62 protein-coding genes and 1 pseudogene (1 of these 63 only partly in view) are annotated in these 54,033 nt (G+C 60.0%); 31 read left to right on the plus strand and 32 right to left on the minus strand.

Annotation, left to right across the window (positions count from 1 at the left end; all coding sequences use genetic code 11):
• Window positions 1-629: pseudogene (locus tag RCI20_RS08835) on the minus strand (aconitate hydratase B); the annotation flags it as partial.
• Window positions 630-957: 328 nt separating this feature from the next.
• On the opposite strand from RCI20_RS08835, the gene tal reads away from it, so the two are divergent.
• Window positions 958-1,995, plus strand: a complete 1,038-nt coding sequence (tal, locus tag RCI20_RS08840) for a transaldolase (protein ID WP_306604469.1) — start codon at window positions 958-960, stop codon at window positions 1,993-1,995.
• A 32-nt stretch (window positions 1,996-2,027) separates the two neighbouring features.
• Here tal and RCI20_RS08845 read toward each other — a convergent pair whose 3' ends face one another.
• The 4 genes from RCI20_RS08845 to RCI20_RS08860 all read right to left on the minus strand — a co-directional run bounded on the left by RCI20_RS08845 (window position 2,028) and on the right by RCI20_RS08860 (window position 4,957).
• Complete coding sequence (locus tag RCI20_RS08845; RefSeq protein ID WP_306604471.1) at window positions 2,028-2,873, minus strand: HDOD domain-containing protein; 846 nt, start codon at window positions 2,871-2,873, stop codon at window positions 2,028-2,030.
• A 75-nt stretch (window positions 2,874-2,948) separates the two neighbouring features.
• A complete protein-coding gene (locus RCI20_RS08850; RefSeq protein WP_306604473.1) occupies window positions 2,949-3,266 on the minus strand; it encodes a YkgJ family cysteine cluster protein in 318 nt (105 codons plus the stop codon).
• Window positions 3,267-3,311: 45 nt separating this feature from the next.
• Entirely contained in the window at window positions 3,312-3,980 is a 669-nt protein-coding gene (locus RCI20_RS08855) for a tRNA (guanosine(46)-N(7))-methyltransferase TrmB (RefSeq protein ID WP_306604476.1), read from the minus strand.
• Window positions 3,977-4,957 carry a tRNA-dihydrouridine synthase gene (locus RCI20_RS08860; protein WP_306604478.1) on the minus strand — a complete coding sequence of 327 codons (981 nt, stop codon included), beginning with the start codon at window positions 4,955-4,957 and terminating at the stop codon, window positions 3,977-3,979. Before RCI20_RS08860 ends, RCI20_RS08855 begins: the two co-directional genes overlap by 4 nt.
• Window positions 4,958-5,021: 64 nt before the next feature.
• Between RCI20_RS08860 and RCI20_RS08865 the strand changes: the two genes are divergently transcribed.
• Window positions 5,022-5,459 carry a putative toxin-antitoxin system toxin component, PIN family gene (locus RCI20_RS08865; RefSeq protein WP_306604480.1) on the plus strand — a complete coding sequence of 146 codons (438 nt, stop codon included), beginning with the start codon at window positions 5,022-5,024 and terminating at the stop codon, window positions 5,457-5,459.
• 149 nt (window positions 5,460-5,608) lie between these two features.
• Window positions 5,609-6,103 carry a Dps family protein gene (locus tag RCI20_RS08870; RefSeq protein ID WP_306604482.1) on the plus strand — a complete coding sequence of 165 codons (495 nt, stop codon included), beginning with the start codon at window positions 5,609-5,611 and terminating at the stop codon, window positions 6,101-6,103.
• 118 nt (window positions 6,104-6,221) lie between these two features.
• Here the strand turns inward: RCI20_RS08870 and yaaA are convergent, their stop codons facing one another.
• Window positions 6,222-6,995 (minus strand): peroxide stress protein YaaA, encoded by a 774-nt coding sequence (gene yaaA / locus RCI20_RS08875; RefSeq protein WP_306604484.1) that lies wholly within the window; start codon window positions 6,993-6,995, stop codon window positions 6,222-6,224.
• A 115-nt stretch (window positions 6,996-7,110) separates the two neighbouring features.
• On the opposite strand from yaaA, the gene RCI20_RS08880 reads away from it, so the two are divergent.
• The 5 genes from RCI20_RS08880 (at window position 7,111) to RCI20_RS08900 (ending at window position 11,422) form a co-directional block, all read left to right on the plus strand.
• Window positions 7,111-8,115 (plus strand): AAA family ATPase, encoded by a 1,005-nt coding sequence (locus tag RCI20_RS08880; RefSeq protein WP_306604487.1) that lies wholly within the window; start codon window positions 7,111-7,113, stop codon window positions 8,113-8,115.
• Window positions 8,116-8,144: 29 nt separating this feature from the next.
• Complete coding sequence (locus tag RCI20_RS08885) at window positions 8,145-9,317, plus strand: DUF2863 family protein (protein ID WP_306604489.1); 1,173 nt, start codon at window positions 8,145-8,147, stop codon at window positions 9,315-9,317.
• A 19-nt stretch (window positions 9,318-9,336) separates the two neighbouring features.
• Window positions 9,337-10,680 carry an adenosylmethionine--8-amino-7-oxononanoate transaminase gene (gene bioA, locus RCI20_RS08890; RefSeq protein WP_306604491.1) on the plus strand — a complete coding sequence of 448 codons (1,344 nt, stop codon included), beginning with the start codon at window positions 9,337-9,339 and terminating at the stop codon, window positions 10,678-10,680.
• 65 nt (window positions 10,681-10,745) lie between these two features.
• Window positions 10,746-11,018 (plus strand): hypothetical protein, encoded by a 273-nt coding sequence (locus RCI20_RS08895; protein ID WP_306604493.1) that lies wholly within the window; start codon window positions 10,746-10,748, stop codon window positions 11,016-11,018.
• Window positions 11,018-11,422 (plus strand): type II toxin-antitoxin system VapC family toxin, encoded by a 405-nt coding sequence (locus tag RCI20_RS08900; RefSeq protein ID WP_306604496.1) that lies wholly within the window; start codon window positions 11,018-11,020, stop codon window positions 11,420-11,422. The genes RCI20_RS08895 and RCI20_RS08900 overlap by 1 nt, the downstream gene beginning before the upstream one ends.
• 211 nt (window positions 11,423-11,633) lie before the next feature.
• Here the strand turns inward: RCI20_RS08900 and RCI20_RS08905 are convergent, their stop codons facing one another.
• Genes RCI20_RS08905 through RCI20_RS17740 form a run of 11 tightly spaced genes read right to left on the minus strand, consistent with a single transcriptional unit; the run spans window position 11,634 to window position 18,090 of the window.
• Entirely contained in the window at window positions 11,634-12,158 is a 525-nt protein-coding gene (locus RCI20_RS08905) for a hypothetical protein (RefSeq protein ID WP_306604498.1), read from the minus strand.
• Between the two features lie 8 nt (window positions 12,159-12,166).
• Window positions 12,167-12,343: a hypothetical protein gene (locus RCI20_RS08910; protein WP_306604499.1), complete on the minus strand. Its 177-nt coding sequence runs from the start codon at window positions 12,341-12,343 to the stop codon at window positions 12,167-12,169.
• Window positions 12,343-12,873 carry a host-nuclease inhibitor Gam family protein gene (locus RCI20_RS08915; protein WP_306604501.1) on the minus strand — a complete coding sequence of 177 codons (531 nt, stop codon included), beginning with the start codon at window positions 12,871-12,873 and terminating at the stop codon, window positions 12,343-12,345. Before RCI20_RS08915 ends, RCI20_RS08910 begins: the two co-directional genes overlap by 1 nt.
• A gap of 12 nt (window positions 12,874-12,885) precedes the next feature.
• Window positions 12,886-13,398 (minus strand): hypothetical protein, encoded by a 513-nt coding sequence (locus RCI20_RS08920; RefSeq protein WP_306604503.1) that lies wholly within the window; start codon window positions 13,396-13,398, stop codon window positions 12,886-12,888.
• Window positions 13,395-13,694, minus strand: a complete 300-nt coding sequence (locus tag RCI20_RS08925) for a hypothetical protein (protein WP_306604505.1) — start codon at window positions 13,692-13,694, stop codon at window positions 13,395-13,397. The genes RCI20_RS08920 and RCI20_RS08925 overlap by 4 nt, the downstream gene beginning before the upstream one ends.
• On the minus strand, window positions 13,691-13,981 hold the full coding sequence (locus tag RCI20_RS08930; RefSeq protein ID WP_306604507.1) for a phage protein Gp27 family protein: 291 nt from the start codon (window positions 13,979-13,981) through the stop codon (window positions 13,691-13,693). The genes RCI20_RS08925 and RCI20_RS08930 overlap by 4 nt, the downstream gene beginning before the upstream one ends.
• Complete coding sequence (locus RCI20_RS08935; protein WP_306604509.1) at window positions 13,978-14,289, minus strand: hypothetical protein; 312 nt, start codon at window positions 14,287-14,289, stop codon at window positions 13,978-13,980. The genes RCI20_RS08930 and RCI20_RS08935 overlap by 4 nt, the downstream gene beginning before the upstream one ends.
• Window positions 14,282-14,752 carry a phage protein GemA/Gp16 family protein gene (locus RCI20_RS08940; protein WP_306604511.1) on the minus strand — a complete coding sequence of 157 codons (471 nt, stop codon included), beginning with the start codon at window positions 14,750-14,752 and terminating at the stop codon, window positions 14,282-14,284. The genes RCI20_RS08935 and RCI20_RS08940 overlap by 8 nt, the downstream gene beginning before the upstream one ends.
• A 20-nt stretch (window positions 14,753-14,772) precedes the next feature.
• Complete coding sequence (locus RCI20_RS08945) at window positions 14,773-15,495, minus strand: ATP-binding protein (RefSeq protein WP_306604514.1); 723 nt, start codon at window positions 15,493-15,495, stop codon at window positions 14,773-14,775.
• Window positions 15,496-15,546: 51 nt separating this feature from the next.
• Complete coding sequence (locus tag RCI20_RS08950; protein WP_306604516.1) at window positions 15,547-17,814, minus strand: Mu transposase C-terminal domain-containing protein; 2,268 nt, start codon at window positions 17,812-17,814, stop codon at window positions 15,547-15,549.
• A gap of 48 nt (window positions 17,815-17,862) precedes the next feature.
• Complete coding sequence (locus tag RCI20_RS17740) at window positions 17,863-18,090, minus strand: DNA-binding protein (RefSeq protein WP_373691504.1); 228 nt, start codon at window positions 18,088-18,090, stop codon at window positions 17,863-17,865.
• A gap of 57 nt (window positions 18,091-18,147) precedes the next feature.
• On the opposite strand from RCI20_RS17740, the gene RCI20_RS08955 reads away from it, so the two are divergent.
• From RCI20_RS08955 to RCI20_RS08965, 3 genes are read left to right on the plus strand one after another with little or no spacing between them, the layout of a single operon-like run.
• Window positions 18,148-18,600 (plus strand): helix-turn-helix domain-containing protein, encoded by a 453-nt coding sequence (locus RCI20_RS08955; protein ID WP_306604518.1) that lies wholly within the window; start codon window positions 18,148-18,150, stop codon window positions 18,598-18,600.
• 15 nt (window positions 18,601-18,615) lie between these two features.
• Complete coding sequence (locus RCI20_RS08960) at window positions 18,616-19,341, plus strand: hypothetical protein (protein WP_306604520.1); 726 nt, start codon at window positions 18,616-18,618, stop codon at window positions 19,339-19,341.
• Entirely contained in the window at window positions 19,325-19,711 is a 387-nt protein-coding gene (locus tag RCI20_RS08965; protein WP_306604522.1) for a hypothetical protein, read from the plus strand. Before RCI20_RS08960 ends, RCI20_RS08965 begins: the two co-directional genes overlap by 17 nt.
• 349 nt (window positions 19,712-20,060) lie before the next feature.
• Here RCI20_RS08965 and RCI20_RS08970 read toward each other — a convergent pair whose 3' ends face one another.
• Window positions 20,061-20,501 carry an ankyrin repeat domain-containing protein gene (locus tag RCI20_RS08970; RefSeq protein WP_306604524.1) on the minus strand — a complete coding sequence of 147 codons (441 nt, stop codon included), beginning with the start codon at window positions 20,499-20,501 and terminating at the stop codon, window positions 20,061-20,063.
• Entirely contained in the window at window positions 20,498-22,156 is a 1,659-nt protein-coding gene (locus tag RCI20_RS08975) for a SagB/ThcOx family dehydrogenase (protein ID WP_306604526.1), read from the minus strand. The genes RCI20_RS08970 and RCI20_RS08975 overlap by 4 nt, the downstream gene beginning before the upstream one ends.
• Before the next feature lie 168 nt (window positions 22,157-22,324).
• Between RCI20_RS08975 and RCI20_RS08980 the strand changes: the two genes are divergently transcribed.
• The 5 genes from RCI20_RS08980 (at window position 22,325) to bioD (ending at window position 26,296) form a co-directional block, all read left to right on the plus strand.
• The gene (locus RCI20_RS08980) at window positions 22,325-22,897 is read left to right on the plus strand and encodes a flavodoxin (RefSeq protein WP_306604528.1); all 573 of its coding nucleotides are present in this window, start codon (window positions 22,325-22,327) and stop codon (window positions 22,895-22,897) included.
• A gap of 109 nt (window positions 22,898-23,006) precedes the next feature.
• Window positions 23,007-24,170, plus strand: coding sequence for an 8-amino-7-oxononanoate synthase (gene bioF, locus RCI20_RS08985; RefSeq protein WP_306604530.1), 1,164 nt, complete (start codon window positions 23,007-23,009; stop codon window positions 24,168-24,170).
• Window positions 24,167-24,880 carry an alpha/beta fold hydrolase gene (locus RCI20_RS08990; RefSeq protein WP_306604532.1) on the plus strand — a complete coding sequence of 238 codons (714 nt, stop codon included), beginning with the start codon at window positions 24,167-24,169 and terminating at the stop codon, window positions 24,878-24,880. Before bioF ends, RCI20_RS08990 begins: the two co-directional genes overlap by 4 nt.
• Window positions 24,873-25,637, plus strand: a complete 765-nt coding sequence (gene bioC, locus RCI20_RS08995; RefSeq protein ID WP_306604534.1) for a malonyl-ACP O-methyltransferase BioC — start codon at window positions 24,873-24,875, stop codon at window positions 25,635-25,637. Before RCI20_RS08990 ends, bioC begins: the two co-directional genes overlap by 8 nt.
• Entirely contained in the window at window positions 25,634-26,296 is a 663-nt protein-coding gene (gene bioD, locus RCI20_RS09000) for a dethiobiotin synthase (RefSeq protein WP_306604536.1), read from the plus strand. The genes bioC and bioD overlap by 4 nt, the downstream gene beginning before the upstream one ends.
• On the opposite strand, the gene RCI20_RS09005 is transcribed toward bioD, so the two are convergent.
• Window positions 26,285-26,632, minus strand: coding sequence for an Hpt domain-containing protein (locus tag RCI20_RS09005; protein WP_306604538.1), 348 nt, complete (start codon window positions 26,630-26,632; stop codon window positions 26,285-26,287). The two genes, bioD and RCI20_RS09005, sit on opposite strands and share 12 nt — an antisense overlap.
• 22 nt (window positions 26,633-26,654) lie before the next feature.
• Entirely contained in the window at window positions 26,655-27,707 is a 1,053-nt protein-coding gene (locus RCI20_RS09010; RefSeq protein WP_306604540.1) for an HD domain-containing phosphohydrolase, read from the minus strand.
• A 50-nt stretch (window positions 27,708-27,757) separates the two neighbouring features.
• Between RCI20_RS09010 and RCI20_RS09015 the strand changes: the two genes are divergently transcribed.
• The 5 genes from RCI20_RS09015 to nosD all read left to right on the plus strand — a co-directional run bounded on the left by RCI20_RS09015 (window position 27,758) and on the right by nosD (window position 31,117).
• Complete coding sequence (locus RCI20_RS09015; RefSeq protein ID WP_306604543.1) at window positions 27,758-28,366, plus strand: septation protein A; 609 nt, start codon at window positions 27,758-27,760, stop codon at window positions 28,364-28,366.
• The gene (locus RCI20_RS09020) at window positions 28,366-28,668 is read left to right on the plus strand and encodes a YciI family protein (RefSeq protein ID WP_306604546.1); all 303 of its coding nucleotides are present in this window, start codon (window positions 28,366-28,368) and stop codon (window positions 28,666-28,668) included. The genes RCI20_RS09015 and RCI20_RS09020 overlap by 1 nt, the downstream gene beginning before the upstream one ends.
• Window positions 28,668-28,934 carry a BolA family transcriptional regulator gene (locus RCI20_RS09025; RefSeq protein WP_306604549.1) on the plus strand — a complete coding sequence of 89 codons (267 nt, stop codon included), beginning with the start codon at window positions 28,668-28,670 and terminating at the stop codon, window positions 28,932-28,934. The genes RCI20_RS09020 and RCI20_RS09025 overlap by 1 nt, the downstream gene beginning before the upstream one ends.
• Before the next feature lie 41 nt (window positions 28,935-28,975).
• Window positions 28,976-29,761, plus strand: coding sequence for a peptidylprolyl isomerase (locus tag RCI20_RS09030; protein ID WP_306604553.1), 786 nt, complete (start codon window positions 28,976-28,978; stop codon window positions 29,759-29,761).
• Window positions 29,762-29,893: 132 nt separating this feature from the next.
• Window positions 29,894-31,117, plus strand: a complete 1,224-nt coding sequence (gene nosD / locus RCI20_RS09035) for a nitrous oxide reductase family maturation protein NosD (protein WP_306604556.1) — start codon at window positions 29,894-29,896, stop codon at window positions 31,115-31,117.
• Here the strand turns inward: nosD and RCI20_RS09040 are convergent.
• Genes RCI20_RS09040 through RCI20_RS09075 form a run of 8 tightly spaced genes read right to left on the minus strand, consistent with a single transcriptional unit; the run spans window position 31,107 to window position 37,962 of the window.
• Window positions 31,107-31,529, minus strand: coding sequence for a nuclear transport factor 2 family protein (locus RCI20_RS09040; RefSeq protein WP_306604558.1), 423 nt, complete (start codon window positions 31,527-31,529; stop codon window positions 31,107-31,109). The genes nosD and RCI20_RS09040 overlap by 11 nt on opposite strands.
• Window position 31,530: 1 nt before the next feature.
• Window positions 31,531-32,286 carry an SDR family oxidoreductase gene (locus RCI20_RS09045; RefSeq protein WP_306604560.1) on the minus strand — a complete coding sequence of 252 codons (756 nt, stop codon included), beginning with the start codon at window positions 32,284-32,286 and terminating at the stop codon, window positions 31,531-31,533.
• Window positions 32,283-32,804, minus strand: a complete 522-nt coding sequence (locus RCI20_RS09050; protein ID WP_306604563.1) for a DUF3833 domain-containing protein — start codon at window positions 32,802-32,804, stop codon at window positions 32,283-32,285. Before RCI20_RS09050 ends, RCI20_RS09045 begins: the two co-directional genes overlap by 4 nt.
• Window positions 32,805-32,806: 2 nt before the next feature.
• Window positions 32,807-34,072 (minus strand): MFS transporter, encoded by a 1,266-nt coding sequence (locus RCI20_RS09055; RefSeq protein ID WP_306604565.1) that lies wholly within the window; start codon window positions 34,070-34,072, stop codon window positions 32,807-32,809.
• Window positions 34,072-34,689 carry a chalcone isomerase family protein gene (locus RCI20_RS09060; protein ID WP_306604567.1) on the minus strand — a complete coding sequence of 206 codons (618 nt, stop codon included), beginning with the start codon at window positions 34,687-34,689 and terminating at the stop codon, window positions 34,072-34,074. The genes RCI20_RS09055 and RCI20_RS09060 overlap by 1 nt, the downstream gene beginning before the upstream one ends.
• Window positions 34,658-35,842, minus strand: coding sequence for a cyclopropane-fatty-acyl-phospholipid synthase family protein (locus RCI20_RS09065; protein WP_306604569.1), 1,185 nt, complete (start codon window positions 35,840-35,842; stop codon window positions 34,658-34,660). The genes RCI20_RS09060 and RCI20_RS09065 overlap by 32 nt, the downstream gene beginning before the upstream one ends.
• Window positions 35,839-36,609: a DUF1365 domain-containing protein gene (locus RCI20_RS09070; RefSeq protein WP_306604571.1), complete on the minus strand. Its 771-nt coding sequence runs from the start codon at window positions 36,607-36,609 to the stop codon at window positions 35,839-35,841. The genes RCI20_RS09065 and RCI20_RS09070 overlap by 4 nt, the downstream gene beginning before the upstream one ends.
• 21 nt (window positions 36,610-36,630) lie before the next feature.
• A complete protein-coding gene (locus RCI20_RS09075; protein WP_306604573.1) occupies window positions 36,631-37,962 on the minus strand; it encodes an NAD(P)/FAD-dependent oxidoreductase in 1,332 nt (443 codons plus the stop codon).
• Window positions 37,963-38,155: 193 nt separating this feature from the next.
• Here RCI20_RS09075 and RCI20_RS09080 point away from each other — a divergent pair, with 193 nt between their 5' ends.
• From RCI20_RS09080 to RCI20_RS09095, 4 genes are all read left to right on the plus strand, one after another.
• Complete coding sequence (locus tag RCI20_RS09080; RefSeq protein WP_306604575.1) at window positions 38,156-39,043, plus strand: MerR family transcriptional regulator; 888 nt, start codon at window positions 38,156-38,158, stop codon at window positions 39,041-39,043.
• The gene (locus tag RCI20_RS09085) at window positions 39,043-39,210 is read left to right on the plus strand and encodes a DUF2256 domain-containing protein (RefSeq protein ID WP_306604662.1); all 168 of its coding nucleotides are present in this window, start codon (window positions 39,043-39,045) and stop codon (window positions 39,208-39,210) included. Before RCI20_RS09080 ends, RCI20_RS09085 begins: the two co-directional genes overlap by 1 nt.
• Window positions 39,207-40,733, plus strand: a complete 1,527-nt coding sequence (locus tag RCI20_RS09090; RefSeq protein ID WP_306604577.1) for a cryptochrome/photolyase family protein — start codon at window positions 39,207-39,209, stop codon at window positions 40,731-40,733. The genes RCI20_RS09085 and RCI20_RS09090 overlap by 4 nt, the downstream gene beginning before the upstream one ends.
• A gap of 357 nt (window positions 40,734-41,090) precedes the next feature.
• Window positions 41,091-44,165 carry an ankyrin repeat domain-containing protein gene (locus tag RCI20_RS09095; protein WP_306604579.1) on the plus strand — a complete coding sequence of 1,025 codons (3,075 nt, stop codon included), beginning with the start codon at window positions 41,091-41,093 and terminating at the stop codon, window positions 44,163-44,165.
• A 106-nt stretch (window positions 44,166-44,271) separates the two neighbouring features.
• Here the strand turns inward: RCI20_RS09095 and RCI20_RS09100 are convergent, their stop codons facing one another.
• On the minus strand, window positions 44,272-45,213 hold the full coding sequence (locus RCI20_RS09100) for a CysB family HTH-type transcriptional regulator (RefSeq protein ID WP_306604581.1): 942 nt from the start codon (window positions 45,211-45,213) through the stop codon (window positions 44,272-44,274).
• Window positions 45,214-45,336: 123 nt separating this feature from the next.
• Here RCI20_RS09100 and RCI20_RS09105 point away from each other — a divergent pair, with 123 nt between their 5' ends.
• The 5 genes from RCI20_RS09105 to RCI20_RS09125 all read left to right on the plus strand — a co-directional run bounded on the left by RCI20_RS09105 (window position 45,337) and on the right by RCI20_RS09125 (window position 49,209).
• Complete coding sequence (locus RCI20_RS09105) at window positions 45,337-47,028, plus strand: nitrite/sulfite reductase (protein WP_306604583.1); 1,692 nt, start codon at window positions 45,337-45,339, stop codon at window positions 47,026-47,028.
• A complete protein-coding gene (locus RCI20_RS09110) occupies window positions 47,028-47,537 on the plus strand; it encodes a DUF934 domain-containing protein (RefSeq protein WP_306604585.1) in 510 nt (169 codons plus the stop codon). Before RCI20_RS09105 ends, RCI20_RS09110 begins: the two co-directional genes overlap by 1 nt.
• Window positions 47,538-47,544: 7 nt before the next feature.
• Complete coding sequence (locus tag RCI20_RS09115) at window positions 47,545-48,264, plus strand: phosphoadenylyl-sulfate reductase (RefSeq protein ID WP_306604587.1); 720 nt, start codon at window positions 47,545-47,547, stop codon at window positions 48,262-48,264.
• Between the two features lie 145 nt (window positions 48,265-48,409).
• Window positions 48,410-48,799, plus strand: coding sequence for a DUF3597 domain-containing protein (locus RCI20_RS09120; RefSeq protein ID WP_306604589.1), 390 nt, complete (start codon window positions 48,410-48,412; stop codon window positions 48,797-48,799).
• Between the two features lie 155 nt (window positions 48,800-48,954).
• A complete protein-coding gene (locus RCI20_RS09125; protein ID WP_306604590.1) occupies window positions 48,955-49,209 on the plus strand; it encodes a GlsB/YeaQ/YmgE family stress response membrane protein in 255 nt (84 codons plus the stop codon).
• Window positions 49,210-49,334: 125 nt separating this feature from the next.
• On the opposite strand, the gene RCI20_RS09130 is transcribed toward RCI20_RS09125, so the two are convergent.
• Entirely contained in the window at window positions 49,335-50,183 is an 849-nt protein-coding gene (locus RCI20_RS09130) for a hypothetical protein (protein WP_306604593.1), read from the minus strand.
• A gap of 210 nt (window positions 50,184-50,393) precedes the next feature.
• Between RCI20_RS09130 and RCI20_RS09135 the strand changes: the two genes are divergently transcribed.
• Entirely contained in the window at window positions 50,394-52,715 is a 2,322-nt protein-coding gene (locus RCI20_RS09135; RefSeq protein ID WP_306604594.1) for an acetate/propionate family kinase, read from the plus strand.
• 44 nt (window positions 52,716-52,759) lie between these two features.
• Here the strand turns inward: RCI20_RS09135 and RCI20_RS09140 are convergent, their stop codons facing one another.
• Window positions 52,760-54,033: the 3' end of a response regulator gene (locus RCI20_RS09140; protein ID WP_306604595.1), read on the minus strand. 2,128 nt of this gene lie beyond the right edge of the window; only the last 1,274 of its 3,402 coding nucleotides appear in the window; the start codon falls outside the window, past its right edge — the gene reads right to left on this strand; the stop codon is at window positions 52,760-52,762.

Raw genomic sequence — 54,033 nt, forward strand, 5'->3', positions numbered from 1 at the left:
TCGATACCCGGACGCGGGTTCTTCAGCATGGCCAGCGCGTGCAGCGGGATGTCAGGACGCGACCAGGCATCCGGTGCCGGCGACAGGTCGTCGGTATTGGTTTCGCCGGTGACCTTGAAGACGGTCAGCTTCTGCGAAGCCGGAACTTCCGGACGCGAGGTGAACCACTCGGCATCGGCCCAGGACTGCATGACAGCCTTGGCATTGGCGTTACCGGCCTTGGCCAGTTCGGCGACATCGTGGAAGAAGTCGAACACCAGCAGGGTCTTCTTCAGGCCTTCGGCGGCAACGCTGCCGCAGGTGGCGCAGCCGAGCAGGTCGATCAGCGGCTTGACGTTGTAACCGCCGAGCATGGTGCCGAGTAGTTCGGTAGCCTTTTCCTTGGAAATCAGCGCGCAGGTTTCTTCACCCTTGGCAACCTTGGCCAGGAACTCGGCCTTGACCTTGGCGGCGTCATCGACACCGGCCGGCACGCGGTAGGTGATCAGCTCGACCAGGGCAGCTTCTTCGCCCTTCGGCGGATTTTTCAACAGGGCGACCAGTTCGGTGGTCTGTTGCTTGGACAGGGGCAGCGGGGGAATTCCGAGGGCTGCACGCTCTGCAACGTGTGCGCGGTAAGCTTCAAGCACGGCGACTTCCTTTCGTAAAGGGTTGCTCTAGGGAAAACGAATATTTTACGACAACGGCGACCGTCAGATGGTTCGGGATACAGCCCCCAACGCTGAGGTCCGCAGGTCTTATATATTTTATATGTTAGTTCACCTGTTCGCCATATCCGTCGCTCGCACAGATGCAAATTGCCCGTTTTTTAGGCGTCGACCGCAAAAACCTTGCTGCTCAACGAGTTGAGGCATCTGTCCCAAGCTTATCCACAGGCTTATCCGAGTCAAACGGGGATAAATGTTCTTTATCCACACAGGCTGCTAGACTTGCCGCTTTCATTCCAGACGACAAAACATGTCCCGCATCGCCGCAATCTCGCAGTACGGCCAGCAGATCTGGCTCGACAATCTCTCCCGCCAACTGCTCGAATCGGGCGAACTGGCCCGCTGGATCGCCGACGATGCGATTGCCGGCGTCACCTCCAACCCGGCCATTTTCTACAATGCGATCCGCACCGACAGTGCTTACCAGGCCGCCGTGGCAAATCTGCAGAATTCTGCGGTCGACCCGGAAAAACGCTTTGAAATGCTGGTGCTGCCGGATGTGCAGAAGGCTTGCGACCTGTTCCGTCCGCTTTACGAAAAGAGCGCAGGCGCCGCCGGTTTCGTCAGTTTCGAAGTCTCACCCAGCCTGGCCGATGACGCCGCCGGCACGTTCGCCGCAGCACGCCGCCTGTGGCAGGAAATCGACCGGCCGAATGCAATGATCAAGATTCCGGCCACCCAGGCCGGGCTGAGCGCCATTGCCGATAGCATCGCCGACGGCATCAACGTCAATGTCACGCTGATCTTCTCACCGGGCCAGCTTGCCGATGTGCAAGCCGCCTATCGCAGCGGTATCGAACGGCGTTTTGCCGCCGGTTTGCCGGTCGACCGTATTGCGTCGGTGGCCAGCGTTTTCATCAGCCGACTGGACAGCCTGCTCGATCCGAAGCTGCCGGCTGAACTGCAAGGCAAGACTGCCATCGCGATGGCCAGCCAGGCCTTTGCCGAATGGCAGGAATCTGCCGCCCTGCCCGGTAATGCCCGTCAGCAAATGCTGCTGTGGGCGTCGACCTCGAGCAAGAACCCCGCTTACCGCGATGTGCTTTACGTCGAACAACTGATCGGCGCCGGCACCGTCAACACCGTGCCGGACGCCACGCTGGCGGCTTTCCGCGATCACGGCGAAGCCGCGGCGACACTGGAAAAAAATGCTGTCTCGGCAGCGCATCAACTGGCCGCAGTCGCTGCGCTGGGTATCGATCTGGATACGGTGGGTGAAGAACTGCAATCGGCCGGCCTGACGCAATTCGCCGAGGCATTTACCAAATTGCTTGATCTGGTACGCTGAGCAGCGCACCGGGGATGTAAGGACTGGCTGGGTCAGCCCAGCCAGTCGCGCAAGTCTTCGATCAAATCATCGACTGCGCCGAGCGACAGGCCGAAGAATTCGCAAGCCGCCGGTGCAGCCTTGATCCACTCCTGCTCGCCATCGCCCTGCGTGTGCAGACGGATAACGTGTTCAGCCAGGACCGAAACCGCGATCTGCGCCCGTACCATGCGGGTGGATTCGTCGGCTTGGTGCAACCAGCGGTAATCGTGGTGATGCATGATGGCTTCGGCCACCTCGCTCGGCAAAAACCAGCGACGCGCCAGAAAATAGCCGACGACAGCGTGATTGGTACCCAAAAGCCGATCTTCGACTTCAGTGAACATCACATCTTCTGCTGCATTGGCTTCAGCCAGCACCGCTTTTGTATTCGGAAAGCGTCGCATCAACAGCGGAATGCCGCAATCGCGAAACAAACCGAAGGTGTAGGCAATATCGGGCCGGACGCAACGCAGGCGACGGGCGATTTCAGCCGATAAACGGGCCGTCAGGGCGGAGGTTTCCCAGAAACGATCCATCCCGATATCCTGCTTCCCCGCCATCGCCACCTTGAGCAGTTGCGACACCACCAAATTGAATACCTGGCGCGTCCCCAGCACATTCAGCGCCTGGGTCACCGAAACCAATTTGTGCCCGGAGGAAAACGCCGGCGAATTGGCAAACTGCATGACATGCCCGGACAGCGCCACATCCTTGGTGATGATCCGGGTCAACTCGCGCTGATCCGAATCGTCCTTTTTCAACTCGGCATCGAGTTCCAAAAGAACGGCAGGGCAAGGAGGAATGTCCACACCATTCAGCATGGTTTGCAATTGCTGTTCGTTGATCATTGCGCTCATCGTTACCGACTCTCGTAATTTTGTCCGACAGATTACCAGTTGGACAAAATGCGGACCATAGAACGAAAGTAATAACTAACTCAGCAACTCAAGCCCGTGCCGCTGCCTTGCCCGATTGCACGCCGCGTGCTCGACATCGAACTCCCGGCAAGGCGATGGCCGGGCATCGTAGATCGTGCAACTGACCTGCTGCCCGATTTCACCCGCCAAGGCGATGCAACGCGGCGGCGCATCGTCGGTCCCGCACAGGCGAACGATGGCTGGCGTGACAGGCTGCGTCATGGCAAGAGGCACGCCCTCGCCCCAGGCAAAGGCACCGCCGGCCAGCTCGACCGGATGAAAATCGACGCGAAAGCTGGCGCAGCAGGCGCCGCAAGTCTGGCAGACACTCATGTTGCATCCATCGATGTTGCGTCCATTTGTTGCATCTAGTTCGCTTTAGCCAAAATCCGCACGACAACGCCACAGCGCATGCCCGGAAGCCAGGTACTTTTTCTCGAACGGCGTCATCGGATCATCGGTCGCGTAAGGTTCTGCGGCCACCGGCCGGCCGCTGAGCAGACTCAGCGCCTGCGCCATCTCTTCAATATAAATCTGCCAGTTGCTGCGGCACTCCAGTTCGCCACCCAGTTCGCGCCACACCGGAAACACCGCGTGACCGTGCCAGCGTCGGGCCAGATGGCCGATTTTCGGCCACGGATTCGGGTAGAGGTTGTAATGACGGGCCAGCCGAATGCCACTTTCCGCCAGCAGACGCCAGAAATCGACCAGATCGGCCCGGACCAGCAAGGCATTTTCCGGCAGCGGCAAGGGTTTGCCACGACTGATGCGGTCAACCGACTGATCGACGCCAAAAACAAAATGTTCGGGAAAATCCGCCGCGATGCGCAAGGTGCTCCAGCCGACCCCGCACCCCGCATCGAGAATGATCGGCGCCCGGGGATTCCATGCGCCGTGCGCCGCCAGCGCCAGCTCAAACGCCGCCCGGTTATGGTCGAGAATCGGCTTTCTGAACGGATGCGCCAGATGGCGGTGCAACAGATCGTCCAGATCGCGATGCGGGCCCGTCTGGGCGCTGCTGATAAAACGTGAATTGGCTTCCATCAATGCGCCACCATGCAGTTGTCCGGCGGGGCTTGCAGAATCCCGGCCGCCAGCAACAACGCGTCGATATCTTCTGCCGCCTTGACCGGGCGCAGGCGCAGGTACAAAGCTTCGGCTTCCGGATACTGGCGACGCAGCAACATCAACCACTGTTTGAGGCGACCACCGGCATGGTCGGGCAGCACCAGTCGGCGCACGCCCCGCCAGTAAGCGGCCAAGCCGGGCGCCAGTGCGGTCCATGCATCATGGTCGCCAAGGCTAGTGCCGCGTACCTTCAGCGCCAGGAAAGGATCGGACAGCGCCCCGCGGCCGAGCATGATGTCGGCGCAGCCGCTTTCCTGCTGGCAACGGTGAAAATCCTCAACCGTCCATACCTCGCCGTTGGCAATGATCGGAATGCGTACCGCCGCCCGCACCCGGTCGATCTGCGCCCACTTGGCCGGTGGCCGATAACCATCGACCTTGGTCCGGCCGTGCACGATCAACTCATCGACCCCGCCGGCTTCAATCGCCTGCGCGTTATCGACGGCCAGCGAATCGTCTTCGATGCCCAGACGCATTTTTGCCGTAAACGGGATGTCGACCGGAATAACGGCGCGCACCGCACTGACAATGTCGTTGAGCAATTGCGGCTCGCCCAGCAAGGCCGAACCGCCGCGATGGCGAAACACCGTTGGCGCCGGGCAGCCGAAATTGATGTCGATACCGGCCGGCTGCAGCGTCACCAGACGGCGGGCGTTTTCCGCCATGAAATATGGATCGGAACCCAGCAATTGCACGCGCATCGGCGTACCGCATGGCGTCTTGCTGCCATTGAGCAATTCCGGACAGATGCGCTGGTGCGTCTTGACCGGCAACAAATTGTTGGAGACCCGGACGAATTCGCAAATCCCCCAATCGTAACCACCGATGGCCGTCAGCACATCGCGCATCAGCGGATCGGCCAAGCCCTCCAGCGGGGCAAGCAGAATTCGGGGCATGGGGCGACTTTCGGACGGAAACTTGAGAAGGTTTAAAAACGGTCGCGCATTATAATCCCGCCCCATGTTACGCATCGTTCTCGATACCAATGTGGTCCTCGACCTCTTCCACTGGGGCAATGTCGACGCCGTCCCGATCATGGCCGCACTGGAGGCCGGGCGCATCGAATGCCTGGTCGACGATCGCACGCTAGACGAGCTTCGCCGCGTCCTGACCTACCCGCAATTGAAGCTGACGCCGGAGATGATCACCGAGCGCTACGCCCGCTACAGCGCCCTGGTGACCACGATCCCCGACGGCGAAGCGCCGCCACTGCCGCGCTGCCAGGACAGAGACGACCAGAAATTCCTTGAACTGAGCGCGCGCAGCGGCGCCGACTGGCTGGTCAGCAAGGACAAGGCGCTGCTCAAACTGCGTGGTCGCACCAAACTCGGCTTCCGCATCATGAAACCAAAAGACGCGTCGCTACTGCTCGATCAAATCGGGCAATCACCCCGATAGCTTTGCGCCATTGGCATAGCCGGCGCGATATGGGCTATATTTAGGCCAAGACGTAAAACCCTTGCCCACACAGGATTCATCCGGGAACGGCCAGCCGAGTTTCGCCAGCGTCGCTACCAAACCGCCACCTTGATTTCAGGAGAACCGACATGAGCACCAAGAAAACCAAAGCCCCGAGCATCGACATCGGCATTTCCGACGCCGACCGCAAGAAGATTGTCGCCGGCCTGTCCGGCCTGCTGGCCGACAGCTACACGCTGTACCTGATGACCCACAACTTCCACTGGAATGTCAAAGGCCCGCAGTTCAACAGTCTGCACGTCATGTTCATGGGTCAATACACCGAACAGTGGAACGCACTCGACCTGATCGCCGAACGCATCCGCGCCCTGGGTTTCCCGGCACCGGGCACCTACAAGGAATTCGTCAAGCTCGCCTCGATCAAGGAAGTCGAAGGCGTACCAAGCGCCGACGACATGATCCGCCATCTGGTTGCCGCCCAGGAAGCCACCGCCCGCACCGCCCGCAAGCTGTTCCCGGTGGTTGCCGAAGCCGACGACCAGCCGACCGCCGACCTGCTGACGCAGCGCCTGGAAGTGCATGAAAAGACGGCCTGGATGCTGCGTAGCCTGCTTGAAGAGTGATTTTCAGATAGATTCTGCGGCCGTAGAAACAAAGAGAATCTTTGGGTCGACTGCAAAAAAGCGAAAAAAAGGGCTGAAACATCAAGTTTCAGCCCTTTTTATTTCACCCTTCGCTGCTTTACCCTTCCCGCCGCCGGAACACCCAGCTCTTGTCATCCGACGCTTCCGGCGCAAAGGCATAACCGTCGTAATCGAAGCCTTTCAGCCCTTCCGGTTCGTTCAGTCGGTTGAGCACTGCGTAACGCGTCATCAGCCCGCGCGCGCGCTTGGCGTAGAAACTGATGATCTTGTACTTGCCGTTCTTCCAATCCTCGAACACCGGCTGGATCAAGCGCCCCTTCAGTTTTCGCCCGACCGCCGCCTTGAAATATTCCTCGGAAGCGAGGTTGACCGCAACAGGATGCGGCATGGCGTCGAGTTCGGCATTGATTGCGTCGAGCAGCGTTTCGCCCCAGAAGGCGTAAAGATCCTTGCCGGCTGCATTCTTGAATTTGGTACCCATTTCCAGGCGGTAGGGCTGCATCAAGTCGAGCGGTTTAAGGATGCCGTACAAACCGGACAGGATGCGCACGTGCTGCTGGGCGAAGTCGAGATCGTCTGCCGCCAGCGTTTTGGCGGCCAGGCCGTCGTAGACGTCGCCGTCGAAAGCCAGCACCGCCTGCTTGGCACTGTCTGGGGTGAAAGGCAGCGACCAGTCGGCATAGCGGTTGAAGTTGAGCAACGCCAAGGGATCAGACAGGTCCATCAGATTGGCGATATCGGCCGGCGACAGGGTGCGTAATTGTTCGATCAGGGCTGCCGAGCGATCCAGGAAAGCCGGCTGCGTATGCGTTGCAACATGCGCTGGCGTCTTGTAGTCGAGGGATTTTGCCGGGGAAAGGAAGATCAGCACGATGCGGGCTCGGACAGTGGATGAGCCCGAAATATTACTGGAAATCGCCGATAGCGCACTTCTGCTACATTGAGCCTTTGTAAACTCTGCTGTTTCTGCCCAACCGGACGCCGCCATGAAGCCCCGCGAAATTACCGCCTATCTCGATCAATACGTGATCGGCCAGGACGATGCCAAGAAAACGCTGGCCGTCGCCATCTACAGCCATTTCCAGAAAGTCGCCATGGAGGCGGCCAGCACCCGCCAGAACCTGACGCTGGCCAAGAGCAACATCCTGCTCGTCGGGCCGACCGGTACCGGCAAAACCTTGCTCTGCTCGACCCTGGCCGCCTGCCTGAAACGCCCCTTCGTCACCGCCGATGCAACAACGCTGGCGCAATCACGTTTCGTCGGCGACGAACTGGAAGCATTGATGCAACGGCTGCTCGAACAGGCAGGCGGCGATATCGAGCGCGCCAGTTGCGGCATCGTGTTCATCGACGAAATCGACAAGTTGGCCAATCCGGGCGACCCGGAACGCGCCGGCGCCGGGCGCAGCGTTCAGCATGCGCTGCTCAAGATCATGGAAGGCAGCCTGATCCGGCTTTCCGACGGCACGGTGATCGACACCCGGCGCATGCTGTTCATCTGCGGCGGCGCTTTCGTCGGTCTGGAACACATCATGGCCAACCGCCACTCGTATGGTTTCATCGGCACGACCTCGGATGACGACGGGCAATTGATCGACCGCCTGAATAGTCGGATCAAGCCGACCGACCTGTTCGAATTCGGCCTGATTCCGGAATTCACCGGCCGCCTGCCGGTCGTTGCCCGCCTCAAATCGCTCACCCGCGAAGATTTTGTGCGCATCATGCAAACGCCGGAAGACAGCCTGTATCGGCAATTCCAGCAACTTTTCCAACTTGAAGGTGCAGAACTCAGCATTGGCCCCGCCGTTTTTGCCCAGATTGCCGAACTGGCGCTCGAATACAAGGTCGGCGCCCGCAGCCTGCGCGGCATTTTCGAGGAACTGATGACGCCCGTCCTGTATGCCCTGCCCGACGATCCACCCGGCACCCGGGTGCACTTTCATTCGTTGTTTGCGCCACCGCAAAAGACGACCGGGGAGCAACGCGGGTAAAATTACTCCTTTGAATTTTTGGAATCCTCATGAAACGTACCCGTTTCGGCGCGCGCGACCGTCTTTCGCGCGACGCGGCAGAACTACAGCGCCTGGCTACCGGACTCTCCGACTCCGGCGGCAAACTGGAAGATGCCTACTGGGAATCCCAATTGGCCGACAGCATTGACGGGCTGCTGAAGAACGGTGCTGAGGACGACATCAACATGGCACTCGACCGCCTGTTCGAGGCCAATCCGCGTGCCCACGACGAACTGGCCGACATGGTCGAAGCGCGGGCCGAAACGCACCGTTTCGAGATCGCTGGCCAGACTTACGACGTGCAATTGTTCGCCGCGCCGATCATGGCCTGGTCGCGCTTTTCCATCGCCGCCTGCGCCTTGCCGAAGAGCGCCGTACAAACGCTGAGCGTCCAGCTTGGCGCGCATGTGTTGAGCGGCGACGCGAAGCTGGCTGTCGCCGATTTCCTGTTCAGCCCGGACCAATTACCGCGCAGCTTCTGCGACACTTGGCAATTGACCCGCGAACTGGGCGAAGCCGCATTGGCCGGCCAGCATCTTGCGGTCGACGCCTCGCAAATGGCCGAAACCAACCGCTTTCTGTCCGACGTCCGCTACCTGATCGGCGCCATCGTCGTGCCGCGTGGCGCAGCCCTGTTCCGCTGGAATGAGAAGGACGGCAACAAGGAGGACGCACTGAAGGCATGGATCAAGCAGGGCAGCCCCAGCCTCGAACCCTTGCTCACCGGCTGCGCCTGGGAACCGCTGCTGCCGGATGCTTACCACGCCGGCTGCCGCAATGCCGACCGTCTGTCGCGTCCCTATTCGGTCAAAGCCTCGATTGCCTTCCTGCAAACCATGCTCAACCTGGCACCGGAAGACATCCGCGCCGTCATCGGCCCGTGCTACGACCAGCGCATGGAGGAATACCGCGTCGGCCTTGGCCCGAAGGACAGGAACGAAACTTTCCACGGCATCGTCTGGCCCTTGCTCGGTGGCGAAGATGACGCGACCGATATCGCCGCCGAAATCGAAACCGCACTGCGCGAAGCCGGCCTCAAGGAAGTGCGCTTCCTCGACCACCACTTCCCGATGGAATTCTGCGACGACTGTGGTGCCCCGCTATTCCCCAACATCGACGGCGAAATGGTGCACGCCGAAATGCCGGAAGAAGCGATGAGCAACTCGCAGGCGCTGCACTGAGCGATTGACGGGGCGGGTCATGGCGCATTCGGCAAATCAGGACTGGCTGGCCCGCAGCCAGGCCGCCGTCTGGCATCCGTGCACGCAGATGCAGCACCATGCACAGGCCGCACTGCCGACGCATCTGCCCTTGATCCCGATCGCCAGCGGCAAGGGTGCCTGGCTTTACGATTTCGACGGCAAGCCTTACCTCGACGGCATCAGTTCGTGGTGGACCAACCTGTTCGGCCACGCCAATCCGCGCATCAATGCCGCCTTGCGCGAGCAACTGGAAACGCTGGAACACGTCATGCTGGCCGGCTTCACGCACCAGCCGGTAGTCGAGCTTTCCGAGCGTTTGTCGGCGTTGACCGCAGGATCGCTCGGCCACGCCTTCTACGCCTCGGACGGCGCTTCGGCCACCGAAATTGCGCTGAAAATGAGCTTTCATTACTGGCGCAACCTCGGGCGGCCGGAGAAAGCGGAATTCCTCTGTCTGGCCGGCAGCTATCACGGCGAAACGGTCGGTGCGCTGGCCGTCACCGATGTGGCGATTTTCAAGGACGCCTATGCGCCGCTGGTGCGTGGCGCCGCGCAGGTGCTGCCCTCGCCCGATTCCCGGCTGGCCGAAGCCGGCGAAACGCCGGCTGACGTGGCCCACCGCGCCGCCAGCGCGCTGGAAAGCTGGCTGGAAAAGCACGGCGAACGCACTGCCGCGCTGATTGTCGAACCGCTGGTCCAGGGCGCCGCCGGCATGGTCATGTACGACCCGGAATACCTGCGCCTCGCCCGTCAGTTGTGCGACCGTTACGAAGTGCACCTGATCTGCGACGAGATTGCGGTGGGCTGCGGGCGCACCGGGACTTTCTTCGCCCATGAACAGGCTGAGATCCGGCCCGACCTGATGTGCCTGTCGAAAGGCATTTCCGGCGGCTACCTGCCGCTGTCCATCGTGCTATCCAGCGACACCATCTACAACGCTTTCCTCGACGACTCGGTCGCCCGCGCCTTCCTGCACTCGCATTCCTACACCGGCAACCCGCTGGCCTGCCGCGCCGCGCTGGCCACGCTGGATATCTTCGCGCAGGACGACGTTATTGCGGTCAACCGCCAAAAAGCGCAAAAAATCGCCGCCGCCCTGGCACCGCTAGCAGAGCATCCTCAAGTCAAGCACCTTCGCCAACGCGGCATGATCGCGGCCTTCGACGTGAACACCGACGACCCGCATTTCTCGCGCAAGTTCTACCGCGCCGCGCTGGATCATGGGGCGCTGATCCGGCCGATTGGCAACACGGTTTATCTGATGCCGCCGTACATCGTCAGCGATGAGGAAATAGAACATCTGGCCCGCGCCATCTCCGGCGCACTTGAGCGAGCACGCTAGACCACCACTTGCATCCTATGCGCCACTGTATTACCGTTAATACAAACCTGCATTGGAGACCAAGCATGACCACCACCGTTCGCATTCCCCAGCGTCTAGAACAAACGCTGGCCCGCTATTGCGTGGAAACTCGGCGGAGCAAGTCGGAGGTGATCATTGAGCTTCTAGAGAAGCACTTCATCGCCGAGCCAACGCTTAAAACGCCCTACGAACTGGCCTGCGAAAGCGGCTTCATCGCTTCCATCGACAGCCTGGAACTCGATGAAAACGCTGCCGAAAACAGCCGCGCAACCGTTCGCGCCGCCATCGCCCGCAAACACGGACAGGTGCCCGAATAATGGAAGTCCTGCTCGTCGATACCGGCCCCCTCATTGCCCTCGCCAACAAACGGGACAAATTTCATCTCGGTTGCACTGAATACCTCAAGCACTATCGCGGTCGCCTGCTCACCACCTGGGCCGTGCTCACCGAGTTTTCCCATATGGCCGATTCCATCAATGCCACCTTGCCGCTCTATCACTGGATAGAGCGCGGCGGACTTGAATTGATGCCGCTGGGGCGCGAGGAACTGGTCAGCGCTATCGACTGGATCGAGCGCTACGCCGACCGCCCGATGGACCTGGCCGACGCCTCGCTGGTAATCGCCGCCCTGAAAACCGGCAGCACCAAAGTCTGGACGCTGGACCGCGCCGACTTTGAAACCTACCGCCTACCCGGCCGCAAACACTTCACGCTGGTTTAAAGCTGAGCCATGCAAAAGAAAAACTGGGTAAATAAGCACCCCTGATTGCGGTCGACTGCACAAAATGCACAAAATCGGCACAACCATTAGGCGGGACAAAACTATTCCGGAAAACGGCCATATTAAAGCCGGAACGCGGATTTAATTATTCCGGAATTCCTGCAACGTAAAAAGCCCGTTTCCGGGCCGTTTACGTTGCAGGTTTTGCTACTCACTGCGACAACTCATCGTCTGGCCGCTTGATGATGTTCTCGATTGTGCGCCCGGCAAGTCCATACTTCACCCCAAGATCAAACACCGCATCAGGGGAACTCAATCCGCCCTTGGTGACAAGATGGTCATACTCGACGCGAATCAGGCGCTGAGTGCGGACATGCTTAATTTCCTTTAGGTTCGGAATCATAAGCCTGCTGCCGCCCGACCAATTCACGATACGTTGTGCTGCCGGCTCGCCAACCAATCGAATCAGTTGGGTATAGCGTCGTAACCCAGCGGGGTTTCCTCCCCCAATCCGAATCGGCACCGGCCATTCCTGTCCTCCCCATGCCGAGATAAGGCGAGCCGCAGCCTCAAGGCCGGCAACCCTGATTAACTCAGCAGCGGTCTTGGGGAACTTCTGATACCCGGAAAGCTCGGTCAGCAGGTCAGGCGTCATGCCAACAGAACATGCGACGCCGTGGAATTCAGTAGCATCTCCGGTCATGCCGACTATTTGGAAATCGTTCGTGGTCATCATCGTTGTTATCAGTCCGTGCCATCAAATGGGCGGTAATCCACGCCCCGTTTGCTGTTCTCTGCCAGCCACTCTTCCGCCTCCTCGTGACTAGCAAAGAGCAGCCGCTTACCGTCCTCGCCCTTGAGGAATTCCGCCTTGGCCGGGTCGTCTGCCTCGGCAATGACTGCCACCTTGTTGCGCTTCATCAGGCCACCTCCTCCAGTTCGGTTTCAAACGGCACGATCACGAAATCTTCGCCCTGCTCGAACTTCACCCCGGCCAGTCCCTCCAGTGCCTGCGGCTCGGCCAGCATGGCTTCCTTGTTCGGCTCTTCCTTGGTGCGGATGAAGCGGCTCAGACCCAAGCGCTTCAGCGTCTCCAGCACCGTATCCACGGCCCGCAGCGTCACCTTGGGCGGGCGCATGCGCCACTTCACTTCACCCGCAGGGAAGTTGGCGAACTTGACCTTGCCATCCTTGGTGAGGGTGGCGCGGTTCGCCTCGCACCAGGTTTGCACGCCCTTGGATAGCGCCTCGATCTGCTCATTGAACGGCTTGGCTTCCTCTTCGAAGCGCTGCTTGGTCTTCGCCATTTCGTCGTTCATGTCCGCCTGGATGCGGGCGCGTTCGCGCTGGGCGATGCCGACTTTTGCAATCGCGTCGTTCACTTCGTCCCGGCTCTGCGGTACGGGGTGAAGTGCGGCGTTGCTCTTGATACGGGTTGCTGCTTTTGCCATCTCTGATCCTCCTTAAACCGGTTTTCTGTAGCTCCAACGGCCTTCTTCCCGCTCCCACCAGATGCGCACACCGTTACGCTGTGCCGTGAAGCGGGTGAAGGTCTTGCCGCTGGCATCCGTCCGACTGCCCGCCCCAACCATGCGCAGTTCCCGCCGTGCCGACTCCGAATAGGCGATTTGCACCATCGGGAAACCCCGACCGCCAACCGAATAGGCCAGCGCGGAGAAACCCTGCTCAATCAGCCAATCGACCACGCCTTTCAGGCGGCGGTGGGCATCCTCGAAGGTGGCCGGTGCCCGGCTAATCGCTTCGTCCTGATCGATAGCGGGGTCATGGGGCTTGCCGAACTCGGCCAAGGCCGTCTGCAACTGCGTCATCTGTTCCTGATACTTCGCCGCCCAGGCGTCGCCATACACCTCGATGCCGAACATCGGGTGTTCCTTCCATTCACTGCCCAGAGCGCGTTCCGCCGCGATGGCGGCCAGATTGCGCACGATGGGCATGACTCGAATCGTTGCGTTCATGCCGTCTCTCCCGTCAGTTCCGCGCCGCAGGCCGGCGCTACCCAAAACACAAAACATCCACAGGCCCGCTTGGCCCCGATCACTTCCCCTGCCGCCCGCGGCTTGCCCTGGCTGCCCGGCAACACCACCAACTTCGGGCGGTCGGTATTCACGTCGATGCTTTCCACCGTGTAGCCCTGCTCGGAAAGCTGCATCACCGCCGAATAGACGGCGGACAGCCGTTCCAGAACGCTGGCATTCGGGTTCTTGCGGTGGGGGTTCGGCGGGGCCGGCGGCAAATGCGGTCCGGAGGTCATGCCGTCTCTCCTTCCAGCACATCGAGGAAATCAAGCTGCTCGCCCCCGGAAGCATTGCCAGCGGCTGGCACTTCCGGCCCCATCAGCTTCTCCAGTTCGGCCCGCTTGACGCGGGCCTCGAACTTGCTGCCAAAGCGATGCAGCGCCGACTTGGAAACGGCATAGCCTTCGCTGACCAATTCCTTGACCAGTCCCGCGTAGTCCTGGAATCCGCGCTGATAAAGCCGGCGCTGGATCATTCGGCGCACTTCCGGCGGAAAGCCGTCAATCGAGTTTCTGCGGGTCATGACTGTTCACCTCGGGCGGCTTGCTCCAGGCGCTCCTTGGCGTCATAAGCCTCATTGGCTGAGTCTTTCAAAGCCTCCCCAAAGAACTCGAAGACGGCGGCGGCATCGCTGCTGTGCGCCGCGTTCAATTGCTGGTCGTGGGTTTCGGGTTGCAGCATGGCGCCGATCCCCTTGAGCGCAGCAATCCCCAGTTGAATGAATTCAAGGTGGGCCGTCAGGTCATCAAAGGCACCATGCTTGTGAAGCGGAACGGGGGACTTGTCCGTCGCTTGCAGCGCTTGGCGCAACGTATGCATTTGCTCAGGCATGACCGACTTCCCCTGTGGTATGGGCATGCTGCGCAAGCATCCGCGACAGCCCGGAAATAACCTTGCTCATGGCGGCGCGGGACAATTCGCCCAGTTCGACCACCTTGGCCGTATGCCGGGCAAAGCCCACCAGCCGAAAATCTTCCAGTCCGGTCCAGCCGGCGCGACTGGCGAGAGCGGCCAGCGTCTCCCACTGCTTGGCGGTGGGCAGCGTTTGCCCCGCCAAGCCCTTGGCTGATGCCTTGGGGGCGTTACTGGCATCCGGCAGGGGTTTGCCCTTGGCAAGGCAATCCAGTACATCAGCAAGCCGCGAAAGCTGCTTGTCGCTCATGTCTTTGCACGAGGTCTTGCCGGTCTGCGTCAGCAGCACCACCCGGTAAGTGTCTTCTTCGTAGCCCAGTCGCTTGGCGAGGGTGTGCACTTTCCCGATCAGGGCGGCACGCAGTTGGGTGGGGTTCTTCATGGCCATTGCGGTTTCCTCCATCAGGTCGGCAGCCGGGCCGGTGCCATCCAGTTGGCGGCGGCCTCGACAACGACGGGGTTCAACTTCTCAAGACCTTGGGTTTCCATTACGCGGCGGCAAGCAGCGGCCAGTTCCGCCGCATCCCGCCAGTAACCCTTGGCCTGCTTGTGGAAGGCGCTGGCCGTGGCCTTATCCACCTTCCCGAAGTGCGGCTGGATCATGTAGCCGGCCACTTCTTCCAAGGCGGTAAGGCGCTCGAAGCGCACCCGCTTGGCACCGATCCGGCTGGCAAGCTGTGCAAGATAGGTGGCGGTGCGGCCATCCTTGAACGGCCGGTCCATCAGGTCGGTGCCGACCAGAATCAAGCCCATGCCAGCCTCGTCGGCGAGGTAGCGCAGCAGTTCAAGCTGCTGCCAGCGCAGATGATTGGCTTCATCCACTACCAGGAGCTTGCCGGCCACCAGTTCTTCCAGCTTGCCAATCAGGCTGTTTGCGCTACCCGGCGTCTTCTCGGCACCGAAAGCCTTGTGAATCTTCGCGGCCAGCACCTTGTTGGAAATCCCCTGCACGCAGCACACACGCACAGCGCCCAGACATTCGACCAGGCATTTCCCCGCCCACGTCTTGCCCGTCCCAGATTCACCCACCAGTTGCCCGATAGGGCCGGTTTCGAGCGAGTCCATGACGGACTGCGCCATGCGAATCGCGTCCCGGACTTGTCTTGTTTCAATGGTTTTAGTCATGTAGACTCCGTTTGCTTACGTTTCAAAATCGCGTCTTCGGCCCTGCCAGGCTTACGGCGCAACCTCCTCGTCAGCGAACTCGACCGCAGCTAAATACGGGTCGTGTTCGTCTGGCGAACTCCACTGCGAAAGCCGCTTCGGGTCTGCCGTTGCGGCTTTTGTGCTTTCTGTCTCGGCCAATGCGGCGGTTTGCTTCGCCACCAGGGCATCCACCATCTGCTGCGCGGCATCGGACATCGCCACCGTTGCGCCGACCTGCGCCTGCGGCATCGGGCCGCTGGCCGCCACCACCTTGCGCATTTCCGCCACCAGATCGAGCCGACAAACGTTCTCGCGCAGCTCGGCGATGTAGCGCATCAGCACCTTCTTGCGCCGGGCCTGCTCCTCGGCCCCGGCCGGGTCGAGGAAGCCATAGACCGGGGCCACGCCCGCCGCGCAGATCAAGGCGCGGTTGGTATCGAAGACGAAGGCATAGCGCGGGTCGTGGCGGGATACACGCACGGTCAGGGTATGGCCGGTGAAACGCAGCAAGGCGTCGTCGTAATATTCCGCACCGTCCCACGAGATATAGCCGCCGCTGACCTTGCGGGTGTCTTCCTCGGCGAAGGCCATCAGCAGCACGCGCTCTTCCACGTGGGTGCGCGTCCAGCCGGCCTCAATGTGGGTGCCGTAGGCCCGTGACGGGCTGAGGCCGTCCATCGTCCCGCCTTGCAGGGTCTGGTGATAAAAGCCCAGCGCCGTCTCGAAGTCGGCATGGAATTGTTCCCAGGTGCCGGGGTACGGCTCGGGTGCCTTGCCCACGTTGTGGGTCTTGGCCCGCATGCGGTCGCCGCCGGTCCAGCCCGGAATCATCGAAAGCACGGTGCCTTCGATCACCGAGAACAGCCCTTCAATCGGCTTGGCCGGGGCGTTGTAGGGGTTGGCGCGGATCACTTGCCGCTGCTCATTGACCAGTTCACGCAACTCGCCATTGCCGGGCAATTCGCCGACCGAGAACTGCCGTTGCAGGCTTTGCGTCAGGCGGGAAATCTCCGAGAAAGCCGCCATCATTTCGTGCCATGAATACTCGCTGCCGTTATCCAGGTAGAGCGTCAGCGGCAAGCCCCAGGCGGCGCACATCGCGGCAAAGGCCGATGCGACGTGCATTTGCTTGACGCCTTCGCCCTTCTCCAGCAGCACCAGGCAGACAAACAGGCGATTGGTCGCCACGTCGTGCCAGCAGATGGCGCGAGGGTAGGCAATCGAGCCATCCGGGCGCGGAATGGCGATATCGATGGGGTGAACGTCGCCCACGATGACGTCCATCGGCTTCAAATCGGCCCGACTGCGCCGGATGCGCGGGATATGCACGTCAAAGAACAGCTTGGCGTCCTTGTCGGCGACGGCCAGCAGGCTGCTCTTGCGGTGCTGTTCGACGAAGGCCCGCGTCACCATGCAGGCCGGCTTCAATTCCATCGGCGGGGCATTCCAGCCGGAGGCCCGCGACATGTCTTCCAGCTTCAGATTGGCGAACTGCTGAATCACCCGCCAGCCCGCCGCACCGGATGCCCACAGCGAGCGCACATAATCCGCCAGGGCTTCGGCAATCGCTTGCTGTGCGCCTTCACCCAGGGGGCAGGCGGCATCCCATTCGCGGGTAATCAGCACCCGGCGCGTGCCGAGGTCGGCCCGCTGGCGGGGTTTCAGGCCGTCAACCAGTTCCTCTTCATAGCGCTTGAGCCATTCGTAAAGCTGGGATTTGCCGACCGTGACCGCCTTGCCATCGGGGCGGGTATGCGTCCGGCCCAGCACATCAGCGATAGCGGCGGCACGTTCCGGGCTGCTCTTGGTCAGTCCCAGAATGGGCCGGATCAGGCCGAGTATCCACAGGGCTTTTTCAGTCCGCTTGGCGGCGGTCGGGTCGCACTGGATGACGGGAATCGTCAGGGTGACGGCGGGGGCTTGCGGCTGGGGTTGGGCCGCTTGGCCGGCGATCCATTTGGCGTAGAGCGCCGGGGGGAGCGAGGGGGCGTAAACTTCGTAGTTCTTGCCGCTACGGCCTCGACGGCCTTCCAGTTCGCGGACTTGTAGGGAGTGGCCGTTCCAAGTCTTGCCCTGAACGGCGTTCGATAGAGCGGCTCTCCCATTGCGCTCGGCAATACCAGCCAATTCAGAAAACGCCAAGGGACTCAACCAATGCCCGCTTGCCGCCGCTGCCAACGCCGTAGCGGGCTGATGCGGCACAGGAAAAGCGGGGCGGGACGCGGGCGCTCCGACGATCAGGCCGGCGGGCGGCTCGGTCGTTCTGGCGTTCTGGTCCCGTTGATCGGTCAGCAGCATGATGGATGCTCGGTGTCGGTATAGACTGGTATAGCGTTGGCCTGCGGGTTATTGCCCAGATGAAGGCGTAGTGCCCTCTCCGTCAATGACGCCTTCCTTGATGCCAAGCAAGACAGCAATCCTGTGGGCCATACCCCGTTTGCATGCCTTTTTCCCAGCAAGTACGGCATAAACCATTGCGGGTGAAAATCCGTTCTCACGAGCCCAACCAGAAATTGACCGACCTTCACGATCAAACTGATTTCGTGCATCTTGAGGTGTTCTTAGCGTGAGCATTCGACTATCCTTACGGTTAATCTTGGTTCGTTATGGTTGAAATAATGGAGTATTAAAGTGCTCACGTCAACACAAAATGAGTGTTTTGAGTCGCAATTTATCGGCGACCGCCTAAAAGCTGAACGCGAGCGCCTCAAGCTGTCTCAACAGCAGGCGGCAGATTTTGCCGAGGTTAGGCGTGAAATGTGGGGCAAGTACGAACGAGGGGCCGCGATTCCCAGTGTTAGCGTGATTGAGCACTTTTGTACTCACGGTGCCGATGCGCTTTACCTCGTTACTGGCAACAGGCCTGCCGCTACCGGAACTAGCCAGCCTCTCGATACAGCGGTTCACGATAGAGATGTTGTACGTTTGGCTATTCAAGAGCTGCAAGCTTGGCAAGTCAGAGAACAGCGCTTTTTGCCCCCTGAGAAATTCGCTGAAGCGGTGTTCACCCTCTGCGAAATGGCGGAGGACAAGCCGGAACGGGTGAAAACCGCTGCTGCCATGGTGTTAAGACTGGTTGCCTAACAAGGGAGATAGGGCATGGAAGACGAAAAAATCGTGAAGCTGCGCCAGGCATTGGAGGCGGCAACGCCAGCCAAACCAAAGGCCACTCGCCGGAAGGCGGATCCGTCTCAAACGATTGAGGGAGAGCAAAACATCCAGGCAGCAGGCGGCAAGGTTGTCCGCCAGTCCATCAAAGGCAACGGCAACGTGCAGATCGGCGGCGGGGCGGGCGGCATCACTATCCGCACAACTAAGGGGCCGAAAATCGAGATCACGCCAGCACCGGATAGCATTGGTGCCAACGGGCTACTCAAGGAGCAGATTAAGGAATCTTTCGGCAAACTCGGGACAGAGCGGGAGAAACGGTTCGGAAAGTCGGCCTATCAGACCCTGTATGCGACCTTCAAGAAGGATTTCCACATTCCGAAAGAACTACCTTGGACGATCATTTGGGACTGGCCTGAAAGCCGGTCGCCGGAAATCCTCCAATATCTTGAAGGGAAGTACGACAACACCATCGCGGGGAAGGTCGAGAAGGCGGCGAAGAAGCCAGGCTACCAGCACACGCGTGGTCAGTTGTTCGCGAGAGAAAAGGAGTTGCTGGACCACCTTAGCCTGAAGCCAAGCAGCCCGGAGGTTAAGGATGAGATGCGCCGGGTATTCGGCACAGACACCCATAAGAACCTTGACCCAAGACAGCATGCCAACTGGGTCGCTCATATCGAACGCTGGGTGGATCGTATGTATGAAGCAGAGAATTGATGGTGACAACAATATTCAGGTCGGGCGCGTCGATGGTGATCTAACCATCGGCCAGGACGATCCGTTCGACCCGAACAATCCCAATCTGACGGATTGCCCATCCTGCTGGAAGCCCGCCAGTCGCTTTGCCGCACAGTGTCCCAAGTGCGGTTACAACATTGCCGGCCATTTTGCGGCACTGGCACGGGAGGCGCGGTGCAAAGAACTAGTGGGCAGGGCGCAAGTGTGTGGTGTGCTGGCCGTTTGCGGGATGCTTCTAATAAATATTCCGTGGCTACCTGAGTCATGGAAGGGAACGCTCTCAATCGCCGCCCTCGTTGCCGGTTTTGTGGCTATGGCTCATTGGTCGGCTGCTGAGAAGCTGAGATGACTCGGGGCTGGCATCCAAAAAGGCGTGCTAGTTGTTTGTTCTGAGGGTAGTCCGTGTTCAGAAAATGGCATCCGTAGACCATTTTCTATCATTCCTGAACATCCGATTTTGCATCCGAAAAACATCCTAAATACCATCCTTATTCGGTTTTCCGCAGCCGCCCCGACAGTGTACGGCCTCCCTTGCTGTTGCAATAAATCGATGATTTATATAGAGTTAATGCACGGTTGACGTTCAGTTGGCCACCCTCGGCCCCATCCCACTCTTTCCAGCCTCTTCCCGTCAAATCCCATTATTTTCCGGCTCAATGGCATCCAGTCATTCCGGAAAAGAACAATCCCCCCTACCATCAAGCAAGCCGACGCAATAACTGCAAACACTCGCGTGTTGCCGCCAGATCGCGGGCGGTGAAGTCGTCGAAATTCTTCAGGCCCGGATCGGCCCCCTTCTCCAGCAGCAATTTGACCAGATCGGGCTTGCTGTTCGACGCGACATACATCAAACAGGTCGCCCCGTTGCCATTTTGCCGATTGATGTCGATACCGGCGTCAATCAGGCGCTCGATCAAGGCGTGATCGCCGTTGTAGCAAGCCAGCCACAAGGCGTTACAGCCATCGGCATTGCTTACCGCGATATCGACGCCGCTGGCCAGCAAGGCCTCGACGATATCCAGACGCCCCTCCTTCGCCGCCCGCATGAGCGGGGTGAAACGGCGGTCGGCCTGCAGGGCCGAAAGATTGTCGGGGGCAAAACCGTGTTGATCGAGAAAGGCGGCAAGATTCGGATTCATGGATTCTCCGCGGGATGGTGCGCTGGGTTTCTGTGGGGATACGGCGGTCCGGTTTCGATGCGCTCGTCGACGACCGGGGTACCGACGGTGAAGTGATAAACGCTCTGCCAACGCGGGTTATTGATCGCAAAGGCCTGGTGCACCGGATCGTCGAAAAAGCAACCGATGCCGGTCCCGCGCACACCGGCGGCTTCCGCTTCAAGGTACAGCGCCTGGCCGATCAGGCCGGCTTCACGCAACAACTGGCGATACGCGTAGCCGTCCTCGGCCACGCCGGAGAAATCGCCGAGCATGCCAAGTGAAAAGGCACTGGTCGATGCAATGTCCTGATGGCACGACAAGGCGCGGGCCAGGCGCTGCATTTCCTGCAGACCTAGCGGCGCCAGCAGGCGCAAGCCAAGATGCGCCGGACAGTCCGGATCGCTGTCGGCCACCAACGCCTGGCCGGCAAAACGGTCATCCCCATCAGCGAACAATCCGGGCAGCGCAGCCGCTGCTTCCGGCGTGCGCGGCAAGCAGTAAAGGCCACTGGGCAAGCCATCGACCCGCAACACGAAGAGCAACAGAAGGATGGCCGGCACGGCTTCCTGGGCGAAAAAGGGGGCCAAGGGACGCGGCAATGTGGCGTCGAGCAGGCGATAAAACGCCGCCTTGTCCAGGCTGGCTTTGGGATCGAAACGCTGGCCGCTGCGCCGCTGGCGGATGATCTGCGCCGCACCGCTGCGGCTCGGGTGAGCCGGCAGGGCGGGATAGTCGGGAAAATCAAGGTTTTTGTCGGTCGACCGCAACATTCGGCTGGCCGTAGCGGCTTGCCCGATGACCGGCCAGCGATACCCGGGTGCCGGATCGACCTGACTGGGCATTCCCTGCCAAACAGCGTCGGCCAGCCAGGCATCCAGTTCTGCCGGCGGCTGCGCTAGACCGGGCGCCTGAACATACAACAGGATTTCCGCTTCCTCGGTCTCGGTGAAGGCGAAGCGGGACGGCGGGAAATCATCCGGACGATCCAGTCCCAGCAGGCTTGTCAAAGTATTGCCGGGCACCCGGAGCGGGGTGATGGACCAGCCCAGCAGGGCCGCCGCGTAAGCCAGGGCGCCCATGGCGTGTCCGACATCAAGCTGGCAGTAACGAAAGGCGCGTTCGCCGTATTTCCAGGCTTCGCGCCACATCACGCTACTCAAGCCGATGGCCAGCCAGCGTGTGCCGTCGGCCGGCCGCAGGGCCCGCCCTTCCAGCAGATGATCTTTCGGATCGTAGTGATGCAAGCCGTCCGGCAGGCCGGGCAGCCCCGCCCCCAGCACATAGGCTTCGACCGGATGCAGGTTGCCGGACGAGGGATTGCAGCGCAAGGCCCAACGATTCGGTCCCCAGCTTTTCCAGGCCGAAATGCCGAAACTCAGTTCGAGCAAGGCGCCCAGGCTATTCAAGTCCGGCGCCACCGTCGGTCGGTCTGCGCTAGTCAATGCACCGTAGGGACGTTCGAAATGATCGGCCGATAACGGCAGTTCAAGCCGCGGCGCACCGGGATAACGGCGGAATGGGTCGGGCTGGGCGTCCCAGTCGAGTTGCCCGGGGCCTTCGGCGAAGGCCTCGAAGCGATGTTTGGTCCGCGCGTGATAGGCGAGCAATGGTGAGTTTTGTGCGACATCCGACATGAATAAGCTTGCTCCGGTCAATTCGTTCATCTTCAGCAAGGGCCATGCCCGCATGAAATCAGTCAGTTAGCCAAACCCTGCGGGCTGGCACCATCCCTGCAAGGGAGATCGGAAAGCAAGCCTGCCAACCCGATGCGCTGACTAGCGCTTGAGCCCCAAGGAGTGGACATGAAAACGATGGGAATGTTCTTCGGCACAGAAACCGGCACCACGCGACTGGTCGCCAAGAAAATCCAGAAAAAACTGGGCGATGCGCTATGCGACAAACCGATCAACGTGAATCGCATCAGCATGGACGAGATGCTGAAATACGATGCCTTGATCCTCGGTACACCGAGTTACGGCGTCGGCGAAATCCCCGGCAAACAAGCCGGCTGCTTCGAGCCGAACTGGGCCGAATTCTTCGCACAAAGCCCGGAAAACCCGGACTTCACCGGCAAACGCATTGCTTTCTTCGGCCTCGGGGCGCAGGAACGCTACGCCGACCGTTTTGCCAGTTCGCTATTTGCGCTGGTCGAAAAATTCCGTGCCTGGGGGGCTGATATCGTTGGCGACTGGCCGACCGCTGGCTACACCTTCGAGCATTCGGCCGCCGTGGTCGACGGTCGCTTCGTTGGCCTGATCATCGATCAACGCACGCAAGGCATGTTCACCGATGAGCGCATCGATGCCTGGCTCGCCCAGGTGACGCCGCTGCTGCAGGAAAAACTGCTCGATACACCGCAGGCAACGGCTAGCTGATGATAATCATGGCCTCAAGGTATACTTCCGGCGATGTAAACCAACGCAGTCGATGACTTAGGCGCTACACGCTCCGGTTCGGCCTGCAGCTTGATAGTGGGCATATCCGATGTTTGAGCAACACCTGAAGCGGGAACTGAAAGAAATCTCCGCCGCCGGCCTGAAGCGCCGCCGCCGCGTGCTGGAATCGCCCTGCGCTCGGATTGTTGCGGTCGACGGCCGGGAAATGCTCAATTTCGCCAGCAACGATTACCTCGGATTGGCCAACCACGCCGGGATTGCCGACGCGCTGGCGGCCGGCGCGCAACGCTGGGGCGCCGGCAGCGGCGCGGCGCACCTGGTCAGCGGTCACCTCGCGCCGCACGAAGCGCTGGAAAAGGAAATCGCCGAATTTACCGGCTTTGCGCGCGCGCTGACCTTTTCCACCGGCTATCTGGCCAATCTCTCCGTCACGCCGACGCTGGCCGGGCGCGGCGCGGCGGTGTTCGCCGACAAGCTGAACCACGCCTCGCTGATCGACGCGATGCAACTGGCCAAGGCCAACGGTGCCGACGTGCAGCGTTATCCGCATAACGACCTCGCCGCACTCGAGCGCCAACTGGCCGCCAGTCCGGCGCAACGCAAATTGATCGTCAGCGATGCCGTGTTCAGCATGGATGGCGACCTTGCGCCTTTGCCGGCCCTCTTCGCCCTGGCCGAACGTTTCGATGCCTGGCTGATCATCGACGATGCCCACGGTTTCGGCGTGCTTGGCGCCCAAGGCAGGGGCTGCCTGGCCCACTTTAATCTGCCGGCCGCCCCGCGCATCCTGCTGATGGGGACGCTGGGCAAGGCGGCCGGCGTCGGCGGCGCCTTTGTCGCCGGCAGCGAGCTGGCCATCGACTATCTGCTGAACAAGGGCCGCAGCTACATTTTCACCACCGCCGCGCCGCCGGCCATCGCCTGCGCCTTGCAACAAAGCCTGCAAGTGATCCGCGATGGCGATGCACTGCGCCGGCAGTTGTTTGCCAATATCGCCCGCCTGCGCGATGGCCTGGCCGGCCTGCCGTGGACGCTGCTCGCCTCGCCCACAGCCATCCAGCCGCTGATTGTCGGTGCCAACCAGGCCGCCCTCGATCTGGCCAAAGCCTTGTGGGAGCGCGGCCTGTGGGTGCCGGCCATCCGTCCGCCGACCGTCCCGAAAGACACGGCGCGGCTGCGCATTTCGCTCTCGGCCGCCCACACCGCCGACGACATCGACCAATTGATCACTGCATTGAAGGAACTGGCTTGAGTTCACCCCTATTTTTCCTGCCCGGCTGGTGTCTCGGCCGTGGCCCGCTGAATGCTGCGGTCGACGCGCTCAATGGCACATTTTTCGACCTGCCGGGTTATCGCGACATGCCCTTGATCGATAACTTCGCCGCCGCCACCGCCGACGTGGCCAGTCGCTTGCCGGAAAATGCCACCTTGTGTGGCTGGTCAATCGGCGCCCAACTGGCGCTGGCAGTGGCCGCGCACGCACCGGAAAAAGTCGGCAAGCTGGTGCTCGTTGCCGGCACGGCCTCCTTCGTCCAGCGCGATGGCTGGCCGGATGCCATGGCGCCGGCCACCCTGGCCGATTTCACGGCGGCCGTGGCGGCAGATGCCGCGGCGATGCTGCCGCGCTTCGTCGGTGGCTTCAACCGGGGCGATGCCCGGGCCAAGGAAGTGACGCGCGAACTGCTGGCGCTGGCCGACCCACTGCCGCCCGAAGCGGTGCTGGCCAGCGGCCTGCGCTGGCTGCGCGAGCTCGACCTGCGCAATACCGCACCACAAGTCCAGGCACCGACGCTGCTCATCCACGGCGGCGCCGACCCGCTGATGCCACTGGGTGCGGCACAAGCCCTGGCTGCCCTGATCCCAAATGCCCGGCTGGAAATTTTCGCCGATTGTGCCCACGCGCCTTTCCTGTCGCGCCCCGCCGATTTCCTCGCCTGCGTGCGCCAGTTCCTGCATGACTAGACCGCCCAAGGCGCGCGTGCGCCAGTCCTTCGAGCGCGCCGCCGCGACTTACGATGCTGCCGCCAGTGTGCAGCGCCTGATCTGCAACCGCTTGCTCAATGGCCTGCCGCTTGGCGCCGGCATCCAGCGGGCGCTCGATGCCGGTTGTGGCACCGGTTATGCGCAAGGCTTGTTGCACCAGCGATATCCGGCCGCCGAATTCATTTCCCTCGACCTGTCGGCCGCCATGCTCAAGCATATCGCCAGCCCATGCCAACGCATTGCCGGCGACCTGGAGCACCTGCCGCTGGCCGATCGCAGCATCGATCTCTACTGGTCCAGCCTGGCCGTCCAGTGGTGCGACCTGGCCCAGGCGCTGCGCGAAGCACGCCGGGTCCTGCGACCGCACGGCCATCTGGTACTGGCCACGCTCGGCCCGTCGACCTTTCACGAACTGCGCACCGCGTTCAGCCGGATCGATAATTACCAACACACACTGAGCTTTCATGCGCCAGCCGAGATCGAAACCCTGGCCCGGCAAAGCGGCCTTTCTGCGGTCAACAGCAAAAATCATCAGGAAATCGCCTACTACCCGGACCTGCGCAGCCTGCTGCATGCCGTCAAGGCAGTCGGCGCCAACCAGTTGGGCAGCGGACGACGGACCGGCTTGATGAGCCGAAGCACGCTGCGCCGCGTCGAACACGCCTACGAAACCCTGCGCCAGCCTGCTGGCCTGCCACTCACCTACGACATCATCAGCCTGCACGCACAATCATGAAACCAGCCTATTTCCTGACCGGAACCGATACCGACATCGGCAAAACTTTCGTCACCTGCGCCTTGCTGCATCGCGCTCGCCAGGACGGCCTGTGCGCCGTCGGCCTGAAACCGGTGGCTGCCGGCACCGACAGCGCCGGAAACAATGATGATGTCGTACGAATTCGTGCCGCCAGCGGCCTGCAACTGCCGGCCGACATCGTCAATCCGTATTGTTTTGCTCCCGCCATCGCGCCACATATCGCGGCGGCAGAAGCCGGCGTTGACATCGACTTCAAACGAATCGACCAAACCGTGCGCAGTGCCCGCCAGCAAGCCGACCTTGTCATTGTTGAAGGTGCGGGTGGTTTTTGCGTGCCGTTCGGTGTTGACCGCAATGGTGCCGATCTGGCGGCACAACTCAAGTTGCCGGTCATTCTGGTCGTCGGCATGCGCCTTGGTTGCCTGAACCACGCGCTACTGACAGCCGAAGCCATCGCGGCGCGCGGTTTGCTGATTGCCGGCTGGGTAGCCAATTGCTTGGCGACGGAAATGGATCGCTTCAGCGAAAACCTGGCGACGCTGGACGAGCAGTTGCTCGCCCCACGGCTTGGCGTGCTGCCCTATGATCCGGTCGGCGGAAGCATTGCGGCCGCCGCCAGACTGCAATTACCGGCCTGACAGACGGCGCAAAACCCCGGCCACATCCTGCACGCGCGCAATAAGCGCCGGCACCTGCGCAGCCCCGGCAGCAACCTCGCCAGCCCGAGCCTGCTTTTCCAGCGCGAAGGCCAGGTCGGCGCCGGCATCGTCGGAAAACGTCGCAAGCAAACCCTTGATGGTATGCGCCTCGCGCTGCAACTGCACGGCGTCCGTCGCCTGTACGGCAGCCTGCAAAGCGGCACAGTTGTTATCGACATCGTCGAGGAACATGGCGACCATCATCGAGAAAATTTCCTCGTCGTCCCCCAAGCGTTCCATGATGGAGGGTTTGTCGAGCACGAATGAGCTGAGCATGGGATTCTCCATCTACGTCAATTCAGGTCAGCGGAATGGCTTCGTCGCGGAAGCGTTGGCGCACTTCGAGCACTTCATCCCAAGCGCCAAGGAAAGTGCTGACGCACAGTGGATCGAAATGCGACCCCCGACCTTCTTCGAGCAGACGACAAGCGTCTTCCAGTGACCAGGCTTTCTTGTACGGCCGTTCGGAAGTGAGCGCATCAAAGACATCGGCCACTGCGACGATGCGCCCGAACAGCGGAATGGCCTCGCCGGCCAAACCGTTCGGGTAACCACTCCCGTCATACTTTTCGTGGTGCGTCAGGGCAATCTCGGCCCCCGTCTGCATGATTTCCGAACCGCTGTCCTTGAGCAGTTCATGGCCCAGTTCGGCATGCCGCTTCATTACATCGAATTCCTCAACCGTCAGGCGTCCGGGCTTCAGCAGAATGTGGTCCGGAATGCCGATCTTGCCGACATCGTGCATCGGTGCCGCCTGCAAAATCAGCTTGCAGCGGATTTCATCGAGCCCCATACGGCGGGCGATGATTTGCGAGTAATGCGCCATGCGCTGGATATGGGCACCGGTTTCCGGATCGCGAAACTCGGCGGCTCGGGAAATGCGGAAAATCAGTTCGCGCTCGCGTTCGCGGATTTCCTTCGTCCGCGCATCGACCTGTTCTTCCAGGTAGGCGGCGCGATCCGCCAGAGACTTTTGCCCGGCGCGCAGCGCCAGCATGTTGCGCGCCCGTGCCGAAAACTCGAGCCGGTCAATCGGCTTGGTCAGGAAATCATTGGCCCCGCCGAGCAAGGCTTCGTAACGCACATCCTTCTGATCGTTGGCCGTAATCATCAGCACTGGAATTTCGGCCCGACCCGGCAACTGACGAAATTCGGCGATGAAACGCAGACCGTCCATTTCCGGCATCATGTAATCGACAATGACCAGATCCGGGGCATTTTCCCTGCACCATTCAAGTGCTTTCAACGGCATATCGAACAAGATGGGCTCGCACTCGCCCAACTTCAGGACAAGCGCCCGAATCAGGGTGAGATTGATCTCACTGTCGTCAATGATCAAAACTTTATGCATATTTTCTGCCCAAGCGTTGGCGTTCCGGACGCAGTATATAATGTTGCGCCATGAAACTCCTCTTTGACCTTTTCCCGGTAATCCTCTTTTTCATCGCCTTCAAATATTCCGAGAAAAATCCGGAATTTGCCGTCGACTGGGTGGGCACGCTACTTGGCGGTGCTGCGGTCGACATCCGGCAGGCGCCCATTTTGCTGGCCACCATCGTCGTCATCGTAGCCACCGTCGCCCAGATCGTCTGGGTGCGCTGGCGACACGGCAAGGTGGACAAGATGCTCTGGGTCAGTCTTGCCCTGGTCGTCGTTTTCGGCGGCATGACGCTGATTTTCCAGAATGAAAATTTCATCAAATGGAAGCCAACCATCCTGTACTGGATTTTTGCCGGCAGCATGGCCTTTGCCAGCATCGTCATGAAAAAAAATGCCATCAAGACCATGCTCGGCGAGCAACTTAAATTGCCGGACGCTGTCTGGCAAAGGCTGAATCTGGCGTGGATCGGGTTTTTCCTGATCATGGGCGTCGTCAACCTGGTCGTTGCGTTCAATTTTCCGACCGACACCTGGGTCAATTTCAAACTGTTCGGCGGCATGGGCTTGATGTTTGTATTCATCCTGGCGCAAGGCGCCTTGCTGTCGAAATATGTCGAGGAAGAAAAGTAATGCTTTACGTGATCATCGGTGAAGATCGTGCCGGCACACTGGAACAACGCATGAATGCCCGCCCGGCGCATGTCGAACGACTGCTTGCGCTGCAACAGGATGGCCGCCTGATCCTGGCCGGCCCCTGCCCGGCGATTGACTCGCCCGACCCCGGCCCGGCCGGTTTTTCCGGCAGCGTCATCATTGCCGAATTTGCCTCGCTGGAGGCTGCCCGCAGTTGGGCCGATGCCGACCCTTATATTGCAGCCGGCGTTTATGAAAAAGTCACCGTCAAGCCGTTCAAGAAGGTTTTGCCAGCCTGATGCCGAGCACGACCGCCGAACTCCTGCGCACACGCCTGCAGGTACTGGAACCTCTTTCCGTCAATATCGAGGATGAGTCACATCGTCACGCCGGCCATGCCGGCGCGCGTGATGGCGGACATTTCATCCTTGATATCGTGGCCGGCGCATTTGCCGGAAAAAGCACGCTGGCCCGCCATCGACTGGTGTACGATGCTGCTGGCGACTTGAAAGAGTGCGGAATCCATGCTTTGGTCATCCGCGCCAAGACGCCAGACGAAGTCTAATTTTTGTTCTCTTTTTAGTTCACTCCACTCAGGACCCATTCATGTTCAAACTCACCTCCCTGGCTGCACTGCTGGTTGCCGGCAGCCTTATCTCCGCACCAGCCCTTGCCCAGGGTAAGGCATTTGCCACGGTTAACGGCCAAGCCATTTCGCAGTCGGTCTACGACGCTTTTGTCGCCGAGCAGAAAGCTCAGGGTGCCAAGGATTCCGCCGAGCTGAAGAACGCCGTCAAGGAAGAACTGGTACGCCGCGAACTGCTGGCGCAGGAAGCCAAGAAGAAGGGCCTGGACAAAAAGGCCGACATTCAGGGCCAGGTCGAACTCGCCCGTCAGGCTGTGTTGATCCGCGCCTACCTGTCCGACTATGTGCGTGCCAACCCGATCAGCGATGCACAGTTGAAGGCCGAATACGACCTGATCAAGAATTCGCTGGGTAGCACCGAATACAAGGCTCGTCACATCCTGGTCGAGAAGGAAGAAGACGCGAAAGCGATCATCGCCAAGCTGGAAAAGGGTGAAAAATTCGCCGACCTGGCCAAGCAGTCGAAAGATCCCGGCTCCAAGGACAAGGGCGGCGAACTGGACTGGAGCTCGCCGAACAGCTACGTCAAGCCGTTTGCCGAAGCCCTGCCCAAGCTGAAGAAGGGTGAGTACACCAAGGCACCGGTGAAGACCGACTTTGGTTATCACGTCATCCAGGTCGACGACAGCCGCCCGCTGACGCCGCCGAGTTTCGACCAGGTCAAGCCGCAACTGCAACAGCGTGCCGGCCAGATGCAGATCGAAAACCTGATCAAGGACCTGCGCGCCAAGGCCAAGGTCAACTAAGCCAGGCCACAGCCCTGCGACAAGCCCACCACCCGGTGGGCTTTTTTTTGTGCTGCAGCCGGCCGGGCAAAATCGGAAAAATTGATCCATCTTCATGCCATCAACGCCGGCTGGTGATCCAATGCCAGCCTGATGCGCTTTCGATTCATTTTTTTCCTGGGGTTCCTGCTGCACAGCCTGCCCGGCCAAGCCGAGCAGTTGCTGCAAACCTGGCTGGATGTCGCCCGGCCCGGCAGCGTGCTGCGCTTGCCGCCCGGCACCTACCGCGGACCGGCCATCATCGACCGGCCGCTGACGCTGGAAGGCAACGGTCAGGTGATCATCGACGGCGGCGGCAAAGGCACGGTACTGACCATCAAGGCCGATCAGGTCACGCTACGCGGGCTGCATCTGCGCAACAGCGGCGATTCGCACGATGCCATCGACGGCGCGATCATGGCCGAAGGCAAGGGCTTGCTGATCGAGAACAACGTGATCGACGATGTGCTGTTCGGCATCTCGCTGCATCGGGTCAATGCCAGCACCGTCCGCCATAACCGCATCCGCTCCCGAGCCAGCGACGCGGCCGACCGCGGCGATGGCTTTCGCCTGTGGTTCAGCACCGGTAACCGGGTCGAGCACAACGACATCCGGCGGATTCGCGACATCACGGTCAGCAACTCGCCGGACAACCGGTTCACCGGCAATCGCATTTACGACAGCCGGCGCGCCTTCAATTTTCTTTTTTCGCATCGCAGCGTCGTTGACCGCAATCATCTGGAACAGAACTCGACCGGCATCATTGCGCTCAATTCCGAAGATCTGCTGATCCGCGGCAACCGCATCCTGCACGCGATGGATGCCTCCGGCACCGGCATTGCGTTGAAGGAAACCTCGGCCGCCATCGTGGTCAACAACGAAATCGTGCATTGTGCCCACGGCATCATGGCCGATTCGCCGATGGACCCTTACAACCGCATCGTGCTGGTCAACAACCTGATCGCCCACAACCTGACCGGCATTTATTTCTACGGCGCGATGGGCGGCCATGTCGCGGTGGCCAATACTTTCCGCAACAATCTGTGGCCGGTCACCATCATTGGCGATGGCGACCCGCTGGATGACGTCTGGTGGGGCAATTACTGGGACGACTACCAGGGCTTCGACCGCAATGGCGACGGTTTCGGCGACTGGCCGCACAACCTGCTGGCCTACGCCGACCGCATCTGGATGGAAACGCCGCCGACCAAGTTTTTCCGCAACAGCATCCTGTTCGAGATGCTCGATTTCCTTGAGCGCCTGGCCCCCTTTTCATCGCCCACACTGATCCTGCGCGACCATGCGCCGCGCATGCAGCCCTATCCCGTCAAGCGCTGATCGCACGGCGCAAACCGCGCATCAACAGGCCGAGGCCGGGCATCTTCATGTACAACTCTTCCGCCGTATCCCAGTAATCGCGGTGGTAATTCACCTTGCCGTCCGCAGCGAAGCGCAGATGGGACACTCCGTGCATCGCCTGCACCTTCCCCTTTCCCCACAAGCGCACACGGTAGTAAAAAACCCAGACCAGCATCGCGCCCTTGGCATCCACGATCTGCTCGGTCACGACAAAACGCGGTTCGTCCACCTGTTTGAACATGTGACTGAAAATCCGCTGAATCGCGGCAAGGCCGCGCACTTCGTTGAACGGGTCCTTGAACCAGGCATCCTCGGCATAGAAATCGGCAAACCGGTCGATCTTGTCCTGACTCAGCTCATGATAAAAACGGATCAAGGGTTCAATTTGCATTTCAGCCTCCAGTCAGGCGACGAATCAGGGGAAAGTACCAACGGTAAGGCAAGAGGGCCAGAAACTTCATCAAACGGGTGAAACGTTTGGGAAAATGGATTTCGAAATTACCCGATTTCAGGCCGTCGACCGTAGCAATGGCCGCCTGCTCGGGGGTCAGCAAGGCCGGCATGGAAAAATCATTTTTTGCCGTCAGTTGCGTCGCAACAAAACCGGGGTTGATCAACCAGACACCGATGCCTTGCGGCGCCAGATCCTGATACAGACACTCGGCAAAATGGATCAAGGCCGCCTTGCCCGGCCCATAGGCCAGCGCCTTGGGCAAACCGCGATAACCGGCAACGCTGGCGACAAAGGCAATGCCACCGCCGGCCGGCAGATCGGCCAGCACCACTGAGGTCAGGCGCATGGCGGCGTTGAAATTGACCGTCACCACCTGCTCGGCGACGGCCAGATCGAAGTTTTCGGCACGCATCGGCACATAGTCGCCGGCCAGATAAACCACCAGATCGATGCCGCCCCAGGCGTTAACGATGCGCAGCCGGGCACCGGCCAGACTGGCCGGCTCGGTCGCATCGCAAGGCAGCAACAAGGCATCGGCCAGCCCCAGTTCCTGCAACTTGTCGAGGCGGCGGGCCGACAGGGCCAGCCGGGCGCCGCGCAGCGCCAGCGCCTGAGCCAGTGCCGCCCCGATACCGCTGGACGCGCCGACCAGCCAGACGCGCTTGCCGCGCCAGTCGTCGATCACCGGGTTCATGGCTTGCTGAAGCTGAGGCTCACTTCACCCAGGCGGAAACCCCATTTCGACATGTAAGAGCGATTGAGCATGACCTTGTCGTCGATCAGGAACATCCAGTCGTCGAAATCGACGTGATAGACCTTGCCATCGACCGGCAAGGCCAGCACATAACGCCAGCGCAGCGCATTGCCGGCAACTTCGCCGATTGCCTCGCCAACCACATCGTCGGCCCGACCGCGGAAACTGCCATCGGCCTGTTTGGTCAGCGTCCACACCCGGCGCGACTGGGTGCCATCGGACCAGCTGAAGTTTTCGTCGAGGATGCCGGTATCGCCCTCCCACTTGGCGTCGATGGCCACATGGAAACGCTTCTGCACCTCGCCGCCACGCCCCTGGAACATTCCCCAGGCATCGAGCCGGCCGTTCAGATAGGTCTGCAGGTCAAGCGCCGGTTGCTCGGCCCGGTATTGCTCGACCCCCGGCGTAGCGCAGGCGCTCAGGCCGAGTGCCAACAGGGCGGTGCTCAGTAATTTCATGGTCAAACCTCCAGAGAATGCCGCCAGCGCCACAACAGCGCCACGGCTAAAGCCTTGCACGCCAACGGCAGCAAGGCATAGGCAAAAGTCAGGGCGGGCAGCGCCTGGGTGCCGCCCGGTACGTAGCCCAGCCAGCCGAGCAAGGGCAAAGCCAGACCGGCGGCCAGCGCCAGGTTGAGCTTGGCGACGAAGTTCCATACGCCAAAGCAGGCGCCGGCCTGCCCCTGACGTTCGCCGAGGTCGGCCGCAATCGCCGCCGGCAAGGCCAGATCGGCCCCCAGCGCCAGTCCGGAAAGCAGGCAGATGACGGTAAATGCCGGCACATCGCCCGGCCCGAGCAAAGCGGCACCGGCAAAAGACAGCATCGCCAGGCCCATTGCCAGCAGCCAGGCCTGCGTCCGCCCCCAGCGCGCCGCCAGACGCACCCACAGCGGCAGCGAAGCGGCGCCCGCAACAAAATACAAGGCCAGCAACAGGCCGCTCACCGCTTCGGCCTGCAATACGTCGGCGACGTAGAAGAGAAACAAGGTCGCCGGCAAAGCGGCGGCGATGCCGTTGGCAATGAACACCAGCAACAAGCGGCGGAAGGCGGTATCGGCCAGCACCCGGCGCAGGCTGGTCAGCAACGGCACCGGGGCCACCGTTTGCGGCGAGCCCCGGCCAACGCAGGCAAAGGTGGTAAGCGCCGCAATCAACAACAAGGGCGGCAAGACCCAAGCCAGGCGGGCGACCCCCTGCGCCGGGCTGCTCGCCAGCCAGGCCGGCAATGCGGCAGCAAGCACGACGCCAAGCAGGCCGAAGCCTTCGCGTGCTGCGGTCAAGCGCGTGCGCAAGGCCGAATCAACGCCAACATCGGCGCCCCAAGCCTGATAAGCGATGGTCGCCGCCGAATAGCCGAGGTAGGTCAGCGCCAGCGACGCCAGCAACCACAGCGCCCCCTGCGTTTGCGGCGGGTTGAGCAAGGCGACAAAGCCGACGCAGAAAGGCACCAGGGCAAGCGCCAGCATTTGCCGACGCGGCAGACGATCCGCCAGCCAACCGAGCCAGGGATCGCTAAAGGCATCGAGCAGACGTGCACCGAGCAGGATGCCGCCAAGCAGTGCCAGCTCCATGCCGGTGGTCGAAGCGTAAAAACGCGGCACATGCACATAGATCGGCAATGCGGCAAAGGCCAACGGCAGGCCGAGCAGACCATAGGCCAGCACCTTGCTCATGGGTAGCGCTGCTGGCGCGGCGGTCGACGCTGGGCTGGCCGATGTTTTCGCCATCAGCCGGGCCGCTGCAGCAAGGCCGCACGCAAATCGGGGGCGCTGGTTTGCGGGTCGAGCCAGATGGCAAAGAAACGGCGGGCGAATTCGGCATCGACGATTTCGCCGAGCGGCCGGCCATTGAACAGGAAGCCGGCACGATCCGGGAGATAGACACCGAGAATATGGTCGCCCTCGCGCACATCGGGAAACAGCCTGCTCATCTGCTCGCCCCAGCGCTGCAAGGCGCCTGGCTCGGCCGCCAGTTTGCCCGCGAATCTGGCCATTTCCTTGACGCTGGCTTCGGCAATGGCACTGCCGGCAATCGTCCGCTTGTAGTCCAGACGCAGGGCCAGCGGCGGGCGCAGCGGATCGGCCGCAGCCCACAGCGTTGCCTCGTACACCAGAAAACCGAAGCGGCGAAACTGGCCGCTCCCCCAGCGCTGCAAGCCGGCGGTCGGATCGTTGCTGGCGAAAGCCAGCAAGGGGGCACCGGCCAGTGCCAGCACAAGCTGGCGCCGGCCGACATCGATTTGGCGCGCGTTTTTCGGCTTTTCCCCCGGTTGACCGCAAAATTCAGCACTGCGGGCAGCCGGCGCCACCAGATCAACGATGCGCGAGTTCAAATTGCACGACATCGATGTTTCCCGCCTTGAAACCGGCTTCGCAATAACACAGGTAAAGCCGCCAGAGCCGGCGGAAGGTTTCGTCGAAACCGAGTTGCTGGATTTGCGGCCAGTTGGTTTCGAAAGCGTGCCGCCACTCGGCCAGCGTCCGGGCGTAATCCAGACCGAAAGCGTATTCCTGCTGCACGACCAGCCCAGCCTTGGCGGCGGCCCGGCGGAAGGCGCTGCGCGACGGCAACATGCCGCCGGGAAAAATGTATTGCTGGATGAAGTCGGTGCCCTTGCGATAGGCCGGAAACAAATCGTCGCCGATGGTGATGCTCTGGATCACCGCCTTGCCGCCGGGTTTCAGCGCCTTGGCCACGGTCTGGAAATAACTGGGCCACCAGCGTTCGCCGACTGCCTCGAACATTTCAATCGACACTACATGGTCGAACTGCTCGGTCGTGTCGCGATAATCCTGCAGGCGCAAATCGGCCTGCGGCACGCGCTGCTTCGCCCAGTCCAACTGCGCCGGCGACAGGGTCAGGCCGGTCAGCTGCAAGCCGGATTGCACCGCCAGTTCGGCAAAACCGCCCCAGCCACAGCCGATTTCCAGCACCCGCTCACCGGGCTTGGCCTGCAGGCGCTGCAGGATGCGCTGGTACTTGGCGTGTTGCGCCGAGGCCAGCGAATCGGCCTGGCCATCGCGGTAAATCGCAGCGGAATAACTCATCGTCGGATCGAGCCACAGACGGTAGAAATCGTTACCCAGATCGTAGTGAGCCATGATGTTGCGCCGGCTGCCGGCGCGGTTGTTGCGGTTCAGCCAGTGGCGCACCCGGGCTGCCAGCAATTGCCGCCAGGAACCGTACAGCGCCTTTTTCAGCACGGCCCGGTTGTTCGCCAGCAAGGTCAGCAAGGCGGTCAGATCAGGCGCTTCCCACAGGCCGTCGAGATAGGCTTCAGCCAGACCGATGTCACCGCGCGCCAGCACCCGGCTGAACAGCGTTTCATCATGCACGTGCAGTGTCACGCCATGTTCGCCATCGCCGAACAAGCTTGTCGAACCGTCGGGCAGGCGAATTTCCAGCAGGCCGCCTTGCAAATTTTCGAGCAAATCAAAAACGATGCAGGTATCGCGGGCCAGACGTTCGCTGCCGCGCAGGATCAAGGTATTACTCATGGTGTCGACTCCGGAAGGGGTGGGTTGCCCGGCGCCTTGGCCGAGACAGCGCCGCGAAACGGCACGCCTTTCAGCCATAGCTTGAGGGCTTGCCAGTGAATTCGGCTGATCACGCCAAGCGTCAGGAAAGGCATTTTCAGAAAGGCGGTGAGCAGGGCTGAGACAGACCAGGCCTGCGCCTTGCCGGAAATCGAGGTGAGCAACAACTCGCCCTCGGCGTCGTCGTAATCAATGCGCGCCAGCTGCACCGCCCGGTCACGCTGAAAACGGAAGCGATAGCCGCCTTCGACTTCATTGAAGGGTGAAACATGGAAAATCTTGTTGGCCGTCATCTCGTCGCCATCGCGCAAAGCCTGTCCATCGCGATGCAGCAGATAGCTGTAACTGCCGCCAAAAGTGTTGTTGACCTCGGCCAGGATGGCGATGGTCTGGCCGGCGCGGTCATGGCAAAACCAGAAGCTGACCGGATTGAAGACATAGCCGAGGACGCGCGGAAATGTCTGCAACATGATCGCGCCATCGCTCGGCAAACCATGCTGGCGCAGCAGATTTTCGATCCAGGGCAGCAGCGGGCTGCCATCGCGCGGGCCATGGTCCTTGCTGCGGAAACTGAGCAGATTTTTGCGGTCGACCGCAAAAATCGCGCAATTTGCCGACGCCAGATCGCGCACCGGCAACTGCACGTAGAACACCGGATACACGAAGGCATTGACCGCCGGGCGCAGGCGGCGATGCATGACGTGACCGAAGAAGAGTTGCGGACGCATGATGACCCCGGAGTGTTTCACTCAGACCACTTCCAATTCACGCCGGGTGGCCGCCACGCCACCCTGCCAGGGCGCCTGAACGCCCAGCGCATTGACCACCCGCAAGGCCGATTTCAGACCATCCTCATGGAAACCGTAACTGCCCCAGGCACCGGCCAGCCAGATCCCGCCCTCGCCCTGCACGGCCGCCAGTTTTTGTTGCGCGGCAATCGCCGGGCCGTCGAAAATCGGATGGGCGTAGTCGAATTCGGCCAGCACTTTGGCGGGGTCCGGCTCACGCGCCGGGTTCAGCGTGACGATAACCGGCGTTTCAAACGGCAAGGGCTGCAGCTTGTTGATCAGGTAGGAAACGCCGACCGGTTGTTCGCCGGCTTCGCCTTGGCCGGCAAAGTAATTCCAGGCCGACCACAGCTTGCGGTCGCGCGGCAACAACGCCGGATCGGTGTGCAACACGGCACGGTTCGGCTGGTAGCGGATTGCCGCGAGGACTTGCCGTTGGCCGACACTGGCACAGGAATCGGCATCGTCGCCCAGGATGGCCAGCGCCTGATCGCTATGACAAGCCAGCACCACCTGGTCGAAACGTTCGCAGCCCTGGGCATGCGTTACCTGCAAGCCGAGCGCATCGCGCCGCACCGCCTGCACCGGGCAGGCCAGGCGGATGTCGTCGAGCTGGGCGGCAATCTTGCGCACATATTCCCGCCCGCCACCGCGCACCGTGCGCCACATCGGCCGGTCGAAGACTTGCAGCAAGCCATGGTTCTGGCAGAAACGGATGAAGGTGGCGAGTGGCATGTCGCGCATCTGGCCGGTCGGACAGGACCAGATTGCCGCAGCCATTGGCAACAGATACCAGTCGGAAAATGCCGCCGAATAGCGTCCGGCTGTCAGGAAATCGCGCAGGCTGCGCTCGTTATCCGGATGCGAAGCCAGCCAGGCCGAACTCTCGCGATTGAAGCGCAGGATGTCGGACAACATGCGCCAGAACTGCCGACTGAGCAGGTTGCGCTTCTGCCCGAAAATGGTCGCCAGATTGCTGCCGGCCCATTCCAGATGCGGATTCTCCAGGCTGACGGCAAACGACATTTCCGTTTCAACGCTGTCGACCCCCAGCAAGGCAAACAGCGCCATCAGGTTGGGATAAGTCTTCTCGTTGAACACCAGAAAACCGGTATCGACCGGATGCGTCTTGCCTTCCAGCGTCACATCGACCGTGTTGGTGTGACCACCGAGATACTGGCCGGCCTCGAACAGGGTCACCTCATGCTGGCGACTGAGCAGCCAGGCGCCGGCCAGGCCGGAAATGCCGGCACCAACGACGGCAATACGTTTCCTGGATTGGTGGGTTTGCATGCTTACCTCCCTGCTTGAGTGAGCAATTCATCGATCTTGGCCAACAGCTTCCTGGCTTCCGGTCTGGTCGAGCGTTTCATATCAAGCAACATTTTCAGCCTCTTTTGTCCTAGACAAACAACGTGTTTGTTCGTAAGATAGGCACCAACGATTCGTTTGTCAACCTTTTGTCTACATTTTGTTCAGGACAAACATGAACACCCCCAGTTTCAATATTGCCGCCGTCGAACGCGATACCGGACTCTCCAAGGACGTCCTGCGCGTCTGGGAACGGCGCTATGGGTTCCCGACGCCGGAACGCGATGCCAACGGCGAACGCTGCTATCCGCCCGACCAGGTAGAACGACTGCGCCTGATCAAACGCCTGATGGATCAAGGACATCGGCCGGGCAAACTGCTCGGCATTCCGGCCGATGAACTGAGCCAGCTGATGCCACGCCGCCAGCTTCGCCCCCCGCCCGCCACGGCCGATCTGACTGAATTGCTCGCGCTGATCAAGCAGCACGATGCGGCCGGCTTTCAACACGCCATGCAGCAACGCCTGGCGCGTCAAGGTCTGCAAGGTTTTGTCCAGGACACGGTAGCGCCGCTCACCGAACAAGTCGGCGCCGCCTGGGAAGACGGCAGTTTCGAAGTATTCGAGGAACATTTATTCACCGAACTGACCAAGCGCCTGCTCCGTCAGAGCATCAGCAGCCTGCCGGCCGGCCACGGACCACGCCTGTTGTTGACCAGCGTACCGAACGAAGAACACGTGCTCGGTCTGTTGATGGTCGAAACGCTATTCGCCCTCGAAGGCGCCGATTGCATTCCGCTCGGCCCCCAGATGCCGCTGTTCGATATCGCTCGTGCAGCCCGTGCACACGCGGCCGACATCGTCGCTCTGTCTTTCTCGCAGGCCTTCCCGCAACGGCGAATTCCCGGCCTGCTGCTGCAACTGCGCCAGGCCTTGCCGGCGAATATCGAACTATGGGTCGGCGGCGGCGGCATAGCCCGCCTGTCACCGCTCGACGGCGTGCTCCTGCTCCCCGGCTTTGCCGAAGCGCTCGACGCACTCGCCGCGTGGCGTACCGCTCGCTGATGAACGGGCAGCCTACGAGCAGTTTTCGCGGTAACAAGGCCTCTTTGCCGGAAAAAATCTGCCAATCTTGCGGTCGACCGATGGTTTGGCGCAAAAAGTGGGCGAAAAACTGGAATGAAGTGAAATATTGCTCAAGTACGTGCCAGCGCCTTGCCCGCCATCCATGAGCCGGCTCTTTCTGATCCTGGGCGATCAGCTCCACCCCGACCCGCATCCGCTGCTGGTTGATTTCGACCCGGCGCGCGACCGCCTGCTGATGATAGAAGCGGCGGAGGAATCGACCCACGTCTGGAGCCACCCGGCGCGCAGTGCCCTGTTTCTTGCCGCCATGCGCCAGCGGGCAGCGGCTTTTCGCCAGGCCGGCCAGCCGGTGATTTATCTACAACTTGGCACGCATCCGTACGCCAGCCTGGCGGCCGCCCTGTCCAGCCAGATCAGTGACGCCCGCGCCGTGGTCATGCTCGAAGCCGGCGATTACCGGGTGCAGGAAGCCCTGCTCGCCACCTGCACGGCGGCAGGCATCGCCCTGTTGATCCGCCCGGACCCGCATTTTCTCTGTTCGCTCGACGACTTCAACCGCTGGGCCGGTGACAAATCGTCATTGCGCCTGGAATTTTTCTACCGCTGGCAACGTCAGCGCCACGACATCCTGATGGACAACGGCCAGCCGCTGGGTGGTCAATGGAATTTCGATGCCGACAACCGGCAAGCCTTCGGCCGGCACGGCCCCGGTTTGCTGCCGCCCCCTCTGCGCTTCGCCCCCGACAGCATCACGTGCGGCGCACTGGCCGATGTGGCGCTTCACTTTCCCGACCATCCGGGCGACACAGCCAGCTTCGGCTGGCCGGTCACGCCAGCACAAGCCGAGGCGGCACTGGCCGACTTTGTCACGCATCGCTTGCCGGAATTCGGGCGCTGGCAGGACGCCATGTGGACCGGCCAAGCGTTTTTATGGCATTCGCTGCTGTCGACCGCACTAAATCTCAAATTACTCGATCCACGCCAGGTCATCGCCGCGACACTGGCCGCCCACGCGGCCGGCCATGTACCACTCGCCGCGGCCGAAGGTTTCATCCGGCAGATTCTCGGCTGGCGCGAATTCGTCCGCGGTATCTACTGGCGGCAAATGCCCGGCCTGGCACAAGCCAATCAATACGCCCATCAGCGCCGGCTCCCCGCCTGGTTCTGGACGGGCCGAACGCACGCCGCCTGCCTCGCTGCAACCATCGGGCAAACCTTGCAGCATGGCTACGCGCATCACATCCAGCGCCTGATGATTACCGGCAATTTCGCCCTGCTCGCCGGCCTTGAGCCGCAGCAGGTCGCCGACTGGTATCTGGCGGTCTATGTCGATGCCGTCGAGTGGGTCGAACTACCGAACACTGCGGGCATGGCCCTCAATGCCTGGCCGGGCATGACCAGCAAACCCTATTGCGCCAGCGGTGCCTACATCAACCGGATGAGCGACTACTGCCGGGGCTGCTGCTACCGGCCCAAAGAACGCAGCGGCGAGCAGGCCTGTCCGTTCACCACGCTGTACTGGGATTTTCTCGCCCGCCATGAAAACCGTTTTCGCCGCAATCCGCGCATGGCGCTGCCACTGAAGAACCTGCAAGGCTTTTCCGCCGAGGAAAGACGCTTGATCGACGAAAGGGCGCGGCATCTGCTCGATCACCTGGACGATCTCTGAACGGGACAGCAGCGCACGGAATCGCGCCGCACCACCAACCGGATGCAGCGCCTAGAGTTGCCAGGCCTCGCCGCCGCCCAGCATCTGATGGCCGCTACCGCTCAGGGAACTCAAAGCGTCCCTTCCTGCGCAGGATCGGATCACCAATACTCAGCGTCGACAGCTGCCTTGAGCACAAATTGCTGGTCTACGCCGACCACACCTAGATGAAAACTCCACAAATAAAAGCTCCTAAAAACATCACCAATGAACCCTGAACACACCAACATCATGTAGAACAATCTGAGACAATAAGCTCATTGTCATTACAGGTACTAAAGCGATGAAACCCCGAATTTGGCCAGAAAAGGCATAACGATGGTGGAGAAAAACCTGCATGGAGAAAACTCCAGCACACGGCCGAAAAACCACAGGTTTTCGATACTGATGCTGTTGACCAATATTCTGTCTTTGTTTGTTGCTGCGCTGATGCTAGTGCCTTCTGCAAACGTACATGCACAACCCCGCGACGAGAAGATCGACGAAATAATTCAGATTCTTGCACGCCTTGAGCTGCCTAAATATCGTGCAATTATTGCGAAGAAAACCACAGACGAAACGATTCATCTTGCACTTAAAAAAGCTGGAGAACAACAGGAACTGGGATATCTATGGAAGCCGGGAAACACTCATTGGGACAGCGCCGTCGCTACCATTTTGCAGCACATCCAGACAGATTATGAGAAAAAAACTGGAATTGCAGCTGCAAGGAGTCCACTTGTTCGTGAAGCGCTGAATGGGCTTACCGATATTCAGTTGAATGAAATATCAACACTATTTCTCTCGGATCTTTTTTCAAAGTCAGTCAGCCATGCAGATAACATAACAGTCTCGATCATTCTCGGAAGTTTTTTTAGCGATCTGGCAAACCCCGAGGAGTCCGGGGGGTTTCCGAAGGAGTTTAAACAGTTCAAGCAGATGACATCATCACCGCAAGCTGAAGTCTTTCAGCAAATTGGCCTGCAAACGTTAATTTCGACGTTGAGAATTGAAAATTCTTCGGTACTGATGATTTCCCAGACAATGCTATCGAAAGAAACCATCAGTGAAGTCGTCAAGATTATCAATTCATTTCGCATTGCCAATCACATCCCCCCCCCACTGCCTCCAGAGTATGCGGCCGACTTCATTACAGACAAAAAGAAAGAAAAGGAAGCCCGCAAACAAGCAAATGCCGCCATTCGTGGTGACATCAATGCATTCGAGATGCTCGTTACCGATGCCCAAAATGGCGACCCGATTGCTCAGGCTGAACTCGGACGCATATACACCGTTGGCATAAACGTCCCACAAGATCACAAAGCCGCTTTCGAATGGACCCAAAAAGCAGCAGACCATGGATTGCCCAGAGCACTCTACAACCTTGGCCTAAATTACCAAATGGGGAACGGCGTTGAAAAAAATCTGATCAAGGCAGAAGAATACTACCGACTATCAGCAGATAAAGGCTTTGCCCGGGCTCAGTTAACACTGGGCTTGATGTACCGCAACGGTAATCCTGTAGCTCAGGACTACCAACGCTCTCTTGCCTTGATTCAGTCTGCTGCCAACCAAAGGCTTCCATCGGCCGCTCTCGCCATGGCGGAAATTTACGACGCGGGTGCCGGAGTCTGGCCGGACGAGAAAAAAGCCGATATCTGGCTGAAACAAGCCGAAGAAAATGGGCTTAGTGCCGCAAGAGCCTATCGCAAAGACCGCAAGAACCACAAGGCGCAATTCCAGTCGCTCCTTGCAGCCAGTCCTGCATCGGCAAAAGCATCTCCCACATCAGGCGAAAAATCGGAACTTAATCGCAGGCTGATCAGCGCGGTGAAAGAAGATAACATCGCCTACGCAAGCGCTCTGTTGGCCGCAGGCACAGACATCGAAACACGGGACCAGCGACCATATAGAGATGAAACACCTTTACATCACGCGGCACGAAAAGGATCAATCGATATGGCCGCCATGCTTATTTCTCATGGGGCCAATGTAAACGTTACGGCTCAAACAGGGTTTACGCCATTGCATGTAGCAGCGGGCCTAAACAAGGCTGCCATGGTGAGCTATCTCCTTCGTTCGGGTGCTAACGTAAATGCCCTTGATACAACACACGGCATGCCATTACATGCCGCAACCGTCCAAGGGCATCCCGACATAGTCCAGTTGCTTTTAAGCTCAGGTGCAAATCCGAATGGCGTATCTGGTAACGGAGTCACACCGCTACGGATGATCTTTCAAGCAACAAGTTACTACAAATCCCATACCAAGATATTGGATATGTTGATTAATGCCGGCGCCGATCTGTTCGATCATGCCGTGTTTCTCTTGATTGCCAGAAGATCCGATGAAGCCGCCATGAAATTGCTTCGCGGTAATTATGGAATCGACTGGGCAGCCCCCCCGCAAAGGGAAAACATGAACCTGTCAATACCACCGGTTGTCGAATTGGCTTGCGCGAAAAAAGAAATGCTCGTGCGCTATCTTCTTTCAGAACACCCGGATCGCCAACGTATCAAACTAAATGCATCAGGGCCGTGGGGAACACCACTGAATTGTTATGAATGGAAGAAGGAATCCTTGGGGCTACTCGAATATCTACTTATGGAAGGATTCGATCCCAATGCCGCAGATAGCTCGGGGGTATCAGTTCTTCACCGCGTATATGACCAAGACGCGATAGATATTTTATTAAGATATGGTGCCGATCCAAATCGACCAGACAAACTTGGACAAACCCCCATCTACAATTTCGTAGTACGTTCAGAGACTGACCTTTCATCAGTTATCGCCAAAGGCTATCTGCTTGAAAAAAGAGATCGATACGGCAGAACGCCACTCCACTACGCTTACAACCTGAAAGTATTGGATTTCCTCATCGCTCATGGTATGGACATCAATGAACGCGATCTGGAAGGCAAAACCCCACTGCACACGGCTGCTGAACGTGGGCGTGCAGCAACAATCACATCCCTTCTAAAGCATGGAGCGGATGCAAATATTCGGACCAATTACGGGTTAACGGTCTACCATCTGGCTGCCAAATCGGGGGATGAAGCAACCAACAAGGCCTTATTTACTGCCAACCCCGAAGGTTCTCAAGCACTGGATAACGACGGTAAAACACCACTGCACTATGCGGCAGAATCAGGATATGGCACGACTATTGAGATATTGATGGCGTGCGGAGCCAATGTAAACCAGCGTGACAAGAATGGTGACACCCCATTGATTTCAGCAGCTCGCAAAGGGAACGCAAAGACTGCGTACTTTCTTGTAAAAAATGGGGCCGATGGAAACATTACCGACAAGAACGGAAAATCTGCATCAGAAATATTTGTACCGAACGAGAAACTATCCCGAACATATATAGACAAGGCCCTAAAAGGAGGGGAAACACCTCCTTGGCGCTAGCAAGATCGCTCACAGGAATTAGGCGTCTCCTTCCAAAGTGCCTCGGCCGGTCAAACTTTGAATCGGTCGAATCCACTGTTCGCGATCATTGATCGTCAAGAATGGCCTAGAGTTGCCAGGCCTCGCCGCCGCCCAGCAGGGTCATTTCGATGACCCGCTTGGTCAGGTGCGGCGCGAACAACTCGATGAAGTCGTAGTCGAAGCGGCGCAGGTAGCTGCCGCGCCGCACCGCCAGGCGGGTGGTGTTTGACTCGAAAAGATGACCGGCATCGATTGCCACCAGCCCGCTGTCGCGCTGTTCGTCGAAGGCCAGCTTGGCGATGATGCCCAAGCCCATGCCAAGGCTGACGTAAGTCTTGATCACATCGGCATCGAGTGCGGTCAACGCGATATTCGGCTCGATTTCCAGCCGCTCGAAGGCGCGATTGATCCGTGAGCGGCCGGTAAATGCCGCATCATAGGTAATCAGCGGCCAGCGCGCCAGTTCCTGCAGGGCCAGCGGCTGAGAGGCCAGGATCGGGTGACCGGCCGGCGCGATCACGCAGTGCGTCCATTGCTGGACCGGGAAGGACACCAGTTGCGGATGCTGGTCCAGCGACTCGGTGGCGATACCGACATCGGCCTCGCCACTCGCCACCCAGTCGGCCACCTGCAAGGGGTTGCCCTGATGCATTTCCAGCTTGACCTTGGGATGACGCTCAACGAAATCGCGCACCACCGTCGGCAAGGCATAGCGGGCCTGCGTGTGCGTTGCCGCCAAAACCAGTTTGCCGGAATCGCCGGTGGAAAACTCGGCGCTCGCCCGCTTCAGGTTTTCCGCTTCACGCAAGATGCGCCGAGCGATATCCAGCACCACTTTGCCCGGCTCGGTAATCGCGGTGAAACGCTTGCCGCTGCGCTCGAAAATGGCGATGCCGAGTTCGTCTTCAAGCAGGCGGATTTGTTTGGAAACGCCTGGTTGCGAGGTGTAAAGCACCTCAGCCGCCTCGGAAACATTGAGTCCCTGGCGTTCGATTTCGACGATATAGCGCAGTTGCTGGAGTTTCATGAATGGCTTAATAACAAAATACGATAACAATCTAACTCAATATTCTTTTTGATTCAATCAACGACCGTTACGATGCGCACCTCAAGATATTGCCGCGCTTGCCTGCGGCCACAGAGGAAAAGCATGTACCGCTACGATGCCATCGACCGCCAACTGATCAACGAACGGGTTGATCAATTCCGCGACCAGGTCCGCCGCTGGAAAGCCGGCGAACTGACTGACGACGAATTCCGTCCGCTGCGTCTGCAGAACGGTTTGTACATTCAGCGCCATGCGCCGATGTTCCGCATTGCCGTGCCCTACGGCATGCTGAACAGCGCCCAGATGCGCCAGCTAGCCCACGTTGCCCGCAAATACGACCGGGGCTACGGCCATTTCACAACGCGCCACAACCTGCAGTTGAACTGGCCGAAGATCGAGGATGTGCCGGAAATTCTCGCCGAGCTGGCCAGCGTCGACATGCACGCCATCCAGACCTCCGGCAACTGCCTGCGCAACATCACCACCGATCAGTTCGCCGGTGTTGCTGCCGATGAAATCATCGACCCGCGCCCGCTGGCTGAAATCCTCCGCCAGTGGACCACCTTCCACCCAGAATTCGCCTTCCTGCCGCGCAAGTTCAAGATCGCCATTTCCGGCACCCGGGAAGACCGCGCCGTCACCTGGTTCCACGACATCGGCCTGCATTTGAAGGAACAAGACGGACAGACCGGTTTCACCGTGATCGTCGGTGGCGGACTGGGCCGGACGCCGATCCGCGGTCAGATCGTGCGCGATTTCCTGCCCTGGCAAGACATCCTGACCTATTGCGAAGCCATCCTGCGCGTCTATAACCGCTACGGCCGCCGCGACAATGCGTACAAGGCGCGCATCAAGATTCTCGTGCAGGCGCTGGGTGTCGAAGAATTCGGCAAGCTGGTCGAAGGCGAATGGGCTTTCCTGAAGAATGGCCCGGCGACCATCACGCAGGCCGAATACGACCGCGTGGCCGCCCATTTCAGCGCGCCAGCTTATGTGCCCTCTTCGACGGTCGACGCCACTTTTGCCGCCAAAAAGGTCGAGGAAAAAGCCTTCGCCCGCTGGGTCGACCGCAACACGCACGCCCACAAGGTGGCGGGCTACGCTGCCGTCACGCTGTCGTTGAAACAGCACGGCATCGCGCCGGGCGACATCACCTCAGAGCAGATGGATACCGTCGCCAACCTGGCCGAGCGTTACAGCTTCGGCGAACTGCGCATCAGCCACGAACAGAACGTCATCCTGGCCGACGTCAAGCAGTCCGACCTGTACGAAGTCTGGCAACAAGCCAAGGCGGCCGGCCTGGCGACGCCGAACGTCGGCCTGCTGACCGGCATGATCTGCTGCCCGGGTGGCGATTTCTGCGACCTGGCCAACGCCAAGTCCATCCCCATCGCCAACGCCATCCAGGCCCGCTTCGACGATCTCGATTACCTGTTCGACATCGGTGAGATCGACCTCAATATTTCCGGCTGCATGAACGCCTGCGGCCACCACCACGTCGGCCATATCGGCGTGCTCGGTGTCGACAAGAACAACGACGAGTTCTACCAGGTCACCCTGGGCGGGCGTCAAGGTTACGCAGCGAAACTGGGCAAGGTGATTGGCCCGTCGTTCGCCGCTGACGAAATGCCGGATGTCGTGGAAAAAATCATCAAGGTCTATCTGGAAAGCCGCCATGCCGATGAGCGCTTCCTCGACACCTTCGATCGCATCGGCATCGATCCGTTCAAGAACCGCGTTTATGAAGGCCGCGCGCACGGCAAGGCCAAGGCCAGCACCAAGGAGGCTGAATAATGTCCCAATTGATCAAACAGGCCGGTGTTGCGGTCGACACGTGGAAAATCCTGGAAATCGCCGAAGGTGAAACGGCGGAAAGCCTGCCCCTGCCCGCTGGCGATATCATCTTCCCGCTCGCCGTCTGGCTGGCCCGCAAGAACGAAATCATCTCCTGCCACAAGCGCATCGGCCTGCTGCTGCAAGCGGACGAACGCGTCGAGGATGTTGCCGATGACCTGGAATACTTCATCATCATCGCGGTCAATTTCCCGAAATTCGTCGACGGTCGCGGCTACACCACGGCCAGCCTGCTGCGCCAGCGCTACCAGTACCAAGGCGAACTACGGGCGGTCGGCGATATCCTGCACGACCAGTTGTACTACCTGAAGCGCGTCGGTTTCGATGCCTGGGCATTGAAGGACGGCAAGAACACCAGCTATGCGCTGGAAAAAGGCTTTGCCCCGTTCAGCGACGCCTACCAAACCAGCACTGACCAGCCCGAACCCTATTTCCGCCGCCGCGCCTGATATCGCCATGACCCCTGCCCTACTCAACATCACGCCTGAACTCGCCGCCAGCACGGCCAGCAAGACTGCTGCTGTCCAGGCCCTGCTCGCCGACATCGCCGGCAACTGGTCGCCGGCGGCTTTCGCCAACAGTCTGGGCGCCGAAGACATGGTGCTGACCGACCTGATCGTCAAGGCGAAACTGCCGATCGAAATATTCAGCCTGGACACCGGTCGCCTGCCGCTCGAAACCTATGACCTGATGGCTGCGGTCGACAAGCATTACGGGCTGAAATTGAAAATCTACTTCCCGCAAGCCGAGGAAGTCGAAAGCTATGTGCGCAATCACGGCATCAACGCTTTCTACGAATCCGTCACGCTGCGCAAAGCCTGCTGCTATGCACGCAAGGTCGAACCGCTGAAGCGCGCGCTGGCTGGCAAGCGCGCCTGGGTCACCGGCATGCGTGCCGAACAGGCCGCCACCCGCGGCAACCTCGCTTTCCGGGAATACGACGAAGGCAACGGACTGGAGAAGTTCAATCCCTTGTCGGACTGGAGCGAAAAGGAAGTCTGGACCTACATCAAGCAGCACGGCGTCCCGTACAACGCGCTGCACGACAAGTTCTACCCTAGCATCGGCTGTGCCCCCTGCACGCGGGCCATCTCGCTCGGCGAAGACGTCCGCTCCGGCCGCTGGTGGTGGGAAGACCCGACCTCCAAGGAATGTGGCTTGCATGTAAAGGCCTGAGCCCAAGCAGCCGCACACATGCCCCGCAGAGGCAAACCGCAGACCGGACAATGTCATTGCCCTGCAACATGAAGCGCCCTATGATGAATCGCCAAACGCTGCGCCAATCCGGTGCAGCGTTTGCTTCAACATCAAGGAGAAAGTCATGGGATTTTTCAGCAATATTCTTGAAAAACTGGGTTTTGCCAAAGCCGACGCCGCCCCGGCCGCAGCCGAAGTTGCTGCCAGTACCGCTCCCAGCGCCCCCGCTGCACCACAAGTTCAGGCCGTAGCACTGGTTGACGTAGTTGCCCAACTGGAAAAAAGGGCCGCCGCCAGCAGTCAGCCGCTGAACTGGAAAACTTCGATTGTTGACCTGCTGAAACTGCTGGAAATCGACAGCAGCCTGGCCGCACGCAAGGAGCTGGCAAACGAACTGTCCTGCCCGACTGATTTGATGGGAGACTCCGCCAAAATGAACATTTGGCTGCACAAAACTGTCCTGGCCCGCATCGCGGCAAATGGCGGCAACGTGCCTAAAGAACTGCTCGACTGAACCAGCAGGGCAACTCAAGCGCTGGCGGACTGCTCGCATGCTCGACCAGAATGGTGACGGCAATGCCCCGGATGACATCCTGGGCATGCTCGAGAAAGCCGTCCTTTGAAAACAGAATCGACCTTCACAACGACAACACACAGAGGAGATCACGCATGAGCTGGATTGTTTCCCTGATCATTGGCGGCATCGTTGGCTGGCTGGCCAGCATTGTCATGAAAACCAACGCCCAGATGGGCCTGATCGCCAATGTGCTCATCGGTATCGCCGGCTCGATGCTGGGTTACTGGCTGGCCGGGCTGGTCGGTATTGCACCGACTGGCGGCATTGTACGTTTTGTCATCGCGATTGCCGGTGCAGCACTACTGATTTTCATCCTGCGTCAGCTCGGCATCTTTCGCAAGGAATGACCGGCGGACAGTGACTGATCAATCGCCCGGCCAAAATCTGGCCTGAGTCCTACCGGTGGCAGAAGACAGGTCGTTTGACCCGCGCCAATGAGCTGTCTTCCGCCACCCTTTTACCTTTACCCCGATTACACAGAAACGCTGATGTTCAACCCGCTGCTGATGGAAACCGTCAGCGCTACACCACTCAGCGAAAATCCAGCGCCTGCGCCATAGCAATCTGCCGTAGCTGCCGTAGCTGCCGTAGTTGTCGGCGTTATCGGCGTTGCTGACTGTTGCATGGCTTTGCCCATTTCGGCCAGTTTCTTTTCGGCTTCACGCAGGTCGTCTTTCGCCTCTCTCCCGGCAGCAGCAAGCTTGGGCTTGAGCATGTCAATCACTTCCTTCAGTAGCTTCTTCGCATCGAGCAACAAGCCACGCAGCACAGCGTTGTCGATTTCTTCTTCATTGGCAGGCGTTTGGCCGGCATTGCCGGGCTTGAGCGGCACTTCACGCCGATTTGCTGCCTCAGCCTTGCTGCGGTCCACCGCCGCACGCTCGATCTCAGCAACATCCGCAGGAGTTTCAGCCACAGCGCCTTGCGCTTCGGCCGGGACAGCCTCGCTCCCGCTGGCGGTTTGGGCTGCGCTCCCCGCACTGGAACGCCCACCAGCGCTCTTTGCTGCCGAGGCGAGCTGTCCGGCAATCTCCTTCAACTCCCGCGCCAGTGCCTTGGCTTGCTCCGGAGAAGCGTGCAGCAACATCATCTTCAGGGCATCGAGCCGGCGCTGTAGGTAACCGACCTTATTCTGCGCCTGCTGCTTGGCAAGTTTCTGCGGGCTGGGCATCGCCCGCAGACGTTGCAAGCCTTCCTGCATGTTACGCAACTGTTTTTCCTGCGGATCTTCAAGCGTTGCAGCGCTTTTTTCACCCATGCTCAGACCTTGGGACTGGCGTAATGCGGGCAAAACGTTGGTCATTGATTCATGGATTTTCATGGTGAAGCTCAGAAAAGGGACATTTTCCTTAACGTCATATGACGGGAAAACATGAGGCTGCTTGCCAAGATAACGCTGCGCCACGATGCAGCACGATTGGCCGCGACGCCTGTGGATTCTACGTATCCTCCCTCAATAACCTTTGCTGCACCGCAACAAAATGGTAACCTTGGGGTCATAAAATACGGTCTCACCAGGTGGAGTAACAGCATGAGCGATATGGATCTGAAGCGTTTTTTCCTTGAACAGGTTCCCCTGTTTGCCAGTTTTTCAGCCGACAAAGTTGAGGAAATCGTCATCAAGTCTCGGCTTGCCACATTCGAGGGCAACGAAGCCATGCTCGAAACCGGCGACGAAGGGCACGGCATCGGCATCATGATCAGTGGTCATGCCGAGGTATCGACCGGTGACAACACCGGCACCCGGACGGTGATCGCCCAACTTGCCGCCGGCGATGTGTTCGGCATCATGTCGGTCCTGACCGGCGACCGCATCGTGGCCGACGTGATTGCTGGTAACCGCTGTTTCGTGCTGATGATTCCGCAGGAAGTGTTCAATTCCCACGTCCTGACCAATCCCAAGGCCATCGTTTACCTCTCCCGCCTGCTGGCCGAGCGCACTCGCGCCATGACTGCCGACAATCTTGCGGTCAACGCCGCCGGCGTGGCCAAATCGACCGATCCTTATGCCTTGTCGCTGACCACCAACGAACCAGGCAAGATCGTCGTGCTGAATGTCGGGATCAGCCAGATTCATTTCGGCATTTACGATACGGAAGACAGTGGCGCCGATATCCACGGCGTGATCGACAATGCCGACACCCAGCTTGCCCACATTACGGTACGAGTTGGTCCGCACCAGCAAAGCATCGAACATACACCGTTCAAGCTCTCCGACCTGTTCCGGGTGATGAGCGAAGCCACCGCCCTGCTCGGCCCGGCTTTCACCTTCCACCCGGAAGACGTGACGGCCGTTGGCCACCGCGTCGTGCACGGCGGCAACAAGTTCTCCAGTTCGGTCGTCATCACCCCGTCGGTGATCGCCGACATCGAGGAGCTGGCCGTCTTTGCGCCGCTGCACAACCCGGTCAACGTCGCCGGTATCCGCGTCGCCATGAAGCAGTTCCCGAACGTGCCGCAAGTCGCCGTATTCGATACCGCTTTCCACCAGACGCTGGCGCCCTACGCCTATCTCTACGGCCTGCCCTACGACCTGTACAAGCAGCACGGCATTCGCCGCTACGGCTTCCACGGCACCTCGCATCGCTACGTATCGCTGAAGGCGGCCGAAGTATTGAAGCGCCCGCTCGGCGAACTGGAAGTAGTGTCCTGCCACCTCGGCATCGGTGCCTCGCTGTGCGCCATCGACCACGGCCGCTCGGTCGACACCACGATGGGCATGACGCCGACCGACGGCCTGATCATGCCGAGCCGCTCGGGCAGCATCGACCCAGCCGTGATGATCCACCTGATGGAACAGCACAAAATGTCGCCGGAGCAGTTGTCGACATTGATCAACACGGAAAGCGGCCTCAAGGGCATTTCCGGCATTTCCAGCGACATCCATGAAATCGAGGCGGCAGCGGCCGAAGGCCATCACCGCGCCCTGCTCGCGCACAAGGCTTTCTGCTACCAGGTGCGCAAGAACATTGGCGCCTACGCGGCGGCGATGGGCGGCATCGACGTGCTGGCCTTTACCGGCGACATCGGCGAAACCAGCGCCACGGTGCGCAGTCTGGCCTGCCAGGGGCTTGGTTACATGGGCATCAAGCTGGATGAGGACAAGAACCGCCACCTCGGCAATTTCGATTCGCACGCGGTCATTTCGGCCGACGACTCGCCAGTGAAGATTCTCGTCGTCGCCAACGACGACGAACGCTTGGTCGCCTGGGAAGCGCTGCGCGCCATCGAGCGCAACCAGTTGCTGCTCGAAGCCCGCGCCGAAGACACGCCAGCCATTCCGGTAGAAATTTCAGCGCATCACGTGCATCTGGCGCAAGCCGATGTCGAAGCACTGTTCGGCCCCGGCCACCAACTGACACCGATGCACGAACTGTCGCAACCCGGTCAGTACGCCTGTGAAGAACAGGTGCACCTGGTCGGCCCGAAGGGGCGCATCGCCAAGGTCCGCGTGCTCGGCCCGACGCGCAAGGAAACCCAGGTCGAAATCGCGATGACCGAGCAGTTCAAGCTCGGCGTCCAGCCCCCGATCCGTCAGTCCGGCGACCTCGCCGGCACGCCGGGCGTCACGCTGGAAGGTCCGTACGGCAGCACCACCATCGAACGTGGCGTGATCTGCGCCCAGCGCCATATCCACATGTCGCCGGAAGACGCCATGCGCTTCCGCGTACGTGACAACTATGTCGTGCGTGTTCGGGTTGAAGGCGAGCGCGAGCTGATTTTTGGCGACGTCGTGGTCCGCGTGAATCCGGCTTTCCGGCTGGCCATGCACATCGATACCGACGAAGGCAATGCCGGCAATCTGAAAACCGGCATGCTGGGCTACATCGAAGAAATCCAAAGCCGCCACTAAGCGGCCTGTGGGGTGGTAGCGCTACGGCGGCTACCACCACCGTTTCAGTTCGTCGGCAACTGGTCGATATGCTGGCACGCCTCGGCCAACGCCGCCCCCAGCGCAGCAATGTCGTCGTGCAGTAAAGCCTCATCCAGATTGCTGCGCACCGCTTCATTGATCCTGGCCGCCAGCGCATGCACCGCATTCAGCGACAAAGTCCCCGCTGCCCCTTTCAGGGAATGCACGACATGTTCAACCGCCTCGCGATCACCAGAGGCCAGCAAGGTGCGCAGTACATCGACATCGCCGCGGTGCTTGTCGACAAACATGTGCAATAACTGGGCAGCCTTCGGCGCCTTGCCACGCATCATCAGCAACAAGGCCTGGGTGTTCAATCCTGGTATCTGCTGCAGACACTGCTCAATACTTGCCGGTGCAACCACTAACTTTCCGCCATTCTCAACGATGGATGGCAGCGCCCCCGGTACTTTCGGCAACCAGCGAACCAAGGCGGCATACAGCGCGTCGGGATCGACCGGTTTGGCAACAAAATCGTTCATGCCGGCTGCCAGGCAGGCTTTCCTGTCCTCAGCAAAGGCATTGGCCGTCATCGCCAGAATGGGTAGATGGGCTTTCCCTGGCAATTCACGGATTCGCCGGGTTGCCTCGAGTCCATCCATGACTGGCATCTGCACATCCATCAAGACCAGATCAAACGGCTTGCTGGCCACCTGCGCCAGTCCCTCGCTGCCATTGTTGACGACCTCTACCGTCAGCCCCAGATCGCGCAACAAGGTGCAGGCGACTTCCTGATTAACCAGATTGTCTTCGCATAAAAGAATGCGCAGCCCCTGGTGATCGCGCAGCAGAATGTCCTCCGACAATTCGCCACGATCAAGCAAGCTATCGACAGGCGCTCCGGCCTCGGACAATGTCAGGCGAACGGAAAACCAGAAGCGACTCCCCTGTCCCGGCGTGCTGTCGCAACCCGCACTGCCGCCCATCAATTCGGCCAGTTGCCGGGTAATTACCAGCCCAAGTCCGCTCCCACCATGCAGGCGGGTGGTTGAGCTATCGGCCTGCTCGAACGGATTGAACAGACGGCCCAGTGTCTCGGGATCAATGCCGATGCCGGTATCGCACACCTCAAAGTGCAGTTCAACCATTTCACTATCTTGTTGCTGCACGCGGCACCGCAAAATCACCGATCCCTGATCGGTAAATTTGATCGCATTGCTCAGGTAATTGAGCAATGCCTGCGACAAACGGGTCGGGTCGCCATGCACGGCTTGCGGTAGATTCGTCGCCTCCAGTGCAAGTTGCAAGCCCTTGGCTT

It is taken from the genome of Azonexus sp. (assembly GCF_030824335.1).
Classification (GTDB): Bacteria; Pseudomonadota; Gammaproteobacteria; order Burkholderiales; family Rhodocyclaceae; genus Azonexus.

Excerpts from the sequence above, each read along its gene's own strand:
- tal (WP_306604469.1), top strand. The coding sequence starts at position 958 with ATGTCCCGCATCGCCGCAATCTCGCAGTACGGCCAGCAGATCTGGCTC.
- RCI20_RS08845 (WP_306604471.1), bottom strand. The coding sequence starts at position 2,873 with ATGAGCGCAATGATCAACGAACAGCAATTGCAAACCATGCTGAATGGT.
- RCI20_RS08850 (WP_306604473.1), bottom strand. The coding sequence starts at position 3,266 with ATGAGTGTCTGCCAGACTTGCGGCGCCTGCTGCGCCAGCTTTCGCGTC.
- RCI20_RS08860 (WP_306604478.1), bottom strand. The coding sequence starts at position 4,957 with ATGCCCCGAATTCTGCTTGCCCCGCTGGAGGGCTTGGCCGATCCGCTG.
- RCI20_RS08865 (WP_306604480.1), top strand. The coding sequence starts at position 5,022 with ATGTTACGCATCGTTCTCGATACCAATGTGGTCCTCGACCTCTTCCAC.
- RCI20_RS08870 (WP_306604482.1), top strand. The coding sequence starts at position 5,609 with ATGAGCACCAAGAAAACCAAAGCCCCGAGCATCGACATCGGCATTTCC.
- RCI20_RS08880 (WP_306604487.1), top strand. The coding sequence starts at position 7,111 with ATGAAGCCCCGCGAAATTACCGCCTATCTCGATCAATACGTGATCGGC.
- RCI20_RS08885 (WP_306604489.1), top strand. The coding sequence starts at position 8,145 with ATGAAACGTACCCGTTTCGGCGCGCGCGACCGTCTTTCGCGCGACGCG.
- bioA (WP_306604491.1), top strand. The coding sequence starts at position 9,337 with ATGGCGCATTCGGCAAATCAGGACTGGCTGGCCCGCAGCCAGGCCGCC.
- RCI20_RS08895 (WP_306604493.1), top strand. The coding sequence starts at position 10,746 with ATGACCACCACCGTTCGCATTCCCCAGCGTCTAGAACAAACGCTGGCC.
- RCI20_RS08900 (WP_306604496.1), top strand. The coding sequence starts at position 11,018 with ATGGAAGTCCTGCTCGTCGATACCGGCCCCCTCATTGCCCTCGCCAAC.
- RCI20_RS08905 (WP_306604498.1), bottom strand. The coding sequence starts at position 12,158 with ATGATGACCACGAACGATTTCCAAATAGTCGGCATGACCGGAGATGCT.
- RCI20_RS08910 (WP_306604499.1), bottom strand. The coding sequence starts at position 12,343 with ATGAAGCGCAACAAGGTGGCAGTCATTGCCGAGGCAGACGACCCGGCC.
- RCI20_RS08915 (WP_306604501.1), bottom strand. The coding sequence starts at position 12,873 with ATGGCAAAAGCAGCAACCCGTATCAAGAGCAACGCCGCACTTCACCCC.
- RCI20_RS08920 (WP_306604503.1), bottom strand. The coding sequence starts at position 13,398 with ATGAACGCAACGATTCGAGTCATGCCCATCGTGCGCAATCTGGCCGCC.
- RCI20_RS08925 (WP_306604505.1), bottom strand. The coding sequence starts at position 13,694 with ATGACCTCCGGACCGCATTTGCCGCCGGCCCCGCCGAACCCCCACCGC.
- RCI20_RS08930 (WP_306604507.1), bottom strand. The coding sequence starts at position 13,981 with ATGACCCGCAGAAACTCGATTGACGGCTTTCCGCCGGAAGTGCGCCGA.
- RCI20_RS08935 (WP_306604509.1), bottom strand. The coding sequence starts at position 14,289 with ATGCCTGAGCAAATGCATACGTTGCGCCAAGCGCTGCAAGCGACGGAC.
- RCI20_RS08940 (WP_306604511.1), bottom strand. The coding sequence starts at position 14,752 with ATGAAGAACCCCACCCAACTGCGTGCCGCCCTGATCGGGAAAGTGCAC.
- RCI20_RS08945 (WP_306604514.1), bottom strand. The coding sequence starts at position 15,495 with ATGACTAAAACCATTGAAACAAGACAAGTCCGGGACGCGATTCGCATG.
- RCI20_RS08950 (WP_306604516.1), bottom strand. The coding sequence starts at position 17,814 with ATGCTGCTGACCGATCAACGGGACCAGAACGCCAGAACGACCGAGCCG.
- RCI20_RS17740 (WP_373691504.1), bottom strand. The coding sequence starts at position 18,090 with ATGCTCACGCTAAGAACACCTCAAGATGCACGAAATCAGTTTGATCGT.
- RCI20_RS08960 (WP_306604520.1), top strand. The coding sequence starts at position 18,616 with ATGGAAGACGAAAAAATCGTGAAGCTGCGCCAGGCATTGGAGGCGGCA.
- RCI20_RS08965 (WP_306604522.1), top strand. The coding sequence starts at position 19,325 with ATGAAGCAGAGAATTGATGGTGACAACAATATTCAGGTCGGGCGCGTC.
- RCI20_RS08970 (WP_306604524.1), bottom strand. The coding sequence starts at position 20,501 with ATGAATCCGAATCTTGCCGCCTTTCTCGATCAACACGGTTTTGCCCCC.
- RCI20_RS08975 (WP_306604526.1), bottom strand. The coding sequence starts at position 22,156 with ATGTCGGATGTCGCACAAAACTCACCATTGCTCGCCTATCACGCGCGG.
- RCI20_RS08980 (WP_306604528.1), top strand. The coding sequence starts at position 22,325 with ATGAAAACGATGGGAATGTTCTTCGGCACAGAAACCGGCACCACGCGA.
- bioF (WP_306604530.1), top strand. The coding sequence starts at position 23,007 with ATGTTTGAGCAACACCTGAAGCGGGAACTGAAAGAAATCTCCGCCGCC.
- bioC (WP_306604534.1), top strand. The coding sequence starts at position 24,873 with ATGACTAGACCGCCCAAGGCGCGCGTGCGCCAGTCCTTCGAGCGCGCC.
- bioD (WP_306604536.1), top strand. The coding sequence starts at position 25,634 with ATGAAACCAGCCTATTTCCTGACCGGAACCGATACCGACATCGGCAAA.
- RCI20_RS09005 (WP_306604538.1), bottom strand. The coding sequence starts at position 26,632 with ATGCTCAGCTCATTCGTGCTCGACAAACCCTCCATCATGGAACGCTTG.
- RCI20_RS09010 (WP_306604540.1), bottom strand. The coding sequence starts at position 27,707 with ATGCATAAAGTTTTGATCATTGACGACAGTGAGATCAATCTCACCCTG.
- RCI20_RS09015 (WP_306604543.1), top strand. The coding sequence starts at position 27,758 with ATGAAACTCCTCTTTGACCTTTTCCCGGTAATCCTCTTTTTCATCGCC.
- RCI20_RS09020 (WP_306604546.1), top strand. The coding sequence starts at position 28,366 with ATGCTTTACGTGATCATCGGTGAAGATCGTGCCGGCACACTGGAACAA.
- RCI20_RS09025 (WP_306604549.1), top strand. The coding sequence starts at position 28,668 with ATGCCGAGCACGACCGCCGAACTCCTGCGCACACGCCTGCAGGTACTG.
- RCI20_RS09030 (WP_306604553.1), top strand. The coding sequence starts at position 28,976 with ATGTTCAAACTCACCTCCCTGGCTGCACTGCTGGTTGCCGGCAGCCTT.
- nosD (WP_306604556.1), top strand. The coding sequence starts at position 29,894 with ATGCGCTTTCGATTCATTTTTTTCCTGGGGTTCCTGCTGCACAGCCTG.
- RCI20_RS09040 (WP_306604558.1), bottom strand. The coding sequence starts at position 31,529 with ATGCAAATTGAACCCTTGATCCGTTTTTATCATGAGCTGAGTCAGGAC.
- RCI20_RS09045 (WP_306604560.1), bottom strand. The coding sequence starts at position 32,286 with ATGAACCCGGTGATCGACGACTGGCGCGGCAAGCGCGTCTGGCTGGTC.
- RCI20_RS09050 (WP_306604563.1), bottom strand. The coding sequence starts at position 32,804 with ATGAAATTACTGAGCACCGCCCTGTTGGCACTCGGCCTGAGCGCCTGC.
- RCI20_RS09055 (WP_306604565.1), bottom strand. The coding sequence starts at position 34,072 with ATGGCGAAAACATCGGCCAGCCCAGCGTCGACCGCCGCGCCAGCAGCG.
- RCI20_RS09060 (WP_306604567.1), bottom strand. The coding sequence starts at position 34,689 with ATGTCGTGCAATTTGAACTCGCGCATCGTTGATCTGGTGGCGCCGGCT.
- RCI20_RS09065 (WP_306604569.1), bottom strand. The coding sequence starts at position 35,842 with ATGAGTAATACCTTGATCCTGCGCGGCAGCGAACGTCTGGCCCGCGAT.
- RCI20_RS09070 (WP_306604571.1), bottom strand. The coding sequence starts at position 36,609 with ATGCGTCCGCAACTCTTCTTCGGTCACGTCATGCATCGCCGCCTGCGC.
- RCI20_RS09075 (WP_306604573.1), bottom strand. The coding sequence starts at position 37,962 with ATGCAAACCCACCAATCCAGGAAACGTATTGCCGTCGTTGGTGCCGGC.
- RCI20_RS09080 (WP_306604575.1), top strand. The coding sequence starts at position 38,156 with ATGAACACCCCCAGTTTCAATATTGCCGCCGTCGAACGCGATACCGGA.
- RCI20_RS09085 (WP_306604662.1), top strand. The coding sequence starts at position 39,043 with ATGAACGGGCAGCCTACGAGCAGTTTTCGCGGTAACAAGGCCTCTTTG.
- RCI20_RS09090 (WP_306604577.1), top strand. The coding sequence starts at position 39,207 with ATGAGCCGGCTCTTTCTGATCCTGGGCGATCAGCTCCACCCCGACCCG.
- RCI20_RS09095 (WP_306604579.1), top strand. The coding sequence starts at position 41,091 with ATGGTGGAGAAAAACCTGCATGGAGAAAACTCCAGCACACGGCCGAAA.
- RCI20_RS09100 (WP_306604581.1), bottom strand. The coding sequence starts at position 45,213 with ATGAAACTCCAGCAACTGCGCTATATCGTCGAAATCGAACGCCAGGGA.
- RCI20_RS09105 (WP_306604583.1), top strand. The coding sequence starts at position 45,337 with ATGTACCGCTACGATGCCATCGACCGCCAACTGATCAACGAACGGGTT.
- RCI20_RS09110 (WP_306604585.1), top strand. The coding sequence starts at position 47,028 with ATGTCCCAATTGATCAAACAGGCCGGTGTTGCGGTCGACACGTGGAAA.
- RCI20_RS09115 (WP_306604587.1), top strand. The coding sequence starts at position 47,545 with ATGACCCCTGCCCTACTCAACATCACGCCTGAACTCGCCGCCAGCACG.
- RCI20_RS09120 (WP_306604589.1), top strand. The coding sequence starts at position 48,410 with ATGGGATTTTTCAGCAATATTCTTGAAAAACTGGGTTTTGCCAAAGCC.
- RCI20_RS09125 (WP_306604590.1), top strand. The coding sequence starts at position 48,955 with ATGAGCTGGATTGTTTCCCTGATCATTGGCGGCATCGTTGGCTGGCTG.
- RCI20_RS09130 (WP_306604593.1), bottom strand. The coding sequence starts at position 50,183 with ATGAAAATCCATGAATCAATGACCAACGTTTTGCCCGCATTACGCCAG.
- RCI20_RS09135 (WP_306604594.1), top strand. The coding sequence starts at position 50,394 with ATGAGCGATATGGATCTGAAGCGTTTTTTCCTTGAACAGGTTCCCCTG.